At 66.3% G+C, this 50,851-nt stretch carries 47 protein-coding genes (1 of these 47 only partly in view); 22 read left to right on the top strand and 25 right to left on the bottom strand.

Going from position 1 to position 50,851, the window contains the following annotated elements; all coding sequences use genetic code 11:
• The 3 genes from hemL to thiD all read right to left on the bottom strand — a co-directional run.
• A protein-coding gene (hemL, locus tag ACO1P8_RS16910) for a glutamate-1-semialdehyde 2,1-aminomutase (protein WP_486297038.1) crosses the window boundary here: on the bottom strand, positions 1–1,101 show its 5' portion. It extends 183 nt beyond the left edge of the window; the window shows 1,101 of its 1,284 coding nt (coding positions 1–1,101); it begins with the start codon at positions 1,099–1,101; its stop codon lies beyond the left edge, outside the window.
• Between the two features lie 75 nt (positions 1,102–1,176).
• On the bottom strand, positions 1,177–1,842 hold the full coding sequence (gene thiE, locus ACO1P8_RS16915) for a thiamine phosphate synthase (protein WP_486297039.1): 666 nt from the start codon (positions 1,840–1,842) through the stop codon (positions 1,177–1,179).
• Positions 1,839–2,648: a bifunctional hydroxymethylpyrimidine kinase/phosphomethylpyrimidine kinase gene (gene thiD / locus ACO1P8_RS16920; RefSeq protein ID WP_486297040.1), complete on the bottom strand. Its 810-nt coding sequence runs from the start codon at positions 2,646–2,648 to the stop codon at positions 1,839–1,841. The genes thiE and thiD overlap by 4 nt, the downstream gene beginning before the upstream one ends.
• A 145-nt stretch (positions 2,649–2,793) precedes the next feature.
• On the opposite strand from thiD, the gene ACO1P8_RS16925 reads away from it, so the two are divergent.
• The 4 genes from ACO1P8_RS16925 (at position 2,794) to ACO1P8_RS16940 (ending at position 5,110) form a co-directional block, all read left to right on the top strand.
• Entirely contained in the window at positions 2,794–2,958 is a 165-nt protein-coding gene (locus tag ACO1P8_RS16925; RefSeq protein WP_066355957.1) for a rubredoxin, read from the top strand.
• 78 nt (positions 2,959–3,036) lie between these two features.
• Positions 3,037–3,630 carry a YqgE/AlgH family protein gene (locus tag ACO1P8_RS16930; RefSeq protein WP_094843890.1) on the top strand — a complete coding sequence of 198 codons (594 nt, stop codon included), beginning with the start codon at positions 3,037–3,039 and terminating at the stop codon, positions 3,628–3,630.
• Positions 3,623–4,054, top strand: coding sequence for a Holliday junction resolvase RuvX (gene ruvX / locus ACO1P8_RS16935; protein ID WP_486297041.1), 432 nt, complete (start codon positions 3,623–3,625; stop codon positions 4,052–4,054). Before ACO1P8_RS16930 ends, ruvX begins: the two co-directional genes overlap by 8 nt.
• Positions 4,055–4,354: 300 nt before the next feature.
• Positions 4,355–5,110, top strand: a complete 756-nt coding sequence (locus tag ACO1P8_RS16940) for a lysophospholipid acyltransferase family protein (protein WP_486297088.1) — start codon at positions 4,355–4,357, stop codon at positions 5,108–5,110.
• Positions 5,111–5,134: 24 nt separating this feature from the next.
• Here the strand turns inward: ACO1P8_RS16940 and ACO1P8_RS16945 are convergent, their stop codons facing one another.
• The 13 genes from ACO1P8_RS16945 to mpl all read right to left on the bottom strand — a co-directional run bounded on the left by ACO1P8_RS16945 (position 5,135) and on the right by mpl (position 21,590).
• Positions 5,135–5,968, bottom strand: coding sequence for a symmetrical bis(5'-nucleosyl)-tetraphosphatase (locus tag ACO1P8_RS16945; protein ID WP_486297042.1), 834 nt, complete (start codon positions 5,966–5,968; stop codon positions 5,135–5,137).
• A complete protein-coding gene (gene lptG / locus ACO1P8_RS16950; RefSeq protein ID WP_486297043.1) occupies positions 5,965–7,143 on the bottom strand; it encodes an LPS export ABC transporter permease LptG in 1,179 nt (392 codons plus the stop codon). The genes ACO1P8_RS16945 and lptG overlap by 4 nt, the downstream gene beginning before the upstream one ends.
• A 135-nt stretch (positions 7,144–7,278) precedes the next feature.
• Positions 7,279–8,013 (bottom strand): monofunctional biosynthetic peptidoglycan transglycosylase, encoded by a 735-nt coding sequence (gene mtgA / locus ACO1P8_RS16955; RefSeq protein ID WP_486297044.1) that lies wholly within the window; start codon positions 8,011–8,013, stop codon positions 7,279–7,281.
• A gap of 8 nt (positions 8,014–8,021) precedes the next feature.
• Positions 8,022–8,909 carry a shikimate dehydrogenase gene (gene aroE, locus ACO1P8_RS16960; RefSeq protein WP_486297045.1) on the bottom strand — a complete coding sequence of 296 codons (888 nt, stop codon included), beginning with the start codon at positions 8,907–8,909 and terminating at the stop codon, positions 8,022–8,024.
• A complete protein-coding gene (locus tag ACO1P8_RS16965; protein ID WP_486297089.1) occupies positions 8,906–9,754 on the bottom strand; it encodes a TonB family protein in 849 nt (282 codons plus the stop codon). The genes aroE and ACO1P8_RS16965 overlap by 4 nt, the downstream gene beginning before the upstream one ends.
• Before the next feature lie 94 nt (positions 9,755–9,848).
• The gene (locus ACO1P8_RS16970) at positions 9,849–10,934 is read right to left on the bottom strand and encodes an ABC transporter ATP-binding protein (protein ID WP_486297046.1); all 1,086 of its coding nucleotides are present in this window, start codon (positions 10,932–10,934) and stop codon (positions 9,849–9,851) included.
• Positions 10,927–12,699: an ABC transporter permease gene (locus tag ACO1P8_RS16975; RefSeq protein WP_486297047.1), complete on the bottom strand. Its 1,773-nt coding sequence runs from the start codon at positions 12,697–12,699 to the stop codon at positions 10,927–10,929. The genes ACO1P8_RS16970 and ACO1P8_RS16975 overlap by 8 nt, the downstream gene beginning before the upstream one ends.
• A 236-nt stretch (positions 12,700–12,935) precedes the next feature.
• Positions 12,936–14,030: an ABC transporter substrate-binding protein gene (locus ACO1P8_RS16980; RefSeq protein WP_486297048.1), complete on the bottom strand. Its 1,095-nt coding sequence runs from the start codon at positions 14,028–14,030 to the stop codon at positions 12,936–12,938.
• A 196-nt stretch (positions 14,031–14,226) separates the two neighbouring features.
• Entirely contained in the window at positions 14,227–16,869 is a 2,643-nt protein-coding gene (locus tag ACO1P8_RS16985) for a sensor histidine kinase (protein WP_486297049.1), read from the bottom strand.
• A 7-nt stretch (positions 16,870–16,876) separates the two neighbouring features.
• Complete coding sequence (locus ACO1P8_RS16990) at positions 16,877–17,548, bottom strand: response regulator transcription factor (protein WP_486297050.1); 672 nt, start codon at positions 17,546–17,548, stop codon at positions 16,877–16,879.
• Positions 17,549–17,600: 52 nt separating this feature from the next.
• On the bottom strand, positions 17,601–19,520 hold the full coding sequence (locus tag ACO1P8_RS16995; RefSeq protein ID WP_486297051.1) for a ribonuclease catalytic domain-containing protein: 1,920 nt from the start codon (positions 19,518–19,520) through the stop codon (positions 17,601–17,603).
• 61 nt (positions 19,521–19,581) lie between these two features.
• Positions 19,582–20,208: a YqiA/YcfP family alpha/beta fold hydrolase gene (locus tag ACO1P8_RS17000; RefSeq protein WP_486297052.1), complete on the bottom strand. Its 627-nt coding sequence runs from the start codon at positions 20,206–20,208 to the stop codon at positions 19,582–19,584.
• Positions 20,205–21,590, bottom strand: a complete 1,386-nt coding sequence (mpl, locus tag ACO1P8_RS17005; RefSeq protein WP_486297053.1) for a UDP-N-acetylmuramate:L-alanyl-gamma-D-glutamyl-meso-diaminopimelate ligase — start codon at positions 21,588–21,590, stop codon at positions 20,205–20,207. Before mpl ends, ACO1P8_RS17000 begins: the two co-directional genes overlap by 4 nt.
• A 77-nt stretch (positions 21,591–21,667) precedes the next feature.
• On the opposite strand from mpl, the gene ACO1P8_RS17010 reads away from it, so the two are divergent.
• The 8 genes from ACO1P8_RS17010 (at position 21,668) to ACO1P8_RS17045 (ending at position 28,878) form a co-directional block, all read left to right on the top strand.
• The gene (locus ACO1P8_RS17010) at positions 21,668–22,177 is read left to right on the top strand and encodes a redoxin family protein (protein WP_486297054.1); all 510 of its coding nucleotides are present in this window, start codon (positions 21,668–21,670) and stop codon (positions 22,175–22,177) included.
• Between the two features lie 199 nt (positions 22,178–22,376).
• Positions 22,377–22,811 (top strand): type II 3-dehydroquinate dehydratase, encoded by a 435-nt coding sequence (gene aroQ / locus ACO1P8_RS17015; protein ID WP_094843881.1) that lies wholly within the window; start codon positions 22,377–22,379, stop codon positions 22,809–22,811.
• Between the two features lie 97 nt (positions 22,812–22,908).
• The gene (gene accB / locus ACO1P8_RS17020) at positions 22,909–23,364 is read left to right on the top strand and encodes an acetyl-CoA carboxylase biotin carboxyl carrier protein (protein ID WP_486297055.1); all 456 of its coding nucleotides are present in this window, start codon (positions 22,909–22,911) and stop codon (positions 23,362–23,364) included.
• Positions 23,365–23,372: 8 nt separating this feature from the next.
• Complete coding sequence (gene accC, locus ACO1P8_RS17025) at positions 23,373–24,719, top strand: acetyl-CoA carboxylase biotin carboxylase subunit (RefSeq protein ID WP_066632233.1); 1,347 nt, start codon at positions 23,373–23,375, stop codon at positions 24,717–24,719.
• A gap of 141 nt (positions 24,720–24,860) precedes the next feature.
• Positions 24,861–25,790 carry a 50S ribosomal protein L11 methyltransferase gene (prmA, locus tag ACO1P8_RS17030; RefSeq protein WP_486297056.1) on the top strand — a complete coding sequence of 310 codons (930 nt, stop codon included), beginning with the start codon at positions 24,861–24,863 and terminating at the stop codon, positions 25,788–25,790.
• Between the two features lie 25 nt (positions 25,791–25,815).
• The gene (locus ACO1P8_RS17035; protein WP_486297057.1) at positions 25,816–27,156 is read left to right on the top strand and encodes a DUF3426 domain-containing protein; all 1,341 of its coding nucleotides are present in this window, start codon (positions 25,816–25,818) and stop codon (positions 27,154–27,156) included.
• A gap of 27 nt (positions 27,157–27,183) precedes the next feature.
• Positions 27,184–28,131, top strand: coding sequence for a carbohydrate kinase family protein (locus tag ACO1P8_RS17040; protein WP_486297058.1), 948 nt, complete (start codon positions 27,184–27,186; stop codon positions 28,129–28,131).
• Positions 28,132–28,356: 225 nt separating this feature from the next.
• A complete protein-coding gene (locus ACO1P8_RS17045; RefSeq protein ID WP_486297059.1) occupies positions 28,357–28,878 on the top strand; it encodes an outer membrane lipoprotein in 522 nt (173 codons plus the stop codon).
• Between the two features lie 228 nt (positions 28,879–29,106).
• Here ACO1P8_RS17045 and ACO1P8_RS17050 read toward each other — a convergent pair whose 3' ends face one another.
• From ACO1P8_RS17050 to ACO1P8_RS17075, 6 genes are all read right to left on the bottom strand, one after another.
• Positions 29,107–29,667, bottom strand: coding sequence for a YggT family protein (locus tag ACO1P8_RS17050; protein WP_486297060.1), 561 nt, complete (start codon positions 29,665–29,667; stop codon positions 29,107–29,109).
• Positions 29,668–29,842: 175 nt separating this feature from the next.
• Positions 29,843–30,358 carry a histone H1-like DNA-binding protein gene (locus ACO1P8_RS17055; protein ID WP_486297061.1) on the bottom strand — a complete coding sequence of 172 codons (516 nt, stop codon included), beginning with the start codon at positions 30,356–30,358 and terminating at the stop codon, positions 29,843–29,845.
• 265 nt (positions 30,359–30,623) lie between these two features.
• Positions 30,624–31,802, bottom strand: coding sequence for a ribonucleotide-diphosphate reductase subunit beta (locus ACO1P8_RS17060; protein ID WP_486297062.1), 1,179 nt, complete (start codon positions 31,800–31,802; stop codon positions 30,624–30,626).
• A 24-nt stretch (positions 31,803–31,826) separates the two neighbouring features.
• Positions 31,827–34,757, bottom strand: coding sequence for a ribonucleoside-diphosphate reductase subunit alpha (locus tag ACO1P8_RS17065; protein ID WP_486297063.1), 2,931 nt, complete (start codon positions 34,755–34,757; stop codon positions 31,827–31,829).
• 458 nt (positions 34,758–35,215) lie between these two features.
• Positions 35,216–36,181, bottom strand: a complete 966-nt coding sequence (locus ACO1P8_RS17070; protein WP_486297064.1) for a Bug family tripartite tricarboxylate transporter substrate binding protein — start codon at positions 36,179–36,181, stop codon at positions 35,216–35,218.
• A 129-nt stretch (positions 36,182–36,310) separates the two neighbouring features.
• A complete protein-coding gene (locus ACO1P8_RS17075; protein WP_486297065.1) occupies positions 36,311–37,141 on the bottom strand; it encodes an alpha/beta hydrolase in 831 nt (276 codons plus the stop codon).
• A gap of 91 nt (positions 37,142–37,232) precedes the next feature.
• Here ACO1P8_RS17075 and ACO1P8_RS17080 point away from each other — a divergent pair, with 91 nt between their 5' ends.
• Together ACO1P8_RS17080 and ACO1P8_RS17085 are read left to right on the top strand one after the other, a co-directional pair.
• Positions 37,233–38,129 (top strand): LysR substrate-binding domain-containing protein, encoded by an 897-nt coding sequence (locus ACO1P8_RS17080; protein WP_486297066.1) that lies wholly within the window; start codon positions 37,233–37,235, stop codon positions 38,127–38,129.
• A gap of 191 nt (positions 38,130–38,320) precedes the next feature.
• A complete protein-coding gene (locus ACO1P8_RS17085) occupies positions 38,321–38,827 on the top strand; it encodes a hypothetical protein (protein WP_486297067.1) in 507 nt (168 codons plus the stop codon).
• Between the two features lie 15 nt (positions 38,828–38,842).
• Here the strand turns inward: ACO1P8_RS17085 and gltX are convergent, their stop codons facing one another.
• The gene (gltX, locus tag ACO1P8_RS17090) at positions 38,843–40,255 is read right to left on the bottom strand and encodes a glutamate--tRNA ligase (protein WP_486297068.1); all 1,413 of its coding nucleotides are present in this window, start codon (positions 40,253–40,255) and stop codon (positions 38,843–38,845) included.
• Positions 40,256–40,443: 188 nt separating this feature from the next.
• Between gltX and ACO1P8_RS17095 the strand changes: the two genes are divergently transcribed.
• Entirely contained in the window at positions 40,444–42,897 is a 2,454-nt protein-coding gene (locus tag ACO1P8_RS17095) for a bifunctional acetate--CoA ligase family protein/GNAT family N-acetyltransferase (protein ID WP_486297069.1), read from the top strand.
• Here ACO1P8_RS17095 and ACO1P8_RS17100 read toward each other — a convergent pair.
• Positions 42,890–43,573 (bottom strand): alpha/beta hydrolase, encoded by a 684-nt coding sequence (locus tag ACO1P8_RS17100; RefSeq protein WP_486297070.1) that lies wholly within the window; start codon positions 43,571–43,573, stop codon positions 42,890–42,892. The genes ACO1P8_RS17095 and ACO1P8_RS17100 overlap by 8 nt on opposite strands.
• A 40-nt stretch (positions 43,574–43,613) precedes the next feature.
• Positions 43,614–44,153 (bottom strand): ribosome biogenesis factor YjgA, encoded by a 540-nt coding sequence (yjgA, locus tag ACO1P8_RS17105; protein WP_486297071.1) that lies wholly within the window; start codon positions 44,151–44,153, stop codon positions 43,614–43,616.
• Between the two features lie 60 nt (positions 44,154–44,213).
• On the opposite strand from yjgA, the gene pmbA reads away from it, so the two are divergent.
• The 7 genes from pmbA to rplM all read left to right on the top strand — a co-directional run.
• Complete coding sequence (gene pmbA, locus ACO1P8_RS17110) at positions 44,214–45,578, top strand: metalloprotease PmbA (RefSeq protein WP_486297072.1); 1,365 nt, start codon at positions 44,214–44,216, stop codon at positions 45,576–45,578.
• Between the two features lie 215 nt (positions 45,579–45,793).
• Positions 45,794–46,945 carry an ABC transporter substrate-binding protein gene (locus tag ACO1P8_RS17115; protein WP_486297073.1) on the top strand — a complete coding sequence of 384 codons (1,152 nt, stop codon included), beginning with the start codon at positions 45,794–45,796 and terminating at the stop codon, positions 46,943–46,945.
• A gap of 94 nt (positions 46,946–47,039) precedes the next feature.
• A complete protein-coding gene (locus ACO1P8_RS17120) occupies positions 47,040–47,921 on the top strand; it encodes a branched-chain amino acid ABC transporter permease (RefSeq protein ID WP_486297074.1) in 882 nt (293 codons plus the stop codon).
• Positions 47,922–47,927: 6 nt separating this feature from the next.
• Entirely contained in the window at positions 47,928–48,794 is an 867-nt protein-coding gene (locus tag ACO1P8_RS17125; RefSeq protein WP_486297075.1) for a branched-chain amino acid ABC transporter permease, read from the top strand.
• Positions 48,787–49,572 carry an ABC transporter ATP-binding protein gene (locus ACO1P8_RS17130; protein WP_486297076.1) on the top strand — a complete coding sequence of 262 codons (786 nt, stop codon included), beginning with the start codon at positions 48,787–48,789 and terminating at the stop codon, positions 49,570–49,572. The genes ACO1P8_RS17125 and ACO1P8_RS17130 overlap by 8 nt, the downstream gene beginning before the upstream one ends.
• Positions 49,569–50,279, top strand: a complete 711-nt coding sequence (locus tag ACO1P8_RS17135; RefSeq protein WP_486297077.1) for an ABC transporter ATP-binding protein — start codon at positions 49,569–49,571, stop codon at positions 50,277–50,279. The genes ACO1P8_RS17130 and ACO1P8_RS17135 overlap by 4 nt, the downstream gene beginning before the upstream one ends.
• A gap of 339 nt (positions 50,280–50,618) precedes the next feature.
• On the top strand, positions 50,619–50,851 hold a 233-nt coding region (rplM, locus tag ACO1P8_RS17140), incomplete at its 3' end, for a 50S ribosomal protein L13 (protein WP_486297078.1).

Below are 50,851 nucleotides of genomic sequence, written 5' to 3' on the forward strand. Positions count from 1 at the left end.
CAGCGTGGTCGGGATCTTCTCGCTGAAGTAAATGCCGAACATGCCGCCGATCGCATCGGCACTGAACGGCACGCCGGCCGCGCGCGCGCGTTCGCCCAGGCCGTCGGTCAGGCGCCGTGTCGTCGCCGCCAGGGCCTCGTAGAAGCCCGGCTGGCCGATCAGGCGCAGCGTTTCCAGGCCCGCCGCCACCGCTACCGGGTTGCCCGACAGCGTGCCGGCCTGGTACACCGCGCCCAGCGGCGCGATATGGCGCATGATGTCGCGGCTGCCGCCGAAGGCGCCCACCGGCATGCCGCCGCCGATCACCTTGGCCAGCGTGGTCAGGTCCGGCCTGATGCCCGTCAGGCCTTGCACGCCCTGCGGACCGACGCGGAACCCGGTCATGACTTCATCGAAAATCAGCAGCGCGCCATGCTGCGTGCACAGGTCGCGCAGGCCTTGCAGAAACCCGGGCAGCGGGCGGACCAGATTCATATTGCCGGCGACCGGCTCGACGATGACGCAGGCGATATCGTGGCCGTATTGCGTGAAGGCCGCGCGCACGCCTTCCAGATCGTTATAGTCGAGCACCAGCGTGTGTTCGACGAACTCGGCCGGGACGCCGGCGGACGTCGGGTTGCCGAAGGTCAGCAGGCCCGAGCCGGCCTTGACCAGCAGGCTATCCGCATGGCCGTGGTAGCAGCCCTCGAACTTGATGATTTTCTTGCGAGCCGTCGCGCCGCGCGCCAGCCGGATCGCCGTCATGGTGGCTTCCGTGCCGGAGCTCACCAGCCGCACCTGCTCCATGGACGGCAGGCGCGCGATCAGGGTTTCGGCCAGCGTGATTTCGGCCTGGGTAGGCGCGCCGAAGGACAGCCCGTTGACGGCCGCTTCCTGTACCGCGCGCACCACGTCCGGATGCGCATGCCCCAGGATGGCCGGGCCCCAGGAACCGATGTAGTCGACATAGCGTGTGCCTTCCGCGTCCCACACATAAGGGCCCTGGCCGCGCGCGATGAAGCGCGGAGTCCCGCCCACCGACCGGAAGGCCCGCACGGGGGAATTGACGCCGCCGGGAATGCTGCGGCTCGCTCGTTCGAAAAGTTCGGCGTTGCTGGACATGGACGCTTGCATGGTCAGGGTTGGAACGCCGGCCGCGTGGGCGCGGTGCCGCACGGCGGCCGGCACGGAAAACGATCAGGCGGGCGGGTCGCGCCGCGCCGGCAGGAAAGGGCGCGCGCATTCGCGGGCGGCCAGGCCGATATTGGATGCTTCGAATAGCCCCGTGATCACGGCCACCGCGTCGGCGCCCGCCTGCGCCACCAGGGCGGCATTGGCCGGCGTGATACCGCCGATGGCCACCACCGCCGGCCGCGGGGTCGGCCGTGACTGCGCCAGTTGCGCGGCCTGCTCGAACAGCGCGAGCGGTGCGCGCACGGCGGCGGGCTTGGTCGGAGAAGGAAAGACCGCGCCGAAGGCAATATAGTCGGCCCCGGCCTGCAGCATGTCGCGGGCGCGTCCGATATCGTCATAGCAGGAAGCGCCGATGATCAGGTCCGGCGCGCGCGCGCGTACCTCGGCCAGGTCGCCGTCATCGCGGCCCAGGTGAACGCCATCCGCGCCGACTTCCAGCGCGACTTCCCAGTGGTCGTTGACGAGGAACACCACGCCCAGTTCGCGGCAGAGCGGCGCCAGCGCGGCGGCCTGGGCGCGTCGCGTCGCGGGCGGCACGTCCTTGCGCCGCAGCTGCAGCGAGCGCATGCCTCCGGCGGCGGCTTGCGTGACGGCGCGCAGCAGCCTGTCGGTGTCGTCCCATTCGGGCGTGACGCCATACAGGCCGCGCGGAAAGCGCAGCGCCGTCATGGCGCGGGCATCCGGTTGGCCACGCGCCGGCCCATGCCGGGCAGGAAACTTGCCGCGATGCCGGCATCCGCGTGCGCCAGGGCGCGTTCCACCGCCTGCGGCACGGACAGGCCATGTGCAAGGTAGGCGGTCAGCGCGGTGGCCAGCATGCCGCCGCTGTCGCTGCTGCGTTCCGGGGGCGCCTGCCAGGGGGAATTGCTGGTCGAGCCGTTCGGCCCCACCAGGACGTTCGCATAGTGGCCCGGTCGCAGCGGACTGCCCAGCACGAGTACCCATTTCGCGCCGGCCCCCTGCATCGCGTGGGCCGGCGACGAGGCTTCGCCGATATCCATGGCGCCATCCATCAGCCATTGGGCCAGCCGCGCATGTTCGACCACGACAACGTCAGCCTGGGGCAGCACCAGTTCGAGCGTGGCCGCGAGCAGATCGTCGGCATCTTCCTGCTCCACGGCGTCTTCCGTCAACGGCGCGCGGTGGCCCAGATGCAGCACCAGGGGCACATGGCTGTAGTCGGCGGCCACCTGCGCCACGGCGCTGGCCGCTTCGGCGGTGTAGAGCCCGCCGACCTTGATCGCCTGTACCGGCATGTCCTCGAGCAGGCAGCGGGCCTGGTCGTCCAGGAGCTCCGGCGCGATGGCCTGCACGTCCTCCACCGCCGCCGTATCCTGCACCGTCAGCGCGGTGACGGCAGCCAGTCCGTGACAGCCCAGGCTGGCGCAGGTCACCGCGTCGGCGGGCAGCCCGTCGGAGCCGGTGGGGTCGAAGGGGCCGAAAATCAGTACGATGGGGGGAGTCTGGGAAGTCACTTCGACAGCTTGGCCGACCCCATTTTTTTGCAAACGAGGCCGGTAACCTATTGGGTTTCGGTAAGATCGACCCCATTCTAATGGATCGCGTCCGCTTGGGCGGTTTTATCCCAGCTTGGGCCGTAACTTTGATTTCAGGGAAACTATGCGAACTTGGATGTGTCTGATCTGTGGCTGGGTCTACGACGAAGAGGCCGGCCTGCCGGAAGAAGGTATCCCGCCCGGCACCCGCTGGGAGGATGTCCCGCCGAATTGGGTCTGTCCCGAATGCGGCGCCCGGAAGGAAGATTTCGAGCTGATGGAGATCTGACACGGAACATACCGATTTTCCGGTTTCGATGGATTCCGGTTCCGCGTGATAGGGCGTGAATTGTCCTGGGGGGACATTATGAGCGACAACGACAATAAGCCGGACATCGACGATACGCCGGCCGTCGATTTTTCCAATCAGTTCCTGGTCGCTATGCCCAACATGGTCGAAGGCAGTCTGGCTGGGGCAGTCATATATATCTGCGAGCACACCGCCAAGGGCGCGCTGGGGCTGGTGATCAACCGGCCCACCGACCTGACGCTGGGCACCCTGTTCGAACGCATCGATCTGGCGCTGGAAATCGCCCCGGTCAAGGAAACGCCGGTCTTTTTCGGCGGGCCGGTACAGACCGACCGCGGTTTCGTGCTGCACGCGCCGCCTGGTGATTACACCTCCAGCATCAAGCTGGGCGGGCTGGCGCTGACCACGTCGCGCGACGTGCTTCAGGCCGTGGCCGACGGCAACGGGCCGGCGCGCATGCTGGTGACCCTGGGCTATGCCGGCTGGGGCGCGGGGCAGCTCGAAAGCGAGATGGCGCGCAACGCGTGGCTCAGTGTTTCGGCGGATCCGGACATCATTTTCGATGTGCCGCCCGAAGACCGCTATCCGGCGGCGCTGAAACTGCTGGGCATCGATCCGGTCATGCTGGCCGGGGACGCGGGACATGCCTGAGGACGCGCCACTGGCGGCGGGGGCCGGAGCGGAGGAAACCCTGCTGGCGTTCGATTACGGCACCAAGAAGATCGGCATCGCCATCGGCAATACCCTGACCCGGCAGGCGGCGCCGATGGAAATCATCCACAGCGAAGTCCGCGATGTGCGTTTCGGCCGTATCGCGGCCCTGTTGCGCGAATGGCAGCCGCAGAGGCTGGTCGTCGGCCTGGCGTTGAATGCCGATGGGGGCGAACAGGAAGCCACCGGACGCTGCCGCCGCTTCGCCAACCAGTTGCATGGGCGCTTCGGACTGCCGGTGGTCCTGGTCGATGAGCGCGGTTCCAGCATGCAGGCCCAGGCATTGCTTGGGACCAACGAGCCGGACGACGCAATGGCCGCGGCGGTCATCCTGCAGCGTTACCTGGATGCCCTGCAGGCCTAGCGCCTGGCCGCCAGGCGATCGCCGCCCGCCGCCGGGGCGCGGCCCCGCCCGCCGACCGGTCCGGGGGGCAAATCTGAAACATCGCGGCATGGTATGGTGGCGGGCGCCTATCGGCGCCGCCAGTCCCTTGCCTATTTCCTTATGAAAGATACCGGATCGTCAGCCATTCTCCCGGAAACCCCTTCCACGGAAGCCCCCGTCGAAGCCGGCCCGCGCGCCGGCTTCGAGCCGGGCCGGCAGGATGCGGACGCGACTTCCCGCGCCGCGCAGGGCGCGCCCCACGACGCCTCGATATTGCCGGTGCGCATCCTGCGCTTCCTGCCGCGCGCGGCGGCGGTTGCGCTGATGGTCCTGGCGGGCCTCGTACTGGTCGGCACGGTGTACCCCCTGGTCGGCACACGCGGCCGCGACCGCCTCAACCGTGCCTGGTCGCGCTGCCTGTTGCGCGTCTGCGGCGTGCGCGTGACCGTAAGCGGGCAACCCTTGATGCGGGGCGCCGTGCTGGTTGTCGCCAACCATGTGTCATGGCTGGACATCTTCGTGATCAACGCCGTGCGGCCCACCGCTTTCGTGGCCAAAAGCGAGATCCGCCGCTGGCCCATCGTCGGCCGGCTGGTGGCCGGGGCCGGCACCCTGTTCCTGCAGCGCGGCCATCGCCATGCCATCCATACCGTCGGCGAGGCCATGAAGGCCCGTTTCGCCAATGACGAGTCGGTGGGCCTGTTCCCGGAAGGCACCACGACCGAAGGGTTTTCCTTGCTGCCCTTCCACGGCAGCCTGCTGGAGCCGGCGCGCCAGGCCGGCGTGCCCATCCAGCCCGTGGCCCTGCGTTTCCTGCGTCACGGCAAGCGGGATTCTTTCGCCGCTTTCGTCGGCGAGGAAACCTTGGTCGGCAATCTGTGGCGGATACTCGGCACCCGCGGCCTGGCGGTGGAAACCGCTTACCTGCCACCCTTGCAGGTGGACCCGGCGCACACCCGCCTGAAGATGGCGGCCGACGCGCGGGCCATCATCGAACGGGAGCTGGCCGGCGAACCGCCGGCGCGCAGCCACTGACGCGGCCGTCCCGCGACGCGGCATTCATTCGGCGAGCGGGTCCAGCCCCTTGCCGCAGCTTACCTGGACCAGCCTGCGGTCGTGCAGCCGCAGGGCGGTCAGCTTCCCGCCCCAGACGCAGCCGGTGTCCAGGCAAATCACGTCCTTGCGCAGCAGCAGTCCCAGCGTGGACCAGTGGCCGAACACGACCGTGATGTCGCGCGTCTTGCGGTTCGGCACGTCGTACCAGGGGATCAAACCGGCGGGCCAGGCGCCCGGGGCGACCTTGGTGTCGAACTCCATATGCCCATTGGGCGTGCACAGCCGCATCCGCGTCAGCGCGTTGATGATGATCCGCAAGCGCTTGCCGCCGTGCATGTCGTCGGTCCATGCGACGGGCTGATTGCCGTACATCTTCTGCAGCGCCCGCTGCCAGTTGGGGCCGCGCAGCACATCCTGGATTTCCGCCGCCAGCGCGAGCGTTTTGTTCACGTCCCACTTCGCCAGGGTGCCGGCATGCACCAGCAAATGACCCTGTTCGAAATGCGCCAGCGGCCGGCGCCGCAGCCAGTCGATCAACTGGCCGGCGTCGGGCGCGTCCAGGATTTCCTGGATCGTGTCGGATTTGGTAGGGCGTCGCACACCCGCCGCCGCGGCCAACAGGTGCAGGTCGTGGTTGCCCAGGACGGCCACGGCGCGGTCTTCCAGCGCCATGACGCGGCGCAGGGTCGCCAGTGAATGCGGGCCGCGGTTGACCAGGTCGCCCGCGAACCAGAAACGCGAATCGGGTTCACCCACCAGATCGGGATGCGCCAGCAGCCGTTCCAGCGGCTCGCAGCACCCCTGCAGATCTCCGATCATCCAAATACTTGCAGTCATACCGGTGAGCGGCGCCAGGGCCAGCGTTGGTCCATCACCCGCGTGACGGTGTGGCGGTACTCCATCATCGTCAGCGCGCCCAGAGCGATCAGCAGCGCCCCCAGATTCGGCACGATGGCCGTGATCCAGGGTGGCCAGTGGCTGAGCATACCGACGTTCAGCGCCAGCTGGTTGACCATGAAGAAGCCCACGCCGACCAGGATGCCGATGAAGACCTTGGCGCCGACACCGCCGCGGCGCGTCTGCATGAAGGCCACGGGCGCTGCGATGGTCATCATGATCAGCAGCGTGAAGGGGTAGACCGCCTTGCGCCAGACCGCGACGATCTGGCGATCGGCCTGCAATTGGTTGTGGCGCAGGTAGTCGATGTAGTCCAGCAGCGTGACCAGCGACATGCGTTCGGGCGTCAGCACCCGCGCCAGCAGCCGTCCCGGTGTCAGCGTAGTGACCAGCTCGCGTTGCGGGATCTTGATGACCTCGATGACCGGCTGGGTGGGCGGCTTGGCGTTGTCCAGCGCCTGTACCGCGTCGTGCGAGATGCGGTTCTCGACGACGTTGTACATGATGAGCTTGCCGTCGGTGAAACGTCCCTTTTCGGCGCGGGACAGGGCGATCAGTTCCAGGTCCTTGCGGAACTCGTACAGCGTGATGCCTTCGACCTCGCCGTCGGCCTTCAGTGTGGCGATATTCAGGGTTCGCGAGCCGCCATCCCGCGTCGGCTCCTTGAACCAATAGCCGCTCTCCAGGCGGTTGCCCCCGGCGCTGCCCCGGTACAGCAGGTTCGCTTCGCCGCTTTTGATTTCGGCCATCGGCGTGACCCATTCCGACAGGACGGTCGCCCCTATCATGACGGGTATGGTCACTACCCAGAGCATGCCCAGCAGCTTCAATCCGCTGACGCCGGACACCCGCAGAATCACCAGTTCGTTGCGTTGCGCCAGGCCCGCCAGCGCCAGGATGGAGCCGATCAGCAGACCGATGGGCAACAGATCGTACAGGCGCGTCGGCATGGCCAGGGCCTGCAGATAGAACAGCGCGAAGATGGTGAACTTGCTGCCGACGTTGTCCAGGTCGTCCACCAGGGCGAAGAACGTGAACAAGCCGAGCAGCGCCAGCAGCACTACGGTGCAGGAGCGGTAGATTTCTCGGGCCAGGTAGCGGCGGGCGGTGCGCATGGATGACGGCAGTGGCGGGTGTAGCGATGGTGCCGGGCTGGCGGCGCCGGATCGGCGAAACGAAGTAGCTTAACAAAAATATGATCGTGGCCCGGCGCGGCCCTGACGAATGTGCAGGCCCCGCATCGGCACGTCCTAAGGTATATCGACCTGCGGCATGCGGCGCTGCAGGATGGCGATGCGCCGTCCCAGGTACGAGGTGATTCCGCGCTTGTCGTAGTAGCGGGGATTGGGCAGCATCGCGGCCAGGCGGGCGGCCTGCGCCGAGCTCAGGCGGGCGGCGCTGGTGCCGTAGTAATGCTTGGCGGCTGCCTCCGCGCCGAACACGCCCACCCCCCATTCGGCGATATTCAGGTAGATCTCCAGAATCCGCCGTTTGGGCATGACCCATTCGATCATATAGGCCAGTATCAGCTCCTGCCCCTTGCGCAGATAGGTGCGCGACCCGGAAAGAAACAGGTTCTTGGCGACCTGTTGCGTGATGGTGGAGCCGCCGCGTATGCGGCTGTGGCCCTGTTCGGCCTGCTCCTGGTTGTACTCCCACGCCTTGCGCATGGCGTCCCATTCGACGCCGTCGTGGTCGATGAAGTTCGCGTCCTCCGAGGCGACCACCGCACGCTTCAACGTATTGCTGATCCGGTCGTAGTCGGCCCACTCGAAGCGCAGCCGCGCCTTGGGATCGGTTTTATGCAGCCGCGCCATTTCCTGGCGCATGACGGAACTGCTTGCGGGGTTGCGGTGGGCATACCAGACCACCAGGCAGAATAGCCACAACTGGTACAGGATGGCCACGCACAGCAGCAGCATTACCCCGGCCGAAATGACCCGGAACCATGAAATGCCGCCTGTCCGCCCGCGCCGCGTCGCCATGCCGGCCGTTATCGTGGCGCGGATGCCGCCAGCTCCCGCCGCAGCGCGGCGAGGACGGGCTCGGCATCGGGGCGCACGCCATGCCAGATGAAAAAGCTTTCCGCCGCCTGGCCCACCAGCATGCCCAGGCCGTCGGCCGTGGCGGCGGCGCCTTCGGCCTCGGCCTGGCGCATGAAAGGCGTGGGTTGCGCGCCGTACATCATGTCGTAGGCCAGCGCGCCGTCGGCGTACAGGCCGGCGGGCAGATCGGGTGCCGCGTCGCCCAGGCTGCTGGCGGTGGCGTTGATCACGATGTCCCAGGGTCCGCCCTTGTGCGCCTCCGGAAGGCCCCCGGCGCTGACTGTCGGCGATGCGGCGCCGGTCGCGCGTAGCCATTCGGCGGCCAGCGCGTGGGCGCGTTCGGCGGTGCGATTGACGATGTGGATACGCGCGCAGCCGGCCTCGGCCAGCGGCTGCAGCACGCCGCGGGCGGCGCCGCCCGCGCCCGCCATCAGGACGCGGGCGCCCGCCAGCTCCGCCCCCAGGCGGCGCAGGTCGGCGACCAGGCCCACGCCGTCGGTATTGCAGCCGTGCAGCATGCCGTCGCGCACCCACAAAGTGTTGACCGCGCCGGCCAGGCGGGCACGATCGCTCAGCATGGAGGCGGCCAGCGACCAGGCTTCCTGCTTGAAAGGCACCGTTACGTTCAGTCCGCGTCCGCCGCCGGCGAAGAAGTCGCGCACCGCCGGGGCGAATCCGTCCAGGGGCGCCGGGAGCAGGCCGTATTGCAGGGCGATGGCGGTCTGTTCGCCGAACATGGCGTGGATGCGCGGCGAGCGGCTGTGCGCCACGGGATTGCCGATGACGGCATAGCGGGGCGGCGCCGCCGCGCCCGAGGCGGGTGAAAGATCGGTCATGGCGCCCGGGTCTCCAGCGTGTCGTTGACGAAGTTCCAGGTGCGCGTGATGGCCAGTATGTCGGTATCGCGCGCGATATCCGGCGGAAATGGCGCGAACGGCGCCGCCAGCTGGACGATGCGGCGGGCCGCCTGGTTCAGCACGGGGTATTTCGAGGGCGTGTCGATTTCCACGTCGGCGACGCTGCCGTCCGACCGCACGTAGACCGTCATGCGCAACGTGCCGTAGAGCTTTCCGCGCGCTTCTTCGGGGTAGTTCTGCGTACCGACCGCTTCCACGCGCGATCGCCAGGCATCCAGGTACTGCGCGTAGCGCGATGCCTCCGCGGTCGGTGCCACAAAGGCGCGCCGGGGGCGCTTGTTATAGGCCTGTACGCGGGCGGCCAGGGCCGCGACCTGGGCGTTCTGCAGGACGCTGTCCTGGTCCTGGTCCTCGCGGCCGGGTGTGCTGGCATCGGGGACGGGGTCTCCGGACTCGCGCGGCGCACTGGCCTGGGTACTGGCCCGCAGCTGCGATAGCAGGCGCTGCTGGGTTTCCTCCAGCGCCGCCTGCCGCTTGCGCATGGCTTCCAGCACCACCGCGCTCGGCGCGTCCCCCGATTGCGGCAGGGGGGATTGCGCCATGCCCTTTTCCGCGTCGCCGCCGCCTTCCACATTGGCCTGGGCGTGCGCCTCCGGCTTGGCGGGTGCATTGTCGGTCTTGGCATTGACCAGGATGATTTCCAGCGATTGCGCGGGGGGGCGCGACGGCATGGACGGCGCGAAGCGCACCGCCAGGACCGCGCCATGGACGATCAGCGAGATCGCCAGCGCCAGCCAGAGGTGGTGTTGCGCGGGCGCGCCCATCCAGTGGGCGGCTCGCGTCAGGGAGGATTCGGAATCGTCGTGCACGGACCCATTTTAGTCGTCTTGCGAGACGGCGGCGTCCGTGGCGGCGATCCTACGCGTTGGGCGGAAAAATCCACATCTGCGAGGCGGGCAGCGACAGCCGGTGCGCGCCCGCCGCACGGTTCTCCTGCCCGTAGGCCCGCAGCGCCATGGCGCTGACCGATTCTTCGCCCGGGGGGCGGAAGACGTATTCCCAGCGGTCTCCCAGATACATGCTCGTCATCAGGCGCATGTCGAGGTGGTTGCCCTGCGCGTCTTCGCCCAGGCGCACCTGTTCCACGCGGATGACGCCGATCGCGTCCTGGCCTGCCTGTACTCCGGCGCCAGCCTTGCCCCACAGCGCCCACCCCGGGCCTTCCAGCCGGGCCTGACCGTCGCGGATCTCCGTGATGCGCCCGTTCAGCCGGTTGTTGCTGCCCATGAATTCCGCGCAGAACAGCGTGGCGGGGGCGCCGTACATATCCTGGGGCGTCCCTTGCTGCTCGATGCGGCCGTTGTTCAGCAGCAGGATGCGGTCGGAGATGGCCATCGCCTCGCTCTGGTCATGCGTCACCATCAGGGCCGACAGCCCCAGGCGCACGATCAGTTCGCGCAGGAAGGCGCGGGCTTCCTCGCGCAGCTTGGCGTCCAGGTTGGACAGCGGCTCGTCCAGCAGGATGACCGGCGGGTTGTAGACCAGCGCGCGGCCGATGGCCACGCGCTGCTGCTGGCCGCCGGATAGCTGATGCGGATGGCGCTGCGCCAGATGGCCCAGGCCCAGCTGGTCCAGGACCTCCTGCACCCGCTGGCGGGTTTCCGCGGCCGGGGTGCGGCGCAGCTGCAGCGGATAGGCAACGTTGTCGAACACGGTCTTGTGCGGCCACAGCGCATAGGACTGGAACACCAGGCCCAGGTTGCGCTCTTCCGCGGGCACTTCGCGCCGGGCGGCGCCGTCATAGACCATGCGCTCGCCGATGGCGATCTTGCCGCGCTTGGGCGCTTCCAGTCCGGCGACGGCGCGCAGCAGCGTCGTCTTGCCGCTGCCGGAGGGGCCCAGCAGCGATACGACTTCGCCCTGCTTCAGGGCCATCGATACCCCTTTCAGGACGGGATTGTCGCCGTAGTCCAGGTGCAGGTCGTCAACGGATAGTTCAATCATGAAGTTTCACTCCGAATCGCAGGGCGATGCCCAGGCCGATGACGACCAGCGCGATATTGATAAAGGAGAGCGCCGCCACGATGTCGATGGCGCCCGCGGCCCACAGCGACACCAGCATGGAGCCGATGGTTTCCGTGCCGGGCGACAGCAGGTAAACCCCGGTGGAGTATTCGCGCTCGAAGATCAGGAACATCAACAGCCAGGAGCCGATCAGCCCGTAGCGGGCCAGCGGCACGGTGACGTGGCGGGTCACCTGCCCGCGGCGGGCCCCGGCGCTGCGCGCGGCTTCTTCCAGTTCCGGTCCGACCTGCAGCAGCGTGGATGAAATCAGCCGCAGGCCATAAGCCATCCACACGACGGTGTAGGCCAGCCATACGCTGAAAATCGTGCTGCGCACGGAACGCAGCCATTCCACCACGTTGTCCCGCAGCCAGTCCGTATAAGGCAGGAAGGAAAGCAGCCCGCCCTCGTCCAGGGAGTTGTCCAGCCAGAGCGGCACGAACAGGAACACCCACAGGAAGGCCAGGCCGGCCAGCAGGCCCGGTACGGCGCGCGGTACCAGCACGCTGTAGTCCAGGAAGCGCGTGACGTGGTCCGGCTTGCGGTGCATGGCCAGGCCGATGAAGGTATAGCAGACTACCGCGAGCGCCCCGCCGAATACCCCGATGGCCACCGAGTTGACGATGGCGCGCAGCAGGTTTGGCTGGCCCCATACCGAGCGGAAGGCATCCAGCGACAGCACGTCCAGCAGCGACACGCCCATGCCCCAGTTAGAGACGAAGGCGCGCAGCACGACACCGGCCAGCGGCACGAAGATCGTGACGATCAGCCACAGCCATACGACGGCGCTGGCCGGCCCACGCCATTTGCCCAGGGGCAGCGGCCGCGCGCGCGACGCCTTGCCCTTGACCGTGACGAAGCGATTGGCCGTGCGCATCAGCCGTCGCTGCAAGGCCACCAGCGGAATGGTGATGCAGATCAGCACCACGGCCACCGCCGCCATCAGGTGGTACGACGGCGTGCCCAGCTTGTTGGTCAGCTTGTACAGATAGGTGGCCAGCACCAGGTTGCCTTCCGGGTCGCCCAGGACCAGCACCAGGCCGAACACTTCCAGTCCCAGGAAGAACAGCAGAACGGAGGCGTAGAGCAGTGCCGGCCGCACCATGGGCAGGCTGACGGACATCATCACGCGCAGCGGCGACGCGCCGGTCACCCGGGCGGCTTCCTCGACGTCCGAGCCCATGCTGCGCAGCGCGGACGAAATGTACAGATAGGCATGCGGTACGTGCGTCAGGCCGGCGATGATGACGATGCTGGTCATGGAATACACGTTCCACGGCACGAACCCCAGCATCTGCTTCGCCAGGATGGAAAAGAATCCGACCGGCCCGGCGGCCACCACATAGCCGAAGCCCAGCACCATCGGCGAGACGAAAACCGGCACCAGGATCAGGGGCTGGATCCAGTGCCGTCCCGGCAGATCGGTGCGCACCATCAGGAATGCCAGCATGCCGCCCAGCGGCACGGCGATGATGAACAGGCCGAACGCAAGGATCAGGCCGCTGACCAGCGCCTTGTAGAAATCCGGGTCGTCGAAAATGAAGCGGAAGGCATCCAGTCCGATTTCCTTCGACGGCGAGAAGAAGGGCGCGGAAAGAAAGCTCTGGTACACGATCAACGACAACGGCACGTAAATGGCCAGGGCGGTGATCAATACCACTACGCCGCGCGGCAATGACTGCCATTTGGTGCGCAATGTCTGCATGGAAATTTCCTGGTGTTCGAGCGCAAAGCGCCGGATGGCCGGCGCCGTGCACCGCGGTACGGCAAGGACGGGGCGGCATGGCTTTTGGCGTTGCCGCCCCGCCCGGCGCACGGCCCACATCGGTCCGCGCGCCGACCGTTCCTTGGCACGCGCCGCGCGGCGGCCGGCCCATGCCCGCATGGCATGGGCCGCTCATCCTGCCGGCGCGGCGGTCTTTTCCCGGGTTGCCGGCGGGCTTACTTGCCCGCGGCCTTGCGCCAGTCGTTGATGAATTCCAGGCGCTTCTTCTGCTGCAGGTAGTCCAGCAGCGTTTCGTTGACGGGGATGGGCTTGAGCGACTTGCCCAGTTTCTTGGTCAGGCCGTCGACGTCGTTGTCGCCCGGGATGTCGTCGCGGATCGACGCCATATCGGCCTTATTGGCGATCAGGTCCTGGCCCTTCTGCGACAGCAGGTAATCCAGCCACAGCTTGGCCGCGTTGCGATGCTTGGACTTCTTGCTGATGAAGGCCACGCGCGACAGCACCAGCGTGTAGTCGGTCGGGTAGACGATGCCGAGCGAAGCGTCCTTGCGGGCGCGTGCTTCGGCGTACGATCCCAGGATGTTGTAGCCGATCAGGTTCTCGCCGGACGAAACGCGTTCCATCATCGTGCCGGTGGACGATTGCACCACCAGGCCGCCCTTGGCGGTATCGCGCAAGGTATCGAAGTAGTGCGGATCGTTCATCTTGTCCTGCACGGCCAGCATGAAGCCCACCGCGGACTTCTCGATGTCGTAGGTCGTGACCTTGTTCTTGTACTTGTCCGTTTGCGCGGCCACCAGCTTGGCCAGCTCGCCGTGCGTCTTGGGCACGTCCGCTTGCGGGACCAGGCGCTTGTTGTAGATGAACACCGCCGGCTCGTAGGTCGTGCCGTAGGCGGCATCCTTCCACACCGCCCAGGCGGGCAGCTTGGCGCCTTCCGGCGACTTGTAGCGCAGCGCGTAATCCTTGGCCAGCTGCAGGGCGGAATCCATCGACGAACTCCACACCACGTCGCCGCTGGCGCCGCCGGAAGCCTGTTCGCTGATGTAGCGGTTATAGAGCTCCGTGCTGTTCATGTCGTTGTATTCGACCTTGACGCCCGGATAGGCGGCTTCGAAGCCCTTGATGATGGGGTCGGCGGTTTTGGTGTCCGTCGTCGAATAGATGATCACCGTGCCTTCTTTCTTGGCGCCGTCGATGATCTTCTGGTAATCCGACGGATAGCCGGCGGGCGCCTGGGCCAGCGCGTTCGCGGCAGTCAGGGAAAAAGCGGCGGCGCAGGCCACCGCCAGGCGTGACGGGACGAACATGATTGTCTTCTCCAGTTGGTATCGTGAAGCTGGACGGGCGCCAGCGTGAGCGCATCTTAGTGGCCGCATACTGTCGCCGTCCTGTCATGGAGCAGAGGTCCGCCACGGCCGCAGACGCGCCGGCGGACGCGTGCCTGGGGCCCGTCCGCGGAAACTCGCCCGCCGAAGAACGGCCCGCGCCGGCAGGATCGTCCCGCTAAGGACCGGCGGGCTTGCCCACCGCCGGCGTGTCGGTGACCAGACGGGTCCAGTTCTGCACGAAACGCGCGTGGCGCTGGCGGTCCAGGCCTACCAGAAGCGCGGGGCCGAGCACCACGGGCTGCACGATGGCCTGGGAACCCATCAGGGCCGTGCCCGTGCTCCATCCCGTGCCGCTGTCGTCGGCCATGGGCCCCAGGCCGCTGACGTTCGAGATCTCCGTCTGTCCCGCCGGTGAAAGCAGCCAGTCGATGAGCGCGCGCCCCAGCGCGGGATGGGGCGCATGGCGCGCGATAAGTGCGGAACGCGGCAGCACCAGGACGTAATCCTGCGGGAAGATCACGCCTATCCTTCGTCCCGCCGCCCGCCGGGCCAATGCATAGGATCCCAGGACGTTGTAGCCGATATCCAGCTCATCGTTTTCGATGGCGTTCAGGATGTCGGCCGTGGTGGCGCTCAGGCGTACGCCGACCTGGCCCAGCGCATTGGTCAGGCCCCAGAAGTTGGACGACACCTGCTCGTCCTCTTCCGCCAGCAGCTGTCCGACGCTGCTGCGGCCGATGTCATAGGTGCCGACGCGGCCATGCAATGTCGCGCGATCCGTCTCCAGCAGGCGGAGCAATTCCTGCCGCGAACGGGGCACAGTCGCTTCGGTAAAACGGCGTGGGTTGTAGGCGATCACCGCGGGCTCGAAGGCGAAGCCGAACACCTCGTCGCGCCAGACGGCCCACGAGGGCAGGCGGTCTGCGCCGGGGGCGTCGTAGCGCATGGCGTAGCCGTCATTGGCCAGGCGGATCTGCAGATCCGCCGCCGAACTGATCAGGACGTCGGCGTCCTTCAACCGGCCGGCCACCGTGGCCTCGTACAGTTCGCGGCTGCCCATCTCGCGATACTCCACCGTCACGTCGGGCTGCATGGCCTGGAAGGCGACGATCAGCGGCGCGGCGGCCGGCGTGTCGGTCGTGCCGGCGATCACCAGCACGCGGTCCGACGGCTGCGGGGCGAGGAAGCGGGTGATCGTCAGCGGCGCGGACGCGCCCGCGGGCTGCGCGGCCGGCGGCCGTGGCTGTCCTTCCGCTTGCGGCTGGGGTTGAGACTGGGACTGCGATTGCGCCGGCGTTTGTGTCGAGGTTTGCGCCGAGGTTTGCCCCCCTGCCGCCTGCGCTACCGCCTTCTCCCACGTCGCCGCGCGCACCGGCGCCGGCGTCCAGGCCAACAAGCCCGCCATGACTGCCGCCACTGCCAGCAAAACGCGTGGGTATACCGGCCGGGCTCGCGGCAGGATCACGCGCGCCGACAGCCCCCCGCCCGGCCGGTCCTGCAGCCACAGGGCGCCGCCGTGCGCCTCGGCCACCGTCCTGGCGATGGACAGGCCCAATCCCGATCCCGGCGTGCCTTCGCCGGTGCTGCCGCGCGCGAACCGCTGCTGCACGGCTTCCTTCTCGTCATCGGCGATACCGGGGCCGCAGTCGTTCACCGTCAATGCGACGCGGTAGCCCGCCACCGGCGTGGCCTGAATCTCTACCGGCCCCTCCGGCGCGTAGCGCAAGGCGTTGTCCACCAGATTGCGCAGCATTTCGCGCATCGCCACCCGGTCGCCCACCACGCGCGCCCGTCGCACTTCCGGCGCGATGGCGATGCGCAGGCGCTGCGCGTCCAGGGGGCCGATGCGGCGGCGCGTTTCGTTGACGGTTTCGGCGATGCCCACGGACGCATGTCCGCGCATGCCGAGCCGATGGGTGATGGTGGCATCCATCAGCAACTGGTTGATCAGCTGGCTGGCGTGCGTGGCGTTCTGGTGGATGCGGGCGACCCGGGCGCGCAGGCGGTCCGGGTCCGTTTCGTCCATGGCGACCTCCGCCTGTGCGCGCAGCGATGCCAGCGGAGTGCGCACCTGATGCGCCGCATCGGCAACCAGATTGTTCAAGGAAGACATAATGCCGCCCAGGCGGCGCATAAAGCCGTTCAGCGCCTCGGCCAGCCCCTTGACCTCGCGCGGCACGGGGGCGTCGAGCGGCGTCAGGTCGTCCGGCGCGCGGGCGCGCAGCGAACGTTCGATCAATACCAGCGGCGCGAAGGCACGCTGGATGCCGAACCACAGCAGCGCCAGCGCCACCGGTACCACGACCAGCAGGGGGAGGGCGCTGCGGTTCAGGATCTCCGCCGCCAGCGCCTCGCGCGAGTCGCGCGTCTCGGCTACCCGGATGGTGACCCAGCCGGCGTGGCGGCCGGCGGAGATCAAACGCCCCACGGTGGCGATGCGTATCGGTTCGTCGTGGTAGGCGGCATCCGAAAACACCGGTGCCGCCGACTGCGCCAGCGGCAGCCCGGGGGCAAGGTCGTCGTAACCCGTGATCGGTTTGCCGGCGGCATTGAGCACGCTGTAGAAAACGCGGTCGTTGCCCGACAGCATGGCCAGCGAGGAAAACGGCGGTTCCGCGACGACGTCGTTTTCGTCGATCTGCACCGAGCCCGCGATGGTCAGCGCCGAGGCCGCGAGCAGGCGGTCGAAGGCGCGATCCGCGGCGCGGTGCGCGTAATCGCGCAGGAACAGGCTGACTGCGACGGAGGCGCAGACCAGCAGCAGGCAGCCCAGGGCGAATACGCGTCCGCGTATGGAAGATGCCGCGCCTATGCTCATCGGGGGCCTACGAGGGTTCGTGCAGGCGTGCCTGGTAGCCGACGCCGCGCACGGTCACGATGTCGACGGTTGCGTCGGCGATCTTGCGGCGCAGGCGCGAAACCAGGAGCTCGAGCGCATTGGGCAGGACGTCCTCCAGGTCGAACAGCTGGCTCATCAATCTTTCCTTGGCGACGGTGCTGCCCATGCGATCGAGCAGGATCTCCAGCAGGCGGAACTCGCGTCGTCCCAGGGTGACCGGCACGCCGGCAATGTGCGCCGTGCGCCCGGCCACGTCCAGGGTCAGGTTGCCGTGTACCGCGACGCTGGTGGTGCGGCCCGCCGGCCGGCGCAGCAGGGCGCGCAGCCGCGCTTCCAGTTCGCGCAGGTCGAAAGGCTTGACCAGGTAATCGTCGGCGCCCAGGTCCAGCATATCGATCTTATCCTCGATCTCCGCGCGCGCGGTCACCACCAGGACCGGGGCGTCCGTGCCCGACGCGCGCAGTTCGCGGATAACGTCGAAGCCGCTCTTGCCCGGCAGCATGATGTCCAGAACCAGGGCATCCCATTCCTCGTGGCGGCTCCATCGCAGGGCGCTTTCGCCGTCACGCACCCATTCCACGCTGTGGCCGGACGCGCGCAGCTTGCTTTCGATGGCGTCGCCCAGGTCTGCATTGTCTTCGACCAGCAGTATCCGCATGGTGTCTTCCTCCCGCATCCGGCCCGGCCACAGAGGCGATCGCCGTGCTGCGCTATTCGGTTTCGGCTTCGCCTTGGTCGGACGCCGCGGCCGTCAGTTCGCCGACAAAGCGGCATTCCACTTCCAGCGTCAGTTCGTCGCGATCCAGCAGGTCGATCTCCACTTGCGTGCCGCGCGCCAGCGCGGGAAGGCCGCCCACGCGCGTCACCAGCGGCGCGTTATTGAGCCGCACCAGGTCGTCGCGCAGCACGCTGGCCGTGGTGCGCGCGATCCCTTGCTGCGCCAGCCAGCGCAGGCACCAGTATCGTTCCATGGTGTTCTGGAAGTCTCCCCACGCGGCGTACTGGGCATCGAAGGCGCCGATGATGGCGAACAGGTCCGCGTCGCGCGGCTTGAAGGGCGCGACCAGGCGTGCCGACACGCCGTTGTCGACGGCGGCGATCAGCTGCCACTGGTTCACCAGGTCGACGTAGCGGCGCAGCGGCGAGGTGCTCCAGGCGTATTGCGGCACGCCGATGGCCTCGTGCGGCAGGGGCTGCGTACTCATCCGCACGCGGCCGGCCTGCTGCGAGCGGTAGATGCCCGGTACGCCGTGCTGCGCCAGCAGGCCGCCCCACAAGTTGTTGGCCAGGATCATGTATTCGGCCACCATGCGGTCCAGCGGCGCGTTGCGCTTGCGCGGTACCAGCCGTACCGGGGTGTCGGGATCGTCGGGGTTGCCGTCCACGTAATAGCTGTATTCGACGCGGCTGTTGTTTTCGGGCTTGCCGCGTATTTCGTCGCGTTTGGCGGACAGGGAGCGTGCCAGCCGCCACAGCGGACGCAGCCATTCGGCATAGGGCAGGGGCGCCTGCGGGTCGTCCAGTGCGGCTTCGGTGACCGTCTCGTCCAGCTGGTTGTGCCGCAGGTTTTCTTTCACCACGATGCGCTCGATCCGGCTTTCGGACGCGAGGATCTCGCCGGTGTCCGGGTCCGCGGTCACATACAGCGACAAGGCCGGCACTTCGCGGCCGGCGTCGAGCGAAAACGCCCGGATGACCGCGTCCGGCTGCATGGGTATCTTGTCGCCGGGCATATAGACGGTGGACAGCCGGGCTCGCGCCAGCTTGTCCAGTTCGCTGCCGCGCGTGACGGCCAGTCCGGGCGCCGCGACGTGGATGCCGGCGCGCACCTTCCCGTCCGGCAGGACGGACACCGACAGGGCGTCGTCGATCTCGGTCGTCGTGACGTCGTCCACGGAATAGATCTCGGCATCCGCCAGCGGCAGCTCGCGGTCCGGCATGGGGATCGCGACCTCCGGAAAGCCCGTGCCGCGGGGAAAGTACTGGGCCAGGAAACGGTGCTTGTGCAAGGCCAGCGCGTGCGGGAAGGCGCCCAGTTCCAGCAGCAGGCGGTCCGGGCTTTTGTGCAGCCGCGAGCAGGCGCTTTCCAGCGCCTTCCACTGCATCGTGTTCTTGTCGGGACGCACGACCAGCGTTTCGGCCATGGCCGCGATTTCCTCCGGCAGCCGGCCGGCCACCATTTCTTCCACCCATTGCTGCTGGCGGGCGGCCTGCTGCGCCTTTTTCTCGATGGCGGCCAGCGCCGCGGCCAGGATGTCGGGCGGCGCCGGGCGATAGCGACCCTTGCCGCGTCGGTGGAAATACGCCGGCGCACTATGCAGGCGCAGCAGCAGCGCCGCCTGCTCCGTCGGCGAGGGTGCGTGGCCGTAATAGTCGGCCGCCAGGGCGGGCGAATCGAATTCTTCCTGCGGCGCGCATTCCCACAGGAACTGCAGGTCGATATCTTCCGCGGCCGCTTCCGCCTGGCGCAACAGTTCCGCCGGCTCGGGCGCGGCGAAGGTGAAGATCGCGTTGGCCCGCTTGATCTTGCTGCGCTTGCCCGATTCGGACTCTACCTGCAGGCTGGCGTCCGCTTCGGAAAGGATATGTCCGGCCTTGAACTGGCCGTCGTCTTCGTAAAACACGTGCATGGCGAGGTCCATCTGGGGCGCTGCGCGGCTGCGCCGCCCGCGCCCGATCCTGCTTGATTAGTTATTGGTTAGGGCCTGTCGGTACCGAAGGGGCGTCCAGGGCGAATCCAAGCACTTCCGGCATCCAGGCCGCGAAGTCGGACAGGCCGTGGTCGCTACCTTCGACGATGCGCTGCCTGCAGCCCGCATACCAGTCCCGCATTTCACGCCAGTCGAGCACTTCGTCGCCCGTGGCGGCAATCAGGAAATAGCGCTCCGGATATGTCGGCCGTTCCACCTTCAGGGCGGCCAGTTCGTCGACGTAGCTGGCGCGGAATTCGAACGGCGCGCCCGAATGATACATACTCTGGTGGCCCACCTGCGTGGCGAGATCGCGCGGCGCGTGCACCGCCGGGTTCAGTAGTACCGCCTTGCAGTCCAGCTGTTCCGCCAGCCAGGTGGCATAGTAGCCGCCCAGCGAAGACCCGATCACCGTCAGGCCGCGGGGCGATGGCAGGCCGCGGCGGGCCAGTTCGTCCAGTTGCCCGCGGGCCAGCGACATGGCCAGGCGCGCCGCCTCGGCCGGGCTGGGCGGCAGCTGCGGGCAGCGCCAGTCCGCCGATAAGCCGCGCCGTTCCATCTCGTCGGCCAGCAGCCGCGCCTTGAACGACGCCGGCGATGAACGGAATCCGTGCAAATAAAGAATCATGGGTGCTCCACCGCCGTGGAGGCAGCCAGCGCGTCGAGCAGCTTGCCATGGATGCCGCCGAAACCGCCGTTGCTCATGACCAGCACGTGGTCGCCCGGGCGCGCGGCACGGACGATGGCGGCGACCATCGCCTGCAGGTCGTCGTAAGCGGTGGCGCGTCCGCCCAGCGGCGCCAGCACCTGTGCCGGATTCCAGCCCAGCGCGTGCTTGCCCGTATGGGCGCCGAAGCAGAACACCAGGTCGGCATCCCGCAGCGCCTTGGGCAGGCGCTCGGCCATCGTGCCGAGCTTCATGGTATTGGATCGCGGCTCCAGCACGGCCAGGATGCGCGCATTGCCGACACGGCGCCGCAGTCCCGCCAGGGTGGTTTCGACGGCGGTAGGGTGGTGGGCGAAATCGTCGTAGACCGCGACGCCGCGCACCGTGCCGCGCAACTCCATGCGGCGCTTCACTCCGGCGAATGCCGACAGCGCCTGCACGGCCGTGGCCGGGGCAACGCCGGCGTGCTCGGCGGCGGCGATGGCGGCAAGCGCGTTCATGCGGTTGTGTTCGCCCAGCAGGCTCCAGCGGACGGTACCGATCTCGCTGCCCTGCCGGCGCACGGGGAACGCGCCTTCCGCATCGGGGGCGCCGGCCTGCCAGTCGCCATCTTCGCCGAACCGGGTGGTTTCCGACCAGCACCCCTGTGCCAGGACACGATCGAGCGCCTCGGAACGCGTGGGCAGCACGACGCGGCCGCTGCGGGGGATAGTGCGGACGAGGTGATGGAATTGCGTTTCGATCGCCGCCAGATCGGGGAAGATGTCGGCGTGGTCGTATTCCAGGTTGTTCAGGATGGCGGTGCGCGGGCGGTAATGGACGAACTTCGAGCGCTTGTCGAAGAAGGCCGTATCGTATTCGTCGGCTTCGATCACGAAGAACTTGCGGCTGGCGTCGAAGCGGGCGGAAACCTGGAAATCCTGAGCCACGCCCCCCACCAGGAAGTTCGGCCGCAGCCCGGCGTGTTCCAGGATCCATGCCAGCATGGCGCTGGTGGTGGTCTTGCCGTGCGTGCCCGCCACGGCGAGCACGTGCTGGCCGGCCAGCACATGGTCTCCCAGCCACTGCGGGCCGGAGACGTACGGCGCGCCCGCGTCCAGGATGGCTTCCATCAGGGGGTTGCCGCGGGTTACCACATTGCCCACGACATACAGGTCAGGACGCAGGGCCATTTGCTCGGCGCCGTATCCTTCTATCAGTTCGATCCCCTGTTCGGCCAACTGCGTGCTCATCGGGGGGTATACGCCGGTGTCGCAACCGGTGACGCGATGCCCCCCAGCCCGGGCGATCAGCGCCAGGCCCCCCATGAACGTGCCGCAGATGCCTAGAATGTGCAGATGCATACGGTGTTTTCTCCTGCCGGCATTGTAGATGCTGGAGTGAATGCCAACCCGCGCCCTGCCAACGGTAAGATGACACGATGAAACGACGTACTTTGCTCCGATCCCTGATGGCGCTTGGCGGCGCGGCCGGCATAGGCCCCGCGCGGGCGCGCGCCGCTTCTTCCTCCGATGCGGTCGCGGGCCTGTTGACGCAGACCTTTCCCGACTTGCAGGGCCGGCCCCAGCCCTTGGCGCAGTGGAAAGGCAAGCCCATGCTGGTCAATTTCTGGGCGACCTGGTGCCCGCCCTGCGTCAAGGAAATGCCCGAGCTCGATGCGCTCCATGACCGGCATCGCGGCGTGCAGTTTCTTGGGCTCGCGGTCGATTCTTCGGCGAACGTCGCCAAATTTGTCGCGAAGTTGCCGGTCTCTTATACGCTTCTGGTGGCCGGCGCCGGTAGTATCGACTTGATGCGCCGCCTGGGTAACGCCCCAGGCGGCCTGCCTTTTACCGTCATTTTGGCTGCAGATGGCCGCATTACGAAGCAGATATTAGGGCCCGTGGATTCGGTTGGCCTGGATAAATGGTTGACGGAAGTGGCGGCGTAACCGCAATAGACAAATGCGCGAAATTGTCGTAAAAAGCGGGGTTATTCGCGGTTTTCGCGTCAAAAGCCTTCCGGCGTAACCGGGCGGTCACGATCGCGGGACCAGGATGGGCGGCCATGGCCGCCCGTTCCCGATTCATCCGGCAGGCGGTCCGGCGACGCTACGGCGTCGCCAGCGCCGGTCTTCCATTCTGGCAGCGATGGCGCAACGCATATTGGTCTTGCACGGCCCCAATCTGAACCTGCTGGGTACTCGCGAGCCGGGTATCTACGGCAGCCTCACGCTGGGGCAGATCAATGACGGGCTGGCCGCGCTGGCCGCGGACCTCGGGGTTTCGTTGACGGCCTGGCAAAGCAATCACGAGGGCGCCCTGGTCGAACGCATCCAGGCCGCGCGCGATGACGGCACGGACTTCATCGTGATCAACGCGGCGGCGTACACGCATACCAGCGTGGCGGTGCGCGACGCCCTGGCCGCCGTATCCATCCCTTTTATTGAAGTACATTTGTCCAATTTATATAAGCGCGAGCCTTTCAGGCACCACTCCTACCTGTCCGACCTGGCGGTGGGGCTGATCTCGGGCCTCGGGCCCGACGGCTACGAAGCCGCGGTTCGCTACGCTGCGCGCCATTGACTTCGTTCCAGCGGTTTTTCCTGTCTCCAACAAAGCAAAACTCCAATACGGCGCGGCAGCATGGCCGCCCGTCGTCAACATTCCGGGAAGCACTTCTATGGATCTCCGAAAACTCAAGACCCTGATCGACCTGGTGGCGGAGTCCGGCATTGCCGAGCTCGAAATCACCGAGGGCGAAGGCAAGGTCCGCATCGTCAAGTTCTCGCAGACGGTGCAGCCGGTTGCCTACCATCAGCCGGAGGCCATGCCGGCGGCGCCCGCCGCGCCGGTCGCCGCTGCGGCCGCGGCACCTGCCGCCGCCGCCGCGCCCGCGATCCAGGGCCACGTGGTCAAGGCCCCCATGGTCGGCACGTTCTATCGTTCGCCCAATCCCGGCGCGTCGCCTTTCGTCGAAGTCGGCAGCAGCGTCAAGGAAGGCGATCCGCTGTGCATCATCGAGGCCATGAAGCTGCTCAATGAGATCGAAGCCGACAAGTCCGGCGTGATCAAGGAAATCCTGGTCGAAAACGGCGAGCCCGTCGAATACGGCCAACCCCTGTTCGTCATCGGCTGATTCCTCCCATGTTCGAAAAAATACTGATCGCCAACCGCGGCGAGATTGCCCTGCGCATACAGCGCGCCTGTCGCGAGCTGGGCATCAAGACCGTGGTTGTCCATTCCGAAGCCGACCGCGACGCCAAGTACGTCCGCCTGGCTGACGAGTCGGTGTGTATCGGGCCGCCGCCCTCGCGCGAAAGCTATCTGAACATGCCGGCCATCATCTCCGCGGCCGAGGTGACCGACGCGGAGGCCATCCACCCGGGTTACGGCTTCCTGTCGGAGAACGCCGATTTCGCCGAACGCGTCGAAAAAAGCGGCTTCGTCTTCATCGGGCCGCGGCCCGATTCCATCCGCCTGATGGGCGACAAGGTCAGCGCCAAGCGCGCCATGATCGAAGCCGGCGTGCCCGTCGTGCCGGGCTCGGAAGGCGCCTTGCCGGACAATCCGCAGGAAATCCTGCGGACCGCGCGCGAGGTCGGCTACCCGGTGATCATCAAGGCGGCGGGCGGCGGCGGCGGTCGCGGCATGCGGGTCGTCTATACCGAAGCCGCGCTGATCAATGCCGTGACCATGACGCGCTCCGAAGCGGGGGCCGCCTTCAACAATCCTGAAGTCTATATGGAGAAGTTCCTCGAGAACCCGCGCCATATCGAGATCCAGGTATTGGCCGACGGCGGCCGCAACGCGATCTGGCTGGGCGAGCGGGATTGCTCCATGCAGCGCCGCCACCAGAAGGTGATCGAGGAAGCCCCGGCGCCCGGCATCGCGCGGCGCCTGATCGAGCGTATCGGCGACCGCTGCGCCGACGCCTGCCGCAAGATCGGCTATCGCGGCGCGGGGACCTTCGAGTTCCTGTATGAAAACGGCGAGTTCTATTTCATCGAAATGAACACGCGGATCCAGGTGGAACACCCGGTGACCGAGCTGATCACCGGCATCGACCTGGTCCAGCAGCAGATCCGCATCGCCGCCGGCGAGAAATTCACGCTGCGCCAGCGCGACGTGGTGCTGAAAGGCCACGCCATCGAGTGCCGCATCAATGCCGAAGACCCCTTCCGCTTCGTGCCCAGTCCGGGGCGGATCACCAACTGGCATACGCCCGGCGGCCCCGGCGTGCGGATCGATTCGCATGCCTTCAATGGCTACTTCGTGCCGCCCAACTATGATTCCATGATCGCCAAGGTCATCACCTATGGCGATACGCGCGAGCAATCGCTGGCGCGCATGCGGATCGCGCTGTCCGAAATGGTGGTGGAGGGCATTTCCACCAATATTCCCCTGCATCGCGAATTGTTGCAGGATGCCCGTTTCATCGAGGGCGGCACCAGTATCCATTACCTGGAGCAGCGGTTGGCGCAGCGTCCCTGAGTCGTCCGGGGCGAACGTACAATATCAAACATTGGACGCCCGCCCCGCGCTGCCGGCGGCTCGTGGATGCGGACCGCCCGCGCCACCGCGCGGGCGGGGCCGGTCGGCAGTCCCTGGATACTCAGACGGAAGATCGTTTTCATGCGTGAGCTCGTGCTCCACTCCTCCGAGGCGCAGGCCGAGGCCTTGTCCGATGCGCTGCTGGAAGCCGGTGTCCTGTCGGTGTCGGTGGAAGATGCCGACCGCGACACCGACGCCGAGCAGCCGCTTTTCGGCGAGCCCGGCACCGAGCCGTCCGTGCAGGCGTGGGAACGTAACCGCGTGGTGGCGCTGTTGCCCGACGGCGCGGATCCCGCGCAGATCATCGAGGGCGTCGGCGCCGAACTGGGCGCCGACTATGCCGCCGTGCTGGCCGAGTGGTCGTTGCGCGACGTTCCGGATGCGGACTGGGTGCGGCTGACGCAGCAGCAGTTCGGCCCAATCCATATCGCCGAACGCATCTGGATTGTTCCCAGCTGGCATCGGGACGACCCCGGCGTTCCCGGTCTCGGCAGGCCCGAGCACGCGGCCGGCGGCATCCATATCGAGCTGGATCCGGGCCTGGCGTTCGGGACCGGCAGCCATCCGACGACGCACCTCTGCCTGGCGTGGCTGGAGGCGCAAATGGTGCCCGGGGCGACAGTGCTGGACTACGGCTGCGGCTCGGGCATCCTGGCCATCGCGGCCCGCAAGCTGGGCGCCGGTCGTACCTGGGCGGTCGATATCGACGAACAGGCCGTGATCGCCACGCGTGACAATGCGCGGGTGAACAATGTCGAACTCCTGGCCATGCTGCCCGATGAATTGGAAGAAGGCGCCAGCGATGTCGTCGTGGCCAACATCCTGTCGAATCCCCTGAAAGTGCTCGCGCCGATGCTGTGCGGGCGCGTCGCGCCGGGCGGTTCGCTGGTCCTGTCCGGCGTGCTGGCACGCCAGGCCGAGGAAGTCTGCGCCGTCTATGCGCAGTGGCTTCCCATGTCGGTCTGGCGCGAACGCGATGGCTGGGTCTGCCTGCATGGACGCAGGGCCTGAGGGCCCGCACGGGAAGGTGGCGCACATGGCCATGACCACACGCTGCCCGCATTGCGGTACCGCCTTCAAGGTGGTGGCCGACCAGTTGCGGGTGCGCAACGGCCTGGTTCGTTGCGGGGTCTGCTCGCGGGTGTTCGATGGCCATGCCTGCGTCATGGCGGATTCTTCCGCGCCGTCCGCTGCGCCAAAGGCCGCCGCGGGCCCGGACGTGTCCGCGTGGCAGCAATCCGAGACATCCCCCGTGCTGTCGGTCCAGGTGCCGACGCAGCCGCCGGCATATCCGCCGGCGCCATCCACGCCGCCGGCATATCCACCTGTGCCGTCTGTACAGTCGCCGCCTGCGTCGCCGCGGTCGCCGGCGCAGGCAGAACCCGTGCAGCCGCCCATGGCAGCGGCGCGGCCATCGCAACATTCCCCGGCGCCGTTCCATGTCTCGCCACGGCCCTACGCGCCGCCGCGGCATCAACCGGCGCAGTCATACGCCGTGCCGGAGGGTGCCGCGCTCCCACCGGCCGTGCTGCGCGGTCGCGACGACCGCCGCCGTGCCGTATCCGAGCCTCGCGAACCGGTATTTTTGCCGCCTGCTCCGTCGTTCCCGATGGATGTGGACGATGAAGGCCATGTCATTGGCCATCGCGAACCCTATGCTGCCGATCCCCGCGATGACGATGGACTCGACGTGGCCGGGCCGCCGGTATCCGATATGGCTGTGCCGCGGGAAGACCGCTTCCGCCTCTACGCGGATCGCGACATCGCCGAGGACGACGACCTCGGCTTCATTCCCGTTCCCGGCGAAGCCCGCACCCGCTACGACGACCTGACCGATGCCGGCATGGCGCCTCCCGTCTTCATGGATGAAGAGGTGCAGCGCCGGCGCACGCTGATTTCTCGCCTGTGGATTGCCGGCTGCCTGCTCGGCCTGGTCGTGCTTGGCCTGCAGTGCATCTACATCTATCGCACCGCCATTGCGACCGCCGTCCCGGCGTTGCGGCCGGCCCTGGAAGCCGCCTGCGCGCCGCTGGGTTGCCAGGTCGGCTATGCACGGCGCCTGGAGCGCATTTCCATCACGGCGTCTTCGCTGCAGCCGCAAAGCGGTACGGTGGCGGACGACGCCGGCATGCGGCTGACGCTGCGCGTCACCCTGCGCAACCGTTACGACAAGCCGCAGCCCTGGCCCGCGCTGGTTCTCCAATTGACCGATCTTTCCGATACGGTCGTGGTGCGCAAGGTGTTGCTGCCCGAAAACTACCTGCCGCCGGGCACGCGCGGTCCGTTCCCCGCCGGCGGCGAGCAGAACCTGGCCGTGCCGCTGCAGGTCGACGGTCTGCATGTGAACGGCTATCAGCTCGACAAGTTCTTTCCCTGATCTCTCTGGATAAAAGGATTTCCTATCATGGCAGCTCCGGTTCTGGTGTGCGGTTCCATGGCATTCGACACCATCGCGGTGTTCGAGGGCCGCTTCAAGGAACACATCCTGCCTGACCGCATCCATTCGCTCAGCGTTTCTTTCTTGACGCCATCGATGCGCAAGGAGTTCGGCGGATGTTCCGGCAACATCGCCTACAACCTGAAGCTGCTGGGGGGCGATCCCGTTCCGGTCGCGACCGTGGGCGAGGACGCCACGGGCTACCTGGAACGTCTGTCCGGACTGGGTATCGACATCCGTTACGTCAAGGTCATTCCCCAGACCTTCACCGCGCAGTGCTTCATTACCACCGATCTGGAGGACAACCAGATTGCCGCTTTCCATCCGGGCGCGATGTCGCATTCGGCCGAGAACGACCTCACTGGCGCCCGTGCGCAATGGGCCATCGTGGCGCCTGACGCCAAGGAAGGCATGTTCGCCCATGCCCAACGCCTGAATGCCGCGGGCATACCGTTCATCTTCGACCTGGGCCAGGCCATGCCCCTGTTCGATGGCGCCGATCTGCAGCGCATGCTAAGCCTGGCACAGGCCCTGACCGTGAACGATTACGAAGCCAGCGTCGTCGAGCAGCGCACCGGCAAGACCATTGCCGAGTTGGCGCGCGAACTGCGCGCCGTGGTCGTCACGCGCGGGGCCGAAGGCGCCAGCCTGTGGACAGAGGGGGCGGAACACGCCATTGCCCCGGTCCGGGCCGAGGCGGTGGTCGACCCGACCGGTTGCGGCGACGCCCATCGCGCCGGCCTTCTGCACGGTCTGACCCGCGGCTGGAGCTGGCTGGACAGTTGCAAGCTGGCCAATGTCATGGGCGCCATCAAGATTGCTTCGCGCGGGCCGCAGAACCACCAGCCCACGATCGGGGAAATTGGTAAGTTGCTGCAACAGACCTACGGGCTGCAATTGCCGGCGGCGGCCTAGGGTTGGAAAGGATTCTTTGTGTTTTTATGCCGCGTCGGCCCGTCTCCGGGCCGATAGGGCGGAGCGGAAATCGGGGTGCGGCCTGAAACTTGCGTCAGCCGCGGCAGACTAAGCGAGAACAGTCGTTGCAACGTATTTCCCCGTCCGCAATTTCGGCGAGCCTTACCGAATCGCCGGGGTATTATCCGTAACGCTGGTATATACCGAACAGGAGCCCGCATCATCATGAACAATACCGCCCCCTCCGTTTCCTTCAGCCCCGCGCGGGTTCGCGGCTCGCGCACGGTTCGTTGGGTCGCCATCACCGCCGTGGTTGCATCGGCGGCCTTGGTATCCGGTTGCGCCAACCGCAGCGCGTCCAGTGCAGTCTATAGCTACGATCAGGCGCAACGCGAACAGATCGTACGCACCGGCGTGGTCACCGGCGTGCGTCCCATCACCATCCAGAACGACAAGTCCAGCGGCGCCGGTCTGCTCGCGGGCGGCGCGCTGGGTGGCGTGGCCGGCAACGCGGTCGGCGGCGGCAGCGGCCGCACCATCGCCACCGTCGGCGGCGCCATCCTGGGCGCGCTGGCGGGCAATATGGTGGAAAACCGCGTCGGTACGACTTCCGGCCTGGAAATCACCGTGCGCCTGGATAACGGCGAAACGCGTGTGGTTGCGCAGGAAGCCGACGTGCCTATCAGCGTAGGCCAGCGCGTGCAGGTTATCAGCGGCACCGGTCCGACCCGCGTCACGCCGATGTAATCCGCGCGCACGGCGGCGCGCGTGCCGCCAGCCCGGCCCATGTGGCAGCAATGGCACGGGGTAGGGCACACGGAACGCGCGAAAAGAAAGCCTGTCTTGTACGCAAGACAGGCTTTTCTCTTGGTGCGCGCCCCGGCATGCCGCCTCGCGGCAGGGGCCTTTCCGGGCGGCGCGGCAATCGCCGGCGTGCCGGCCGGTCCGCGGCGCGGTCGGGGGAGCGGCAGGCGGCTACAGGCCGAAAGCCGCGTATGTGACGCGGGTGATGACCATCAATGCCACCTGGGCCAGCACCAGCAGGACCAGCGGCGAAAAATCGATCGGGGTACGCGGCAGGATGCGCCGTATGGGGTCGAGCAGCGGGTCGGTCAGGGCCTGCAGCACCGGCATCAGCGGTGCGCCGGGATTCACCCAGGATAGGACGGCCTGCGCCAGCGTCACCCAGACGATCAGGTTGAAGACCCACTTGACCACCGTCAGGAACGAAATGCCCAGTGCGATCGGCAGGGCGGACAAGGGGATGACCATGCCCAGCGACGTCACCCACATCAGCAGCAGGTAGATCAGGGCGGTCAGCCACGCGGCAATCAGCGTGGCCCAATCCACCGCGCCGCGCGAGGGCAGAATGCGTCGCAATGGGTTCACCAGCCAGTTGGTGGCTTGGTAAATGAAGCGCGCGACGGGGTTGAAGGGATGCATGCGGACCGCGTGCATCCATGCCCGCGCGATAAGCGCGGCGCCGAATAGGGTGAAGAGCGTATCGAGCAAAAAACGTGAGATGTCGCCGAACATGGCCGCCTGCTTTGTTGGTAAGTCGTATGAAAGGGGTCTTACGGCAGGCCAATTGTCGCACGATGTCACGACCCGCGGCGTCGGCCTTTGCGCGCGCGCCGGCCTGCGCACGCATGCAAAAAAGCCACCTGGCAGGGCCAGGTGGCTTTCGTACTACAGTGCTGCGGTGTCGACCTTACGGACGGCTACCGGTCGGGAACGGCCACGACGCGGCAGGGTTCAGTGCGGTCTTCGCGCCCGGGGCGGCAGCGGTCGAAGGCGGCGTGGCCGGCTTCTTGGCGGCAGCCTTCTTTGCAGCAGGCTTTTTGGCGGCAGGCTTTTTGGCAGCAGCCTTTTTCGCAGGGGCCTTTTTGGCGGCCGCTTTCTTGGCGGGCGCTTTCTTGGCAGCCTTCTTGGCAACCTTCTTGGTCGCTACCTTCTTGGTCGCTACCTTTTTGGTCGCGGCTTTCTTGGCCGGGGCCTTTTTGGCGACGACTTTCTTGACTGCCTTCTTTGCTACTTTCTTGGCAGGCGCCTTCTTGACGGCCTTCTTCGCTACCTTCTTGGCGGCGACTTTCTTGACGACCTTCTTGGCGACGACCTTCTTGGCGGCAGTCTTCTTCACCGCTTTCTTGGCGGGGGCTTTCTTCACAGCTTTTTTGGCTGTGGCTTTCTTAACCGCCTTCTTGGCGGCCTTCTTGGCAGTTGCCATGGCATTGCTCCTTAGGTTCAGGGGTCCCAGAACTTAAACCCGTGCACCGTCCCGCCTTCAGACGGAACGATGCCCGAGCTATTCATCGGCGCATACCACTGTCCCATGCAGGCGACAGCTACATCGATGTGCGCTAATGAATGCGGCACTGCCATTTGATATGGCCCCCGCTCCTCATGGCGCGAGCCATTTCAAATGGCGCCGACAGGTGGCACGGCCATCCGCGCCACCCATCGCTACGTTGCTTCCGACACCCTGGCCCGGTTCATTCCCAGCTCAGCGTGCCTCCGGTTTGGTATTCGATGACTCGAGTTTCGAAAAAGTTTCGTTCTTTCTTGAGGTCGATCATTTCCGCCATCCACGGGAAGGGATTTTCTTCCTGTGGGAACAGCGCCTCGATACCGATCTGCTGGCAACGGCGATTGGCGATGAAGCGCAGATACGACTTGAACATCGGCGCATTCAAACCCAGCACACCGCGCGGCATGGTGTCTTCGGCGTAGGCGTACTCCAGTTCGACAGCCTTCAGGAAAAGAGCACGGATTTCTTCACGGAACTCGGGCGTCCAGAGGTGCGGATTCTCGAGCTTGATGGTGTTGATCAGGTCGATGCCGAAATTGCAGTGCATGGATTCATCGCGCAGGATGTACATGTACTGTTCGGCCGCGCCGGTCATCTTGTTCTGGCGGCCCAGCGCCAGGATCTGCGTGAACCCCACATAGAAGAACAGGCCTTCCATCAGGCAGGCAAAGACGATCAGCGACTTCAGCAGTTTCTGGTCGGCTTCCGGCGTGCCGGTATGGAAGTTGGGGTCCGCGATCGCTTCGATGAACGGGATCAGGAATTCGTCCTTGGCGCGGATGGACGGAATCTCGTTATAAGCATTGAAGATTTCCGATTCGTCCAGGTCCAGGCTTTCGACGATGTATTGATAAGCGTGGGTATGGATGGCTTCTTCGAATGCCTGGCGCAGCAGGAACTGCCGGCATTCCGGAGCCGTGATGTGCCGGTACGTACCCAGCACGATATTGTTGGCGGCCAGGGAATCGGCCGTCACGAAGAAACCCAGGTTGCGCTTGACGATGCGGCGTTCGTCTTCGGTCAGGCCCGTGGGGTTCTTCCAGAGCGAGATATCGCGCGACATGTTGATTTCCTGCGGCATCCAGTGGTTGGCGCAGGTGGCCAGGTATTTTTCCCAGGCCCATTTGTATTTGAACGGGACCAGCTGATTGACGTCGGTCTGGCCGTTGATGATGCGTTTATCGGCAACCTTCACGCGTTGCGCGGCAGCCCCGGCCTGCGCGGCGGTGGACGCCGGCACGGCCGCAGGCAGCGCGGCATCGTCGAAGGCGCCCGTCGACGCCCGCGCGGGCATGCCGCCCGCCGGCTTGGCGGCGGTCTGGCCCGGTTGCAGTGCGACGTTGTCGTCTTCCCAATTGATCATGTGAAATTCTCCGGATGCGGTCGATTACTGGCAGGCTTCGCACTCTTCGAAACCGGGATCACCCGGCCTCATGGTGCAAACCGCTCCGACGATTTCAGGTTCCGGCAGGGTGGGCGCCGCGGCGGCCGAAGCCGTGCCGGTCTGGCCGCCCGAAGCGACTGCGTTCAATTCGCCGCCGCGGCCGGTGGATTTTTCCGCGCTGGTGGCGCCCAGCGTGCGCAGGTAATACGTGGTCTTCAAACCACGCAGCCACGCCAGCTTGTACGTTTCGTCGAGCTTCTTGCCCGATGCGCCTGCCATATAGATATTGAGCGACTGCGACTGATCGATCCACTTCTGGCGACGCGACGCGCATTCCACCAGCCAGCGCGGTTCGACTTCGAACGCGGTGGCGTAGATTTCGCGGAGTTCAGCGGGCACGCGGTCGATGCGGGATAGGCTGCCGTCGAAGTACTTGAGGTCGGCGACCATGACTTCGTCCCAAAGACCGAGTTTCTTCAAGTCGCGCACGAGGTATTCGTTGACGACCGTGAACTCACCGGAGAGATTCGATTTGACGTACAAGTTCTGGTAAGTGGGTTCGATGCACGCAGATACGCCAATGATATTGGAAATCGTCGCGGTTGGGGCGATTGCCACGCAATTGGAGTTACGCATGCCGTGCGCTTTGATGCGTGCACGCAACGCATCCCAATCCAATGCGGACGACATATCGACGTCGACATTGCCGCCGCGTTCTTCACGCAGCAGATTCAACGTGTCTTGCGGAAGGATGCCGCGATCCCACAGCGAGCCCTTGTACGTCGGATACGTGCCGCGCTCTTCAGCGAGTTCGCTGGAAGCGAGGTACGCGTAGTAGCACACGGCTTCCATCGATCGATCGGCGAATTCCACTGCGGCTTGCGACGCATACGGCACGCGCATCATGTGCAGGCAATCCTGGAAGCCCATGATGCCCAGGCCGACGGGACGATGGCGCTGGTTGGAGTCCTTCGCCTTCTTGACCGCGTAATAGTTGATGTCGATGACGTTGTCGAGCATGCGCATCGCCACGCCGATGGTGCGCTTGAGCTTGTCCAGATCCAGCTCGAAGCCGCCGTTGGCGGTGGGCTTCATGTGCGCGACCAGATTCACCGAACCCAGGTTGCACACCGCGATTTCCGACTCGTTGGTGTTCAGCGTGATTTCCGTGCACAGGTTGGAGCTGTGGACCACGCCGACGTGCTGCTGCGGCGAGCGGATATTGCACGGATCCTTGAACGTGATCCAGGGATGGCCGGTTTCGAACAGCATGGACAGCATCTTGCGCCACAGCGTGAGCGCCGGCATCTTTTTGTAAAGCTTCAACTCGCCGCTGGCCACGCGCGCTTCGTAGCCCAGGTAAGCCTGTTCGAACTCGCGGCCATACTTGTCGTGCAGGTCGGGGCAGTCCGACGGCGAAAACAGTGTCCACTCGCCACTTTCCATGACCCGCTTCATGAACAGGTCGGGGATCCAGTTGGCAGTGTTCATGTCATGGGTGCGGCGGCGTTCGTCGCCGGTGTTCTTGCGCAGCTCCAGGAATTCTTCGATGTCCAGGTGCCACGTCTCCAGATAGGTGCACACGGCGCCCTTGCGCTTGCCGCCCTGGTTCACCGCGACCGCGGTATCGTTGACGACCTTCAGGAAGGGAACCACGCCCTGGCTTTCGCCGTTGGTACCTTTGATGTGGCTACGCAAGGCGCGTACCGGGGTCCAGTCGTTGCCCAGGCCGCCCGCGTATTTCGCGAGCAGCGCGTTTTCCTTGATGGCGTCGTAGATACCTTCCAGGTCGTCCGACACGGTGGTGAGGTAGCACGACGACAGCTGCGAATGCAGGGTGCCCGAATTGAACAGGGTGGGCGTCGAGCTCATGAAGTCGAAGGACGACAGGATCTCGTAGAACTGGATGGCGCGCGCTTCGCGATCGACGCCGGGTTTCGTTTCGCCCAGAGCCAGGCCCATGGCTACGCGCATGTAGAAGACCTGCGGCAGTTCGATGCGGCGGCCACGGATGTGCAGGAAGTAGCGGTCGTACAGCGTCTGCAGGCCCAGATAGCTGAACTGCAGATCGCGTTTCGCGTCCAGCGCGGCGGCCAGGCGCGGCAGATCGAATTGCGCCAGCTTGGTATCGATCAGGCCACCTTCGATGCCGCGCGAAATGAACGTCGGGAAATAATCGGCATAGCGCTGCGCCATCTGTGCCTGCGAGACTTCCTCGCCCAGCACTTCCTTGCGGATCGTGTGCAGCAGCAGGCGCGCGGTGACCTGGCTGTAGGCCGGGTCTTTTTCGACCAGCGCGCGCGCGGACAGGATGGCCGACTTGTAGACTTCATCGACCGGGATGCCGTCGTACAGATTCTTGACGGTCTCCTTCAGGATGGCTTCGGCGTCGATATAGTTGGACAGCCCCACACCGGCGGCTTCGATCGTGGCGCGCAGTTCGGCCAGATCCAGGGGGCGCTTCACGCCCTGGTCCGTCACGTTCAGGACATGCTCGGGCTGCGCGGCGGCGGCCGGCGGGGTGTGCTCGGCGGCACGCTCCTGCGAGCGCTTCTCGCGATACAGCACGTAGGCGCGGGCGACATCGTGTTCGCCCGAGCGCATCAGCGCCAGTTCGACCTGGTCCTGGATTTCCTCGATATGGAAAGTGCCGCCATTGGGGCGGTTGCGCATCAGGGCGTTGACGGCCTGGCGCGTCAAGGTGTCGACGAGTTCGCGCACGCGGGCGGAGGCGGCGCCCTGGCCGCCGTTGACGGCCAGGAAGGCCTTGGTCATCGCGATGGCGATTTTGCTGGGTTCGAAACCGACCACCGCGCCGTTGCGCCGGATAACCTGGTAACCGGCCCATTGGCCGGAAGCAGGTGTCGATTGATCATTGTCGGAAGGCGGCACGGCGCTCGGCCGAGTCACAGAGGCAATCGAAGTGTGCTGCATGGAAGCTCCTGTGCGTAGTAAAAAGCGCGAGTGACGTCGCGCTCGGGTGTTCGAATAGGGTGGAAGAAGGGGTGGTTACCAAAGGACGCAAATGGGCCGGAAACGCATCCAGCCCAAGTCCTAACCACAAGATGTTGTGTCTTACCCCGACCCCAGGCCCAATTCTAGTGGTGGAAGGGGATGGCTACAAGCGTGAAGCGGAACGCGATACTTCTTTAAGTTGTTACGAAGTATATCGCCGGGGCGTTATCTTGTCCGAGGGCGAAGTGCCTGCTCCGCCAGCCCCGTATTGTCGCACGGACGGGGCCGGCCGCCGGTGCCGCCGGGCGCGGCCGGGACGCCCGGCCCCTGCCGTTATTGAAGTGCGATGCCGGCCTGAAGTCCGGTGCCGGCCGCCGCCTTTTTTAAGGTGTAAAACCGGCCACCGGTGCCGTCGAGAGGTGATGCCGACCGTTGCTTCATTGCCGCGTAATCCCCGCCGTTGCGATCCACTGCTTCCAGCGCTCGGCGTCCTGCCGCACGAAGGCGTCGAACTGCGCGACATCCATGCGTTTGGGTTGCAGGCCGAGACGGCTTAGCTTGCCGTGGATTTCCGGATCGTCGACCGCCCGCGCCAGATACCGGTTCATCGCCTGGACGATGGGTTCCGGCGTGCCCGCCGGCGCGGACAGCCCCAGCCAGCCCAGCACCACGAAGCCGGGGTAGTACGAAGCCATGGTGGGCACCTTGGGCCACGCCGGGTGGGCCGCTTCGCCTGTGACGGCGATGGCGCGCAGGCCCTTGCCGTCGATCTGGCCCATCGCCGTCAGGTAATCCACGAAGGCGAAGTCGATCTGCCCGCCCCGCAGATCGGTAATGATCTGCGTGACGTTCTTGTAGGCGGCGCCGTCTATCTGCAGCGCGCCGCGCGCCTTCAACAGTGCCGACGGTACCTGCGACGACGAGCTGTAATAGCCGTAGAACACCTTGCCCGGGTGCTGTTTCGCGTAATCCACCAACTGGGGCATGGTCTGGAAGGGGCTGCCCGGCGATACCACGGCGACCGATCCGAATGTCCCGAGCATGCCTACCTGGCGGAAGTCCTTGAGCGGGTCGTAGGGCAAGGACTTATACAGATAGGGATTGGCAGCCTGCGTGGAGTTGGTCGACAGCAGGAACGTGTAGCCATCGGCTGGCGCCGACTTCACCGTGTTGGTGCCGACGATGCCACCCGCGCCAGGGCGATCTTCCACCACGACGCTTTGGCCGGTTTTGGCGCCCAGATATTGGGCGAATGTACGGGCCGTCAGGTCGGCCGCGCCGCCGGCGGCAGAGGGCACAACGATGGTCACGGTGCGTGCCGGCCATTCCGAGGCAACTGCCGGCGATGCCATCCAGACGCCGCATATCGCGAGCGCCGCCAACAGCTTTTTGTGCGTCTTCAAGGTTGTCTCCCCAGTTGTGCGCGGTGGCGATGGGGAAATCCCATCGTCATTCCCGCGCGGCTCCATATGGTGGTCTCTCTCTCTATATATATAGCGATGGCGCCAACGCCGCCGCAGCCATGTAACGGATCAGCCGGGAAAATGGCGCTCGTACCAATCGCGTATCGCCTCTGCGCTTTCCCGCCAGCCGCGTGCGTACATCATGCAGTGAGGCATGTCCGGCAGCAGGCGATATTCGAAGCCGTAGAGATCGGCCACGGCCCGGTCCTGGCCCGGCGGATGCCGCGCGGCGTCGTCCCGGCCCGCTTCCAGGCACAGGCCCGGTGCATCGATCGCCTGTGCCGGGATGGCCAGTCGCAGCAAATAACGGTCGTTCATGGCCTCCGCGCTTTCCGGGCACAGGCGGGCCGCGACCGCGGCGACGGCGTGTCGCTCCATGTCTCCGGTGAACCGCCTGCGTACGTCGTCCAGGCCGGGCGGCGGCCGGCTGGCGCCAACCGGCACCGGGTCCAATGCCAGCGCGCCCGATACATTGGCCGGCGGCGACGGGGCCATCAATACGATACCGGCGGTTTTGCGTTGGGTGGCGGCAAAGAGCGCCGGCAGGGCGCCCATGCTGTGTCCCGCCACCACGATCGGGCCTTCGATCAGGTCCATGGCCTGCGCGACGCATACGCCGAAATCGCCGACACCATGGCGATGGTAGTCAGGGCCCTGTGGCAGCCCGCCGTGGCCGGGCAGGTCCAGGGCCGCGCAGCCGATGCCCAGGGCGGCGAAGTACTCCAGGTAGCCCGCATAGCACCAGGCACCATGAAATGCGCCGTGCACGAAAAGCAGTGTGGGCCTGCCCGCCTTGCCGCGTGCGCCGACGACCAGCCGGCCCTCGCCGGCCGGCAGCGGCGGCATTCGATCGAGGAGCGTGAAGTCCGGAAGGGCGGCGGGGGGCGTGATGGCGTCCATGCGGCGAATGGTAGGCTGCGGCAGGCGATGAGAAAAATTTATTTTTTCTATCCGATAATAAGTCCGGCAAATACATGAAAAAGGCCGCGCCATGAGCCAGCTTCCGGATCTTTCCATCGCGCATTACCGGCATTTCCTATTGGTGGCGGAGCTGCGCAGTTTCCGCGCGGCAGCGGCGCGCGCCTTCCGTTCCCAGCCCGCCTTGTCGCTGTCCATTCGCGAGATGGAGCAACGCCTGGGGCAGCCGCTGTTCGAACGCGGCGCGCGGGTAAGCCTGACGCGCTTCGGCGAATCCTGCCTGCCGCTGGCGCGCGAACTGGTCGATCATCACGACCGTGTGGCCATGAGCATCGGCGGCATGGCGCGCAGCGAAACGGGTCTGCTGACGATGGCCGCGGTCGCCACGGCCGCCTCGCTTTGGATACCCGACCTGGTTGCCCGCTACCGCGCCGCCCATCCCGACGTCGCGATGCGGCTTTATGACGACAATTCCGAAGGGGTGGAGCGCATGGTGCTGGCGGGGCAGGCCGAATTGGGCATATGCAGTCCGGTCCTGAGCGACAAGCGCCTGGTATTCGAGCCGTTGTGGCGGGACGAATTCGGCCTGGTCTGCCGCGACGATCATCCCTTGGCGCAGCGGGCGTGGTTAACGTGGAAAGAGGTGGCCGGACTGCCGCTCATCGGTACCGTGGCGCATCGCCAGCTGGCCGGGCATCGGGCGGCGGCCTTCATGATGAACCTGCCCGTCTTCGTGTCCCACATGATGTCGCTGACCGCGATGCTGGAGCGAGGCGTCGGCGTTACCGTGCTGGCGGAGCTCGGCAAGCCTCCCGACGCACGCAATCTGGTCTTCGTCCCGTTGCGCCGCCCGCGCATCGGCCGTACCTTGGGGATGACCCGGCTGGCGGGGCGAACGCTGTCACCGGCGGCATCCGTCATGGAGGCCCTATTGCGCGAGACGGCCGCGACGTCCGTGCATGCCGCCTGATCCCGGCCTGCCCGCCAATTTTCGCGTATCCCCCGGACGGTGTTGCGCGTTACGCACAACTACCGCATTGCGAGCGTTTATGTTGGGCATGGGCGTTGCGTCTTGCCGCCGCGATATTCAGAATCGGTATGTCGCACCGATGTGTTCCTTTTCCGCGCAATGCGGATATCTCGGTGGCCTGTGAGGATTTCATGAGCAGTGCATTTTCGCGTTTCGCCGGCGTAGCCTGCGCCGCGTTCGTTCTGGCCGGTTGCGCAATCAAGAAAAACGAATCGCCCCATCCGGCGGCCCAGCCGCCTTCTCCCCCCAGGCCCGTGGCCTGCGCCGCCAGCGCCGGCGCGGATGCCCTGGCCGGAACGTGGTATTCGGTCTCCACGCCGCGCGGCGTGGGCGGCACGCAGCAAACCCTGCTGGTGCTGGCGCCGGACGGCAAGATGCATTATCGGACCCAGCTCAAGATCCGCAACAAGGCGCGGCCCGGGCTGGATGAAACGGGGTGCTGGACGTTCGCCAACGGCGTCTACACCATGCAGACCACCGAATCCAACGGCGATCCCGTCGACCTGTCGGATCCGATCTACACCAACCGCTACCGGGTGGAAGCGCTCGACAAAAGCACGCTGGTCCTGCGCGACGAGAAGCCGGGTGGAGAAGTGCTGAAGGCGCGCAGGATGCCCCCGGGGTACCTGCTGCGCTGAGATCCCGCGGTAGCCCTACGCCAGCGCGCGTTCCAGGCGGCCCAGGACTTTTTCCCTGCCCAGCAGGGCGAGCACGGCATCGATGGCCGGCGTCTGGGTCTGGCCCGTCACGGCCACGCGCAAGGGAATGGCCAGTTGCGGCATCTTCATGCCGCGCGCCGCAAGCACGCGCTTGATGGCGGCGGACAAGGCCTCCTTCGACCAGTCGCCGCCACCGGCCTCGCCGGCGAATTCTCCCAGGGCCTCGCGGGCCGGCTCGGTCAGGTGCTGCGCCGCCAGTTCCTGCGGCACGCCGCCGAACGGCCCGCAGAACAACATGGCGCCGTCGGCCAGCTGCTCGAGCGTTTCGGCGCGGTCTTTCAGCAGCGCCATGACGGCAGGCAGGTCGGCCGCGGCGGGATCGCCGCCACGCCGCGCGATGCGCGGCGCGACACGTTCGGCCAGTTCGGCATCGGTCATCTGGCGCAGGTAGTGGGCGTTGACCCAGTTCAGCTTCTTCGGGTCCCATTGCGACGCGGACTTCGACAAATGCCGCGTATCGAACCATTCCACCAACTGGTCGCGGGTGAAGAGCTCGTCATCGCCGTGGCTCCACCCCAGCCGGGCCAGGTAGTTGATCATGGCTTCCGGCAGGTAGCCGTCCTTGTCGTATTCCATGACGCTGACCGCGCCGTGGCGCTTGGACAGCTTTTCCCCATCCGGTCCCAGGATCATGGGCACGTGGCCGTATTCGGGCAATTGCGCGCCCAGCGCGCGCAGGATATTGATCTGGCGCGGCGTGTTGTTGACATGGTCGTCGCCGCGCAGCACATGGGTGATGCCCATGTCCCAGTCGTCCACCACGACGCAGAAGTTGTAGGTCGGCGTGCCGTCCGGGCGCGCGATGATCAGGTCGTCCAGTTCGCCGTTGTCGAAGCTGATCGGTCCCTTCACCATATCGTTCCAGCTGGTGGTGCCCGTCAGCGGGTTCTTGAAGCGGACCACCGGCTGGCGGCCTTCGGGGATGGCCGGCAGCGTCTTGCCCGGCTCCGGCCTCCACGTGCCGTCATAGCGCGGCTTCAGGCCCTGGGCGCGGGCGCGTTCGCGCATGGCTTCCACTTCCTCGGGCGTGCAGTAGCAGTGGTAGGCCGTGCCCGCGGCCAGCATCTGGGCCACGACCTCGCGGTAGCGGTCCATGCGGCGCATCTGGTAGAAGGGGCCTTCGTCCGGCTGCATGCCCAGCCAATCCATGCTGTCCAGGATGGCCTGCACGGCTTCCGGCGTCGATCGTTCCACGTCGGTGTCTTCGATGCGCAGGATGAACACGCCGCCATGGTGACGGGCAAACGCCCAGGAAAAAAGCGCCGTGCGCGCGCCGCCCAGATGCAGGTAGCCGGTGGGCGAAGGGGCGAAACGGGTGCGAACGCGGGAAGGGGAAGTTTGGGTCATCGGAAAGCAGGGTCGGTTATCATATTGCGCAATAGCGGCATTTTAGTTCCATGTCGCCGCATGCCACCCGCGACGCATGAAACAGATGTAGCCCGGCCAGGGACGCCGCGGATCCGGCTCCGCCGGTCCGCCAGCGTCGCTCCCTTAAGGGGGAAGCGTGCAGCGCTTCGAGGGAGGGCCCAATCCCTATGCTTCGACACGCACTGGCTTCGCTGTTCGACCCGCGTTCCCTGCTCATCATCGCGGACCGTCCCTTGCCGGGCACGGCGATTCTGCCCGCGGCCCTGCGTGCCCGCACCACCACGATCGACTGCGCGCCGGGCGTGGCGCCCGACATTCCCGAAAGCCTCGCCGGCCTGGACGCCGGCGAGCGGCCGGACCTCGCGCTGGTATGCGTGGCGCCCGCGGTCTTCGCCGAAACCCTGCGCCGCCTGGCACCACGCGCGCCGCGCGCCCTGATCGTGCTGCCGCACGAACAGCCCGACCCCTATCCGCGCGGCACCATCGCCCTGTGCCAGGCCTGGGCGCAGGAAAACCGCTGCAAGCTGCTGGGGCCGCGCGCCTTCGGCGTCCAGCGTCCGCATGCCAGCCTGAACTTCAGCCAGCATCCCTCGCTGGCGCGCGCCGGGCGCGTCGCGCTGGTGGCGCAGTCGCGTTCCATCATCGCCGCCGTCATGGATTGGGCCGAGGACGTGCATTTCGGTTTTTCCACGGCGATCGCCCTGGGCGACGAGGCCATCGTGGGACTGGGTCCGGTGCTGGACTACCTGGCCACGGATCCGCGCACCGACAGCATCGCGCTGTACCTGGAGGACGTCGGCTCCGCCCGGCCCTTCATCAGCGCGCTGCGCGCAGCGGCCAGCGCCAAGCCCGTGGTGGTGCTCAAGGCCGGCCGCGGCGACGATGACGATGCCGTTTTCGATGCGGTGCTGCGGCGCGCCGGCGCGGTGCGCGTGCGTTACTTCGTGCAGTTGTTCTCGGCATTGAAAGTGCTGGGCTATGCAAGGCGGCCGCGCGGGCGGCGCGTCGCGCTGTTCTCCAACGGCAGCGGGCCGCCGCAGTTGGCGCTGGACCTCATCGGCCCGGATGCCGCGGTGGCCCGCGCCGAGCTCTCTCCGGCAACGGAGCGGGCGCTCGAAGCGCTGCTGGAACCCGGGTCGGCCGTCGCCAATCCCGTCATCACCCATGCACCGCTGACGCCGGACGTGGCGCAGGCGGTGCTGGACACCCTTATCGACGATACGGGCGTGGACGGCGTGCTGGTGCTGCTGGCGCCGGACGCGCTGGCCGACCTGCGCGCGGTGGCGCAACGGTTGGCGCTGATCGCGCCGCGCGCGCGCAAGCCCATCGTGTCCTGCTTCATGGGCGATGCCGGCATGCGGCCGCTGCGGCGCATGCTGGACGACGCCGGCACCTCAGCCTTTCGCACGCCGGAATCGGCCGCCGATGCGTTCGGCGTGCTGTCCACCCACTACTACAACCAGCAACTGCTGCTGCAATCGCAGCCGCCGCTGCCCCAGGGGCCGCAGCCGGACACTGCAGCCGCGCAAGCCATCGTCGATGCGGTCCGGCGCGACGGGCGCCATGCGCTGGGGCCGGCCGAAACGCGGGATGTCCTGGCCGCCTACATGGTGCCGATACAGGACACCATGCCCAGCGGCGCGTTCGAGCCTTTGTCGCGTCCCATGGCAATACGGGTCCACCGCGACGCGCGCTTCGGGCCGGTGATCCGCTTCGCCGCCGGCGGGCCCGATGCGGTGCTGAGCCCCGCCGACCGCGGCATGGACCTGCCCCCCCTCAACGGCTTCCTCGCGCAGCAGCTCATCGAACGCAGCCGCTTGTGGCGCAAGGTGCTGGCGCATCGCATGGGGCTGGCCGCCTTCGAAACCCTGCAGCAGGCGCTGGTGCGGGTGTCCGAATTGATCACCGACGCGCCGGACATCGAAGCGCTGGATATCGACCCCCTGTACGCCGGCGAGGCCCGGCTGTACGCGAGGTCCGTCCGCGTGGCGTTGACCCGCCAACCGGCCGCGCCGTGCCCGCATCTGGGCGGCTATCCGCACATGGCCATCCATCCCTATCCGTCGCGGCTGGTGCAGGTTCGCCACTTCGCCGACGGCACGCCCTGGGTGGTGCGGCCCATCCGCCCGGAGGACGCGGATGCTTTGCAGGCCTTCATCCGCGATCTGTCCGAGCGTTCGCGATACATGCGCTTCGTGTCGATGATGCGCGAACTGACGCCACGCATGCTGGCCCGGTACACGCAGGTGGATTACGACCGCGAACTGGCCCTGGTGGCCACCACCGAGCTGCCCAACCCGGCCCATCGCGGCCACCGTCACGATGCCGTGATCGGCCTGGCCCACTATCTGCGCAACCCGGACGGCCGCGGCGCGGAATACGCGCTGGTCGTGGCGGATGCCTGGCAGGGCCGCGGCCTGGGCCGTCAACTGATGACGCTGCTGATCGACGCGGCCCGCGAGCAGGGCCTGGAATATATCGAAGGCCTGGTGCTGGCGGACAACCGGCCCATGCTGCGGCTGATGACCAGCCTGGGCCTGAAAAACGACCCGGAGCCGGAGGACCCCTCCCTGCGGCGCGTGTGGCTGGACCTGGGGCGGCCGGCCGCCGGCGCTACTTGAGGACTTCCATCAGGAAATCGCGGATATCGGCGATCTCCTCGGCGCACACGGAGTGCTGCATGGGGTAGGTATGCCAGCGGACGTCGTGGCCCAGCGATGTGAGCATGTCGCGCGAGGCCGTGGCCCGCGCGATGTTGACCACCGGATCGTATTCGCCATGGGCCAGGAAAATCGGTGTGTCCGCATTGGCGCCGTGGCGCTCCGCGGACGCGGCGTCCAGCAGCGGCAGATAGCCGGACAGTCCCATCATGCCGGCCAGCTTTTCCGGTAGCCGCAGGCCGGTGTGCAGCGTGACCGCGCAGCCTTGCGAGAAACCGGCCAGCACGATGCGAGAGGTGGGAATGCCGCGGCCGTTTTCGCGCGCGATCAGGGCGCGCACGGCGGCCTCGGAGCGCCGGATGCCGTCGGCGTCCTCGCGGCGCACCAGGTCCATGACCAGGATGTCGTACCAGGATCGCATGTGCATGCCGCCGTTGATGGTGACCGGCTGAACCGGCGCGTGCGGAAAGACGAAGCGCACGGCGGGGGCGGCGGGTAGCCGCAATTCGGGGACGATGGGCGCGAAATCGTTGCCGTCCGCGCCCAGCCCATGCAGCCAGATCACCGCGTGCGTGGGTTGCGGGCCGGTCTCGAGTTCGATGCAGTCCAGCAGTTCGGAGGGGGTATGGGAGGTCATGGGGCAGGGCTATGAGGTCGGGCTCTCTGGCTGCGGGCGTTCAGGACTGCAAAGTCTTCAGGGCCTGGAACAGCGCCCGGTAGTGCTTGCGCTTGGGCTCCTGCCCCTGCGCCAGGCTGGCGTTGGCGCGGGCTTCCTTGCGGGCCTCGCGGATCAGCGTGCGCAGATGCTGGGCGTCGCCGCCCGGGTTGCGGGCCAGCAGGTCGGTCAGCGCGGCATCGTCTTCCAGCAGGCGGTCGCGCAGGCTTTCCAGGCGATGCATCGCCGCGGTTTCCTCGCGCGAGCCGTTCTCCCAGGTGTCCAGCTGGCGCCGGATATCGTCGGCCGGCGCGTCGCGCATGAGCTTGCCGACGTAGTGCGTCTGGCGGCGCAGCCCTTCGCGGCTGGTGGTGCGCTGGGCCTCGCGGATGGCGTCGTACAGGCGTTCGGCCAGGGGCAACTGGCGCAGTCGTTCCGGAGACAGCCCGATCAATTGCTTGCCAAGATCCGTCAGGGCAAGCATTTCGCGCTTGACCTGGGATTTGCTCGGGCGGTCGTAGCCGTCGTCCTCGTCGCCGGCGGACTCGGTTATTTCTGACATTGTAGGAACAGCAGGTTTGCGGACTTGGCTATGATACCTGTCTCTCTCAAGCGAGTTTCAATGGTCACTTATTCTTCTTCCCTGCCGGTCGCCGAAAACCAGGCGCGATTCAGCGAACTGGTCCAGAGCGTCCTCGCCCACGCGCGCAAGGTCGGCGCCAGCGACGCCGTCGCCGAAGTCTCCGAAAGCCTGGGGCTCTCGGTATCGGTGCGCAAGAACGATATCGAAACGGTAGAGCAAACGCGCGACCGTTCCCTGGACGTGACGGTCTACGCCGGCAAGCGGCGCGGTTCGGCATCCACCTCCGATTTCTCCGAGGCGGCGCTGCGCGAAACCGTGGAAGCGGCCTGGCATATCGCCAGCCACACCGCGGAGGACCCCGCAGCCGGGCTGCCGGACGCCGATATGCTCGCCCGCGACTATCCGGACCTGGCCCTGCACTATCCCTGGGCCATCGGCACGGAAGAGGCCGCGGAACTCGCCCTGCGCGCCGAACGCGCGGCCCGCGCCGTCGACGCCCGCATCACGAACACGGAAGGCGCCTCCATCGGCACCTTCGAAGGCCAGTTCGTGATGGGCAATACCCGCGGCTTCCTGGGGGGCTATCCCTATTCGCGCCACAGCCTTTCCGTGGCGCCGATCGCCGGGCGCGGCAACGGCATGCAGCGCGATTACTGGTACAGCAGCGAACGCAATGCCGCCAATCTGGCCGAACCGGAGGCGGTGGGGCGCTACGCGGCCGAACGAGCCCTGTCGCGCCTGTCGGCCCGCCGCATCCGCACCGGAAAATTCCCCGTCCTGTTCGAAGCACCGCTGGCGCTGGGGCTGCTGGGGGCGCTGACGCAGGCGGTCAACGGCGGCGCGCTGTACCGCAAGGCCAGCTTCCTGCTCGATAGCCTGGGCAAATCCATCTTCGCCGATCATATCGATATCGCCGAGGACCCCCATGTCGCGGGCGCCATGGGCAGTTCGCCCTTCGATGACGAAGGCGTCATTACGCAGGCCCGCAACGTGGTGACGGCAGGGGTGCTGCAGGGCTATTTCCTGTCCACCTACACCGCCCGCAAGCTGGGCATGCGGAGCACCGGCAACGCCGGCGGATCGCACAATCTGGCGCTGCGCTCGCGCCTGACCCAGCCGTCGGACGACCTGCCCCCCATGCTGCGCAAGAAGGGCACCGGTTTTATGGTGACGGAGCTGATCGGCCAGGGCGTGAACTATGTGACCGGCGATTATTCGCGCGGCGCCTTCGGCTACTGGGTCGAGAACGGCGAAATCCAGCATGCGGTGCAGGAAGTCACGATCGCCGGCAATTTGCAGGACATGTTCCGGCAAATCGTCGCGGTGGGCGCGGACACCATTGCCCGGGGTACGAAGTCCACCGGGTCTATCCTGATCGAGCAAATGGCCATCGCCGGGGAATAATACGCAGGCCCGCCGCTTTCCCCGGCCGGCGGTGCGGCGAAAACGTCGCGCTTGCGCAGGTTTGAGGCCTTTCCAGGGTTGCAACCCGCAACAAATAACGCAATTCGAGTAATAATGGCGGACTTGCCCAAGCCGGCCCAGCCGGCTTGGGTCTGCTCATCAGCGAGGCGCAGACCCTCGCGCACATATATAACGCCCGTGAGAGAGGCCTTCCCATGAAGACGACATACCAACTGCTGGCTGCCGTGGTGGCCAGTGCCTTCCTGCCCGCCGTGCATGCGGCCGACATCAAGCTGGGCATGGCCGAAGCCTTGTCCGGCGGTGCCGCCCAGTACGGCATCTCCATTCGCAACGGCTTCCAACTGGCCGCGGACGAAATCAACGCCGCGGGCGGCATCAACGGCAACAAGATCGCCCTGGTGATCGAAGACGAGCAAGGCAAAAAAGAAGAAGCCATCAACGTCTTCAAGAAACTGATCTTCCAGGACAAGGTCCTGATGACCTTCGGCCCCACGCTGTCGAATTCCGCGCAGGCCGCCGATCCCATCGCCCAGGCCGCCAAGACCGTGGCATTCGGCACGTCGAACACCGCGGACGGCATCACGTCCATCGGCAACTACATCTTCCGCAATTCGGTGACCGAAGCGGACGTGCTGCCGGCCACGCTGACCACCGTCAAGAACAAGGTGGGCCTGAAGAACGTCGCCGTCCTCTATGGCAACGATGATGTCTTCACCAAGAGCGGCTACGACAACTTCAAAAAGGCGCTGGAAGACCTGAAGATCCCGGTCACCACCACGGAAACCTTCGCCAAGGGCGACGTCGATTTCAAGGCGCAGCTGACCAAGATCAAGGGCACGAATCCGGATGCCATCGTCCTGTCCGCCCTGCTGGCCGAAGGCGGTCCCATCATGGTGCAGGCGCGCCAGCTGGGGCTGAATGTGCCCGTCATCGGCGGCAACGGCATGAACTCCGTGAAGATCTTCGACCTGGCGCCCGGCGCTGCGTCCAACAACCTGTGGATCGGCAGCCCGTGGTCCATCGAGAACAAGACGCCGGAAAACACCAAGTTCATCGACGCCTACAAGGCCAAGTACAACATCGCGCCGGACCAATTCTCCGCGCAGGCCTATGACGCCATGTACATCGTCGCGCAGGCACTGAAGAAGGTGCAGCTCAAGGGCGACCTGGCCGCCGACCGCACCGCCCTGCGCGACGCGCTGCCCGCCGTCCAATGGACCGGCGCCACCGGCGCGTTCAAGTTCCGTCAAGCCAAGGATCGTGCCGGCAAGCCCGCTGGCTACGACGCCGTACAGGCGCCGATCATCAGCAAGACGGAAAACGGCAAGTACGTCATAGAGAAGTAACCCCTGCGCGCGAGCGCGGCTCCCGCCGCCTCCGACGCCTTGCGGGCTGCGCCTGCCGCGGTTCGCAAGGCGTTTTCGATTCGGATGTCCCGGTATGTTGGAACAACAATTCGTCAATGCCCTGTCCCTGGGCTGCGTGTACGCCCTGTTCGCCCTGGGCTTCACGCTGGTCTTCGGTGTGCTCGGCATTATCAATCTGGCGCATGGCGCGGTCTTCATGGTCGGTGCCTACGCGGCCCTGTCCATCATCACCAAGCTGGGCATTCCGCTATGGATCTCGCTGATCCTGACTTTCGTCGTCGCCGGCGCGCTGGGCGCCCTGATCGATTGGCTGGTCCTGAAGCCGCTGCGGCGCCGCAACGCGCCCCATCTGATACCCATGATCGCCACCATCGGCGTGGGTATCGTCCTGAACAACGGCGTCCAGGGCATCTACGGCGCCAATAACCTGCGCTTTCCGCCCGGCGTGGTGCCGGACAGCTCGATGGTAATCGCCGGGATACACGTCACGGCGATCGAGCTGGCAATCATCTTCCTGTCCTTCGCCCTGATGGCTGTGCTGATGCTGGTCATGCGGCGCACGCAGTTCGGGCGCGCGCTGCGGGCGATCGCCGAATCGCCCAAGGCCGCCTGGCTGCTGGGCATCAATGTCGAGCAACTGTTCCTGCTCACTTCCTTCCTGGCCGGCGGCCTGGGCGGTGTCGCCGGCCTGCTGATCGGCCTGTATTCCAATGCGCTCTACCCCCTGATGGGGCAGCCCATGCTGCACAAGGGCATTGCCGTCATCATCCTGGGCGGCATGGGCGATATCCGCGGCGCCATGCTGGGCGGCCTATTCCTGGGATTCGCCGAAGTGCTGTCCGTCGCGTACATCGGCTCGACCATGCGCGATGCCGTGGCCTTCGGCCTGCTCTTCCTGATCCTGCTGGTGCGCCCCCAGGGCCTGTTCGGCAAAGTGGTGCAACGCAAGGCCTGATTGATCATGACTGCATTCGATAGTTTCTGGGCCATCTACGGCAATGTGGTGCTGACGCTGGGCACCAACGCCCTGTTGGCATTGTCGATCTGGCTGACGCTGGCCTGCGGCATGCTGGCCATGGCCAATGCCGCCTTCATGGGCATCGGCGCCTACGCGGCCGCCATCCTGACGATGAATTACGGCATGCCGTTCGGCGTTGCCCTGGCCGGCGGAATGGCGGCGCCTGCCCTGGTCGCGGCCCTGATCGGGCTGCCGACGATACGGCTGTCGGGCGTGTATCTGGCCATGGCGACGCTCGGCTTCGGCGAGGTGGTGCGCGTGGCGGTGCTCAATACGGAATCGCTTACCGGCGGCGCGCTGGGGCTGAACGGCATTCCGCAATCCACGCAATGGTGGCACGTGCTGGTGGCCGTCGTGGTGGTGTTGCTGCTGCTGTGGCGGGTACGCGCTTCCAAGGTGGGCCGCGCCTTCGATGCGATCAGGGGCGACGAGACCGCGGCCGGGCTTATGGGCATCAACGTGCGCGCCAACAAGATGCTTGCGTTCATCATGGGCGGCGCGATCGCCGGCCTGGCCGGCGCGTTGAACGCCCATCTGACCTTTTTCATCGGGCCGGGCGAATACGGCTTCGATCGCGGTGTGGAAATCCTGACGATGGCCATACTGGGCGGCATCGGCGGCCTTGCCGGCCCGGTGCTGGGCAGCTCCATCATCACCCTGTTGCCGGAAGTCTTGCGCGGTTTCAGCGATTTCCGGCTGGTCGCCAACGGATTGATTCTTGTGCTGATCGTGTTATTCCTGCCGCAAGGCATCTGGGATCCCGTACGTTTCGCGCGCTGGACGCGCAGGGGGGCCAGGCGCCATGCTTGAACTTGCTTCCATCTCCATGCGATTCGGCGGCCTGCATGTGTTGCAGGACGTCAACCTGCAAGTGCCCGAGGGCGCCATCTTCGGACTGATCGGCCCCAACGGCGCGGGCAAGACGACGGTGTTCAATATCATCACCGGCCTGCTGCGTCCCAGCGGCGGCCAGGCCCGCTTCGCCGGCCAGAGCCTGGTCGGCATGGCGCCGCACCAGATCACGCGCGCCGGCATCGCGCGTACTTTCCAGAACATACGCCTGTTCAAGGAAATGACGCTGCTGGAAAACGTAGTCGTCGGCGCCTATCGCCATATGCACTACGGGGTGGCGGGCATGCTTTTCAGCCTGCCCGGCTTCCGTCGCCACGAGGCCAGGGCGCGCGAGCGCGCCCTGGAATTGCTGTCCTGGATGCGCCTGGACCACAAGGCACACGACCTGGCCGACAATCTTTCCTATGGCGAACAGCGCCGCCTCGAACTGGCGCGGGCGCTGGCCACGGAACCTCGCCTGCTCCTGCTGGACGAGCCCGTGGCCGGCATGAATACCGGCGAGCGCGCCGAGCTGATGCACGAAATCGAGGCCATCCGCCGCCGCGGCTACACCATCCTGATGATCGAACACGATATGCGCTTCGTCATGGGGCTGTGCGAAACCATTGCCGTGCTGAACTTCGGCAAAATCATCGCCAGCGGTCCGCCGGATGTCATCCGCGCCGATGAGCAGGTTATCGAAGCCTATCTGGGCCGCGACGACGAGGAAGACGCCGCGCAGGAGGTAAGCGCATGACCGCCATGCTTGAAATCCGTGGTCTGGAAGTCAACTATGGCCACATCGAAGCCGTGCGCGGCGTCGACATGTCCCTGCAGGCGGGAGAAATCACCGCTTTGGTCGGCGCCAACGGCGCCGGCAAGTCCACGACGCTGCTGGCGCTGTCCGGCCTGCTGCCCAAAGCCGCGGGTTCGGTGTACTTCGAAGGCGAGGACATCACCCGCCTGGCGCCGCACCAGGTCGTCGCGCGCGGTATCGTCCAGGTGCCGGAGGGGCGGGCGATCCTCACGACCATGACGGTGCGCGAGAACCTGGAGCTGGGGGCCTATCGGCGCGGGCGCGCCGACACCGGCGCCGATCTGGACTACGTGTTCAATCTGTTCCCACGGCTGAAAGAGCGGCTGGACGGCATCGCCGGCAACCTGTCGGGCGGCGAACAGCAGATGCTGGCCATCGGCCGCGCGCTCATGGCCAAGCCGCGCTTGCTGCTGCTGGACGAACCGTCCATGGGGCTGGCGCCCATTGTCGTGCAGGAAATTTTCCGCGCCCTGCGCGCCATCAATGCCGACGGTCTCACCCTGTTTCTGGTGGAGCAGAACGTGCGCCAGGCGCTGAAAGTGGCCGGTCATGGCTACGTCCTGGAAAACGGCGCGCTGGCACTAACCGGCACCGGGCGCGAACTGCTCGGCCATCCCCGGGTGCTGGAAGCCTATCTGGGCGCGTAGTTCGGGGTCGCACGGCAGGGCGGCAGCGAAGGGTGGCCGGCCATGGCGGGCCGCCCGCCGCCATGGCATGGTCGCGGCGGTTCCGTGTTCCCCGCGGTCCGGCGGACGGTCTGGGGGCCGGCGGTCCGGGTGGCCGCGGGTGACCCCCAGGCGCCCGGCTGGCCGGCACCGTCTGGGCGGCGCGGTTCGCTCAAACTTTGCGCGTTTTCATGCTAGAATCGACGACTTTCCCTTATTTCGACCGGCACGGGCGGCTGATAACGCTTAGGCAGGACGGGTAACAGGAAAGCCATCCCGGCCGATTCCGGCCGGATGAACATACTCAATTCAGGAACCATCATGAAGACCTTTGTGGCCAAGCCGCATGAAGTCAAGCGTGAGTGGTTTGTGATCGACGCGAAGGGCAAAGTCCTCGGTCGTGTGGCCAGCGAAGTCGCACACCGTCTGCGTGGTAAGCACAAACCCGAATTCACGCCTCACGTCGATACGGGCGATTACATCGTCATCATCAACGCGGCGGACATCGTCGTTACCGGGAACAAGTCGCAGGACAAGAAGTACTTCCGCCACAC

This window comes from Bordetella sp. (assembly GCF_057362025.1).

Excerpts from the sequence above, each read along its gene's own strand:
- thiE (WP_486297039.1), bottom strand. The coding sequence starts at position 1,842 with ATGACGGCGCTGCGCTTTCCGCGCGGCCTGTATGGCGTCACGCCCGAA.
- ACO1P8_RS16925 (WP_066355957.1), top strand. The coding sequence starts at position 2,794 with ATGCGAACTTGGATGTGTCTGATCTGTGGCTGGGTCTACGACGAAGAG.
- ACO1P8_RS16930 (WP_094843890.1), top strand. The coding sequence starts at position 3,037 with ATGAGCGACAACGACAATAAGCCGGACATCGACGATACGCCGGCCGTC.
- ruvX (WP_486297041.1), top strand. The coding sequence starts at position 3,623 with ATGCCTGAGGACGCGCCACTGGCGGCGGGGGCCGGAGCGGAGGAAACC.
- ACO1P8_RS16945 (WP_486297042.1), bottom strand. The coding sequence starts at position 5,968 with ATGACTGCAAGTATTTGGATGATCGGAGATCTGCAGGGGTGCTGCGAG.
- lptG (WP_486297043.1), bottom strand. The coding sequence starts at position 7,143 with ATGCGCACCGCCCGCCGCTACCTGGCCCGAGAAATCTACCGCTCCTGC.
- mtgA (WP_486297044.1), bottom strand. The coding sequence starts at position 8,013 with ATGGCGACGCGGCGCGGGCGGACAGGCGGCATTTCATGGTTCCGGGTC.
- aroE (WP_486297045.1), bottom strand. The coding sequence starts at position 8,909 with ATGACCGATCTTTCACCCGCCTCGGGCGCGGCGGCGCCGCCCCGCTAT.
- ACO1P8_RS16965 (WP_486297089.1), bottom strand. The coding sequence starts at position 9,754 with ATGGGCGCGCCCGCGCAACACCACCTCTGGCTGGCGCTGGCGATCTCG.
- ACO1P8_RS16970 (WP_486297046.1), bottom strand. The coding sequence starts at position 10,934 with ATGATTGAACTATCCGTTGACGACCTGCACCTGGACTACGGCGACAAT.
- ACO1P8_RS16975 (WP_486297047.1), bottom strand. The coding sequence starts at position 12,699 with ATGCAGACATTGCGCACCAAATGGCAGTCATTGCCGCGCGGCGTAGTG.
- ACO1P8_RS16980 (WP_486297048.1), bottom strand. The coding sequence starts at position 14,030 with ATGTTCGTCCCGTCACGCCTGGCGGTGGCCTGCGCCGCCGCTTTTTCC.
- ACO1P8_RS16985 (WP_486297049.1), bottom strand. The coding sequence starts at position 16,869 with ATGAGCATAGGCGCGGCATCTTCCATACGCGGACGCGTATTCGCCCTG.
- ACO1P8_RS16990 (WP_486297050.1), bottom strand. The coding sequence starts at position 17,548 with ATGCGGATACTGCTGGTCGAAGACAATGCAGACCTGGGCGACGCCATC.
- ACO1P8_RS16995 (WP_486297051.1), bottom strand. The coding sequence starts at position 19,520 with ATGCACGTGTTTTACGAAGACGACGGCCAGTTCAAGGCCGGACATATC.
- ACO1P8_RS17000 (WP_486297052.1), bottom strand. The coding sequence starts at position 20,208 with ATGATTCTTTATTTGCACGGATTCCGTTCATCGCCGGCGTCGTTCAAG.
- mpl (WP_486297053.1), bottom strand. The coding sequence starts at position 21,590 with ATGCATCTGCACATTCTAGGCATCTGCGGCACGTTCATGGGGGGCCTG.
- ACO1P8_RS17010 (WP_486297054.1), top strand. The coding sequence starts at position 21,668 with ATGAAACGACGTACTTTGCTCCGATCCCTGATGGCGCTTGGCGGCGCG.
- aroQ (WP_094843881.1), top strand. The coding sequence starts at position 22,377 with ATGGCGCAACGCATATTGGTCTTGCACGGCCCCAATCTGAACCTGCTG.
- accB (WP_486297055.1), top strand. The coding sequence starts at position 22,909 with ATGGATCTCCGAAAACTCAAGACCCTGATCGACCTGGTGGCGGAGTCC.
- accC (WP_066632233.1), top strand. The coding sequence starts at position 23,373 with ATGTTCGAAAAAATACTGATCGCCAACCGCGGCGAGATTGCCCTGCGC.
- prmA (WP_486297056.1), top strand. The coding sequence starts at position 24,861 with ATGCGTGAGCTCGTGCTCCACTCCTCCGAGGCGCAGGCCGAGGCCTTG.
- ACO1P8_RS17035 (WP_486297057.1), top strand. The coding sequence starts at position 25,816 with ATGGCCATGACCACACGCTGCCCGCATTGCGGTACCGCCTTCAAGGTG.
- ACO1P8_RS17040 (WP_486297058.1), top strand. The coding sequence starts at position 27,184 with ATGGCAGCTCCGGTTCTGGTGTGCGGTTCCATGGCATTCGACACCATC.
- ACO1P8_RS17045 (WP_486297059.1), top strand. The coding sequence starts at position 28,357 with ATGAACAATACCGCCCCCTCCGTTTCCTTCAGCCCCGCGCGGGTTCGC.
- ACO1P8_RS17050 (WP_486297060.1), bottom strand. The coding sequence starts at position 29,667 with ATGTTCGGCGACATCTCACGTTTTTTGCTCGATACGCTCTTCACCCTA.
- ACO1P8_RS17055 (WP_486297061.1), bottom strand. The coding sequence starts at position 30,358 with ATGGCAACTGCCAAGAAGGCCGCCAAGAAGGCGGTTAAGAAAGCCACA.
- ACO1P8_RS17060 (WP_486297062.1), bottom strand. The coding sequence starts at position 31,802 with ATGATCAATTGGGAAGACGACAACGTCGCACTGCAACCGGGCCAGACC.
- ACO1P8_RS17065 (WP_486297063.1), bottom strand. The coding sequence starts at position 34,757 with ATGCAGCACACTTCGATTGCCTCTGTGACTCGGCCGAGCGCCGTGCCG.
- ACO1P8_RS17075 (WP_486297065.1), bottom strand. The coding sequence starts at position 37,141 with ATGGACGCCATCACGCCCCCCGCCGCCCTTCCGGACTTCACGCTCCTC.
- ACO1P8_RS17080 (WP_486297066.1), top strand. The coding sequence starts at position 37,233 with ATGAGCCAGCTTCCGGATCTTTCCATCGCGCATTACCGGCATTTCCTA.
- ACO1P8_RS17085 (WP_486297067.1), top strand. The coding sequence starts at position 38,321 with ATGAGCAGTGCATTTTCGCGTTTCGCCGGCGTAGCCTGCGCCGCGTTC.
- gltX (WP_486297068.1), bottom strand. The coding sequence starts at position 40,255 with ATGACCCAAACTTCCCCTTCCCGCGTTCGCACCCGTTTCGCCCCTTCG.
- ACO1P8_RS17095 (WP_486297069.1), top strand. The coding sequence starts at position 40,444 with ATGCTTCGACACGCACTGGCTTCGCTGTTCGACCCGCGTTCCCTGCTC.
- ACO1P8_RS17100 (WP_486297070.1), bottom strand. The coding sequence starts at position 43,573 with ATGACCTCCCATACCCCCTCCGAACTGCTGGACTGCATCGAACTCGAG.
- yjgA (WP_486297071.1), bottom strand. The coding sequence starts at position 44,153 with ATGTCAGAAATAACCGAGTCCGCCGGCGACGAGGACGACGGCTACGAC.
- pmbA (WP_486297072.1), top strand. The coding sequence starts at position 44,214 with ATGGTCACTTATTCTTCTTCCCTGCCGGTCGCCGAAAACCAGGCGCGA.
- ACO1P8_RS17115 (WP_486297073.1), top strand. The coding sequence starts at position 45,794 with ATGAAGACGACATACCAACTGCTGGCTGCCGTGGTGGCCAGTGCCTTC.
- ACO1P8_RS17120 (WP_486297074.1), top strand. The coding sequence starts at position 47,040 with ATGTTGGAACAACAATTCGTCAATGCCCTGTCCCTGGGCTGCGTGTAC.
- ACO1P8_RS17125 (WP_486297075.1), top strand. The coding sequence starts at position 47,928 with ATGACTGCATTCGATAGTTTCTGGGCCATCTACGGCAATGTGGTGCTG.
- ACO1P8_RS17130 (WP_486297076.1), top strand. The coding sequence starts at position 48,787 with ATGCTTGAACTTGCTTCCATCTCCATGCGATTCGGCGGCCTGCATGTG.
- ACO1P8_RS17135 (WP_486297077.1), top strand. The coding sequence starts at position 49,569 with ATGACCGCCATGCTTGAAATCCGTGGTCTGGAAGTCAACTATGGCCAC.